Raw genomic sequence first — 57671 nt, forward strand, 5'->3', positions numbered from 1 at the left:
CGCGGCGCCCACACCATCCACTTCGTGATACGCTCGTTGGGCGATGACGTCACCATACGGGAAAAATCCAGCTTCATCGGCGAATGAGGCGGCAGGAACGAACCACATGAACAAGACCGGCCAACTGAGCCAACGCTTCCGCAACGCGATAGAACAGGGCCATCTGCGCGCCGGCGACCGCATGCCGTCGCTGCGCAAGGTGTGCCAGGATCACAAGATCAGCATCACCACCGCGCAGCGCGCCTACGCGGAGCTGGAGAAGCTGGGCCTGATCGAGGCGCTGCCGCGCTCGGGCTTTCGCGTGCTGTCGCGCCACAACCCGTTGCCGGGCAGCCTGCTGCAGGGCGGCGACGGCAGCGGCATCCGCATCGAGCATCTGACCAGCGCGCTGCCTATGCCCTGGGGCTGCCCCTACATGAACCCGGCGCTGATCAACACCACGCCGCTGAACCGCGCGCTGACCCGCGCGCTGCGCGACTATCGCTACGCGCTGTCCGGCAACGCCAACACCGGCTACGAGGGCCTGCGCCGCGAGCTGACGCTGCGCTATCTGGCGCAGGGCGTGGAGCTGGACGGCGACGAGCTATTGGTCACCTGCGGCGGCATGGAGGCGCTGAACCTGGCGATACGGGCGGTCAGCAAGCTGTCCGGCAGCCAGGCGATGCTGGTGCTGACGCCGGCCTTCCCGGCGCTGTTCGACCAGTTGGAACAGCTGGGCATCGCCGCCCACACGCTGGCGACGCCGCCCGGCCAAGCGCTGGACCTGGCTCGGCTGGAACAGCTGGTCATCCAGCACCAGCCGGCCGCCATCCTGGCGATGGCCAACTTCCAGCACCCGACCGGCCTGACGATGAGCGACGCCGACAAGCAGGCGCTGCTGGAGCTGGCCGACCGCCACAGGCTGCCGGTGATCGAGGACGACACCTACCGCGAGCTGTACTTCGGCGAGAGCGCGCCGCTGCCGCTGAAGGCCTTCGACCAGAAAGGCAGCGTGCTGCACTGCTCGTCGTTCAGCAAATCGCTGGCGCCGGGCTACCGCGTCGGCTGGATCGCCGCCGGCCGCTACCGCGACAGCATCGTCGGACTGAAGCTGTGCAGCTCGCTGTCGACGCCGCTGCCCAGCCAGATGGCGCTGTCCCGGCTGTTGGCCGGCGGCCAGCACGAAGACATGCTGAGCCTGCTGCGCAGCCGGCTGCAGGCCAACTGGCTGGCGCTGAGCCAGCAGTTGGAGCAGCATCTGCCCTCCTCCCGCCTGATCACGCCGCAAGGCGGTTATTTCCTGTGGCTGGAACTGCCGGAAGGCAGCGACTGCCGCGGCCGGCTGCCGCAGGCGATACAGCAGGGAATACATTATGCGCCGGCGCCGCTGTTCTTCCGCGACAACCAGCCGCGCCTGAACGCGATGCGGCTCAATTTCAGCTATTTCGACCCGCTGCAACAGCACAACGGCGTCGCTATGCTGGCCCAGACGGACGCTGGCCGGCGACTGAGTCCGGCCTCCTCGATCAGCCAATCGGCCACCGAGGCGACGATGGCGGCGCGCGCTTCGCCGTCCGCCCGCGCCAGCCAATACTGCGCGCCCGGCGCCGACGGATAGCCGGACAGGCGGACCAGCCTTCCGTCGGCCAGGGCCTCGTCGGCCAGCAGGGCCGGCAGACAGGCCACGCCGTGTCCGCGCAGCGCCGCGTCCAGCAACAGCCGGGCATCGTCGTAGATGCCCGTGCGACGGAATCCGGCCAGATGGCCGCGCAACAAGGCGCCGGCCCGCGCGTCGGTGAAGCCGTCCTCCAGGCACAGCAGGCCGGCCCGACCGGCATGCTCGGCCGGCGGCGCCGCCTCCAGCGTCCGCGCCAACTGCGGCGCCGCGGCCACTATCCATTCGTCGGCGAGCCAGCGGCGCTCGGCGACGCCGGGCTGCTGCAGCGGCCGGTCGGCGATCACGATGTCCACGTCGACCTCGTCGACGAAACGCGCGCTCTCGTCGGTGGACAGCAGCAGGCTCAAGGCCGGCAGGCGCCGGCGCAAGGCGTCCAGCCTGGGCTGCAGCCAGCCCTGCGCCACCGCGGCCGGACAGACCAGCACCACCAGGCCCGGATCCATATAGCCGGCGATCCGGCCCAAGCCGCCCTCCAGATTGTCCAGCGCCCGCCTGACGCTTTGCTGCAGCACCTCGCCGGCCACCGTCAGCTCGACGCCGCGGCCCACCCGGCGGAACAGCGGCTGCCCCAGTTGCTGCTCCAATTGCTGCACCTGATGGCTGATGGCCGATTGCGACAGGCAGAGCTCGTCCGCCGCGCGGGAAAAATTGCCGTGCCGGGCGGCGGCCTCGAAACCCAGCAGCAGTTTCAGCGAAGGAATGCGCATAAACGAATCATGAGAAAAGTTGATTAATCAGGGCAATTATCATCAATTTTCAAATCAGCGGCCACCACGGACAATGACGCGGTCTATTTGATAAACAGGCGGCGCCGATCCGCCGCCCCACCGGAGCCGACAATGAACCGACGCCGTTTTCTGCAACAAGCCTCCCTGCTGTCCGGCAGCGCCATGCTGCTGGGCGGCTGCCTGTCCGCCGAAGCGGCCCCCTCCGCCCCGCCGCGCCAAGACCGCCAAGCCGCGACCGGCTGGCGCATGCCGGACGAGGGCGAGCGGCACGCGGCGACCTGGATGGCCTTCGGCGCGCGCGAGGCCATCTGGGGCGGCCGCCTGCTGGGCCCGGTCCGGCAGAACCTGGCCGCCATCGCCGGCGCGATCTCGGCCTTCGAGCCAGTCCGCATGCTGGCGCCGGAGAACGAGATGGAACTGGCGCGCCGGCTGTGCGGCGACGGCGTGCAGCTGATCGCACAGCCGCTGGACGATCTGTGGATGCGCGATACCGGCCCGGTCTTCGTCCGAGACGGCCGGGGACGCGCCGCCGGCGTCGGCTTCAACTTCAACGGTTGGGGCGGCAAGCAGGCCCACGACCGCGACGCCAAGGTCGCGGCGGCGGTCTGCGCGCGGCTGGGCCGGCCGCTCTTGGCGAGCTCGCTGATCCTGGAAGGCGGCGGACTGGAAGTGGACGGCGACGGCACCGCCATCGTCACAGAAAGCTGCGTGCTCAATCGCAACCGCAACCCCGGCGTAGGCAAGGCCGCCTGCGAGGCCGAACTGAAGCGCCTGCTCGGCATAGACAAGGTGATCTGGCTGCCCGGCGTCGCCGGCCGCGACATCACCGACGGCCACACCGACTTCTACGCCCGCTTCGTCCGCCCCGGCGTGGTGATCGCCGGGCTGGACGGCGACCCGTCGTCATACGATTACGCGGTGACGCGGCGCCATCTGGAGCTGCTGCGCGCCGCCCGCGACGCGCGCGGACGGCCGCTGGACGTGGTGGTGCTGGAGGGGCCGTCCAGCGTGCGGCCGCGATTCGAAAACCGCGAGTTCGCCGCCGGCTACGTCAATTTCTACGTCTGCAACGGCGCGGTGATCGCGCCGCAGTTCGGCGACGCGGCGGCCGACGCCAACTGCCGCGCCATCCTGCGCGAGCAGTTCCCGGACCGCGAAATCGTCCAGCTGGACATCGACGCGGTGGCGGCCGGCGGCGGCGGCATACACTGCACGACGCAGCAGCAGCCAGCCTGATAGCCCATCCTTTTCACAGCCTTGCATCCGCTGCGCGGATGATAATTTTCATTGCCGGGGCTGCCCGGCGGCAGGGAGGGGATATTTGCTTGGCCAAATATCCCCTCCACCCCTAAAGGCCACCCTCAAGCCTGGCCTTCGGCTTCCCGTCGGGTCCCGTCAGGCCCGAGGCGCGGCTGAACTCGCCCCGCGCTAACGTCGCGGGGCTCAAACATGCAGCCGCTTAAGACCTCGGGCCTGCCACCCGTCGGCAGGCTAGAAGGGACCCGGGGTACATCGGATACGCGGTTGCGTTCCTCAAAGCGTTCCCCAATGGGTCAAAGGTCAGAAATAAACTCTCCAAACCGCAGGGCGGCGCATCCTCATCGACAACAGGCCGTCACACATGCAGCAGCAGGAAGCGCCGCTCCCACGGGCTGATCACGTCGAAGTACTCGCGGTACTCGGCCTCCTTAATCGCCGCGTAGGTCTCGATGAAATGCTCGCCGAACAGCTCGGCCAGCGGCTTGCAGCGCAGCAGCATCTCGACGGCGTCGTCCAGGTGGCGCGGCAACTGGTGCGGCTGCTCGTAGGCGCTGCCGCTCAGCGGGTCCGACGGCTGGATCTGCTCGCGCATGCCGAGATAGCCACAGGCCAGGCTGGCCGCCATCGCCAGATAGGGATTGACGTCGACGCCGGCCAGCCGGTTCTCGACCCGCCGCGCCTCCGGCCCCGAATGCGGCACCCTGAGGCCGCAGGTGCGGTTGTCGTAACCCCAGCTGAGATTGATCGGCGCCGAGGTGTAGCGGCTGAGGCGGCGGTAGGAGTTGACGTAGGGCGCGAAGAAGGGCATCGCCGCCGGCAGATAGCGCTGCAGGCCGCCGATGAAATGCAGGAAGGCCGGCGACGGCTGGCCGTCGGCCAGGCTGAAGATATTGTTGCCGCCGGCGATGTCGACCACGCTCTGGTGCATGTGCATCGCGCTGCCGGGCTGGCCCTGCATCGGCTTGGCCATGAAGGTGGCGTACATATTGTTGCGTATCGCCACTTCGCGCACGGTGCGCTTGAACAGAAAGACCTGGTCGGCCAGCTGCAAGGGGTCGCCGTGGTCGAGGTTGATCTCCATCTGCGCGGTGCCCATCTCGTGGATCAGCGTGTCCAGCGCCAGGCCCTGCGCCTCGCACCAGTCGTACATCACGTCGAAGATGTCGTCGTATTCATTGACCGCGTCTATCGAAAAACTCTGCATGCCGGCCTCGGTACGGCGGGTGCGGCCCACCGGCGGCCGCAGCGGCAGGTCCTCGTCCGGCTGGATTTCGACCAGGTAGAACTCCATCTCCGGCGCGATCACGGCCTTCCAGCCCCGCTCCTCGTACAGCTTCAGGATGCGCTTCAGCACATTGCGCGGCGCCAGGTCCACCGCCTGGCCGTCGAAGGAATAGCAATCGTGGATGATCTGCGCCGTCGGCTCCTTGTTCCACGGCACCGGGCGCAGCGTGCTGATGTCAGGCAGCAGCTTCATGTCGGGGTCGGCGACCGAAGTGAAATCGCGGTCGGGATAATCGCCGGTGACCGTCATGGACAGCACCGCTTCGGGCAGGCGCAATCCCTCGGCGGGATTGTATTTGTGGCGCGGCACGATCTTGCCGCGGGCGAGGCCGGTCATGTCCGGGATCAGACACTCCACCTCGGTGATATGGTGTTGGTCAAGCCATTGATTGATGGTATCGGCGCTATTCATAAAGCCTCTAGTTCTGTTTTGTTATGTATGGGTGCCCGAGCTGCCCAGCAGCCGGGCCGGATTGACCAGGGTGTTGCGCCGTCCCGCCTGCAGCAGGAACAGGCAGCGGTCCGCCAGCAGCGGGGCCGCTATGGAAATGATTGACCGGCGTCGCCGGTGATGACTTGGCAAGATCATCGTCCTTTCGTGATAAAGATTTGGCAAAATCGCGTTCAAGATATTGAACGCTCATCCATCGTAGCCAGCCGCCGCGCCCGCCGGCAATGGCCGGCCCCGGTCCCATCGTCAATATTCGTCAACAATAGGACAAACAACGCAACAGGACGGGGCTGGCAAAGTGCATTAGAATTAAACGATATGAATACCCATGCTCCGGCCGATCCGGCCTCCGTCTCCCCCGCTCCCCGCAAACCCCGCCGCTGGCTACGCTGGCTGCTCGTCGCCGTCGCGCTGGTCTTGCTGGTCTGGGCCTTTCTCGGCCTGGCGGCGCCGCGGCTGTTGCAACAGGCCGCCGCCGACTGGGCGCGCAAGCACGGCCGCCAGCTGGCCATCGCCGAAGTCCGCATCGTGCCGTGGAGCATGGAGTTGACGCTGAACGGTGTCGCGCTGCGCGAGGGCGACGGCCGCCCGCTGTTCCTGGCCCGCCGCGTCTATCTGAACGCCGACCTGTACGCGCTGCTGCTGGGCCGCTGGCAGGCCAGCGAATTCACGCTGGACAGCCCGCAGCTGTGGCTGGACCGCGACGCCTCCGGCATGTGGAACTGGAGCAAGTTCGCCGCCGACGTGTCCGGTCCGCCCAAGCTGGAAGACGGCACCGCGCCGGAAAAGTTGCCGCGGCTGCGCATCGCGGCGCTGAATCTGCGCAACGGCCAGCTGCGCTTCAGCGATCACGGCGACGGCCAGCATGAACGCTTCCAGTTGATGCCCATCGGCATCAGCCTGAGCAATCTGAGCACGCTGGCCGAAAACGGCAGCTACGCGCTGCACGCCGAGCTGGAAGGCGGCGGCCGCTTCGACTGGAAAGGCAGCATGCGGCTGCAGCCGCTGCAATCGAGCGGCGAGGCCAGCATGCAGGGGCTGCCGCTGGCCTCGGTCTGGGACTACCTCCGTCCCTACTTCGCCACCGCCAAGCCCGACGGCGAACTGTCGGTCCAAGCCCGCTACCAGTTCGACATGAGCGGCAAGACGCCGGACCTGACGGTGTCGGCCCTGCGCGCCGGCCTGTCCGGGCTGAAGCTGGCCGCGCCGGGCGGCGGCGGCGAGCTGTCGCTGCCGGAAGTGAAGCTGGACGGCGGCGCGCTGGACCTGTCGCGCTCGCTGCTGACCGTGGCCAAAGTCGAGCTGAACCGCGGCCGCCTCAGCGCCGGCCGCGACGCCGCCGGCAATCTGGACTGGCTGCGCGCCTTGCCGCCGGCCGCGCCTAAGCCGGACAAACCGGCCAAGCCGTCGCCGTGGCTGGTCAAGGTGGAAAGCATACGTTTCAACGACTGGCAGGCCGACTGGCGCGACCAGAGCTTCGTCCAGACCATGCGGTTGCAAACGGCGCTGCCGCAGTTGCAGGCCAAGCTGACGCTGGACCCCGAGCGCGGCATGCGGCTGGACGACGTCGGCCTCAGCCTGGCCGATCTGAAGCTGGGCGCCGCCGGCGGCATGCCCTGGTTCAGCCTGGACCGCGCCGAGCTGGCGCCGACGCGGATAGACTTCAAGCGGCGCGACGTCCAGCCCGGCGACATCACGCTGTCCGGCGCGCAGCTGGCGCTGCAACGCGACCGCGACGGCAAGCTGCAGTTGCAGAAGCTGCTGGCGCAGCGGCCGCGGCCGGCCGCGCCGAAGGCCAAGTCCGACGCCGCGCCGGGCTGGAAGCTGGCCTATCCGGAACTGAAGCTGGAGAACAGCCGCGTTGCCTGGCGCGATCTGAGCCTGCCCAAGCCGCTGGAATACCGGCTGGACAAGATAGACGCGCGCGCCAAGGCCGGCGACGGCGGCCCGCTGTCGCTCCAACTGTCCGGCCGCGCCGGCAACGGCGGCCTGTCCGCCAAGCTGGACATCGATCCGGCGAAGCCGGCCGCGCGCGGCGGCATCAAGCTTGACGCGCTGCCGATCGCGCCGCTAGCGCCTTACGGGCTGACCGGCACCCCGCTGAAGCTGTCCGGCGGCGCCGTCAGCGCCGATCTGCAACTGAACGCCGCCTCGGCCAGCCAGTGGTCGCTGTCCGGCCAGCTGCGCCTGGCCAGGATGGCGCTGCAGGAACCGGGCGAGGCGCAGCCGCTGCTCGGCTGGAACAGTCTGGCCCTGTCCCGCCTGCAGGCCCAGGGCATGCCGCTGAAGGTCTCGATCAACGACGTGCGGCTGGATCAGCTGCGCGCCCGGCTGATCCTCGACCAGCAGCGCCGGCTGAACTGGCAGAAGATCTTCGCCGGCGCGCCGACGGCCAAGCCGGCGCATCCGGCCGGCAACGGCGCGCCGCTGCCGCAAATCGACGTGCACAGCATCCACGTGCAGAACGGCGCGGTCGAGTTCGCCGACCACGGCATGACGCCGGACTTCGCCACCCGCATGCACCATCTGCGCGGCAGCATACAGAACCTGTCCACCCGCGCCGGCGGCCGCGGCCGCATCACGCTGGACGGCGCGGTGGACCAGTACGGCGAGGTCAAGGTGCGCGGCGCGCTGTCGCCGCTGGCGCCGACCGACAGCACGGACATCCATCTGGATTTCCACAATCTGGCGATGAACAACCTGAATCCGTACTCGATGAACTTCGCCGGCTGGCAGGTCAAGGACGGCCGGCTGTCGCTGGAGCTGCGCTATCTGCTGGAACACCGGCAGCTGAAGGGCGAGAACCGCGTCGTCATCGACTCCATCCAGCTCGGCGACGAATTGAAGGGCGACAAGTCGCCGCATCTGCCGCTGCGACTCGCCGTGGCGCTGCTGGAAGACAGCGACGGCCGCATCGATCTGGACCTGCCGGTGGCCGGCAGCCTCGACGATCCGCAGTTCAGCTACGGCCAAGTGGTATGGAAGGCCTTCGTCAACATCGTCACCAAAGTCGTCACCGCGCCGTTCCGCGCGCTGGGCGCGCTGCTCGGCGGCGAAGGATTCGACGACATCCGCTTCGTCGCCGGCGAGACCCAGCCCGCCCGAGCGCGAGAAGCTGGACAAGGTGGCGGCGATGATGGAAAAGCGGCCCAAGCTGCAACTGGCGATCTCCGGCGGCTACGCGCCGGAGCAGGACAGCCGCCAATTGGCGCGCGCCCGCGTCGACGCGGCGGTGCTCGCCGCCGCCGGCCACCCGCCGATGGACGACGAGCCGCTGGCCACGCTGGACCTGAAGGACGCGCAGACCCAGTCGGCGATCAAGACCGTCTACGGCCAGCGCATCGGCCGGCTGAAGCTGCTAGGCCACACGCTGAAGATAGGCGGTCCGTCCGGCGCCGATCTGGCCAAGCTGCTGCGCGACGAAATGCTGGCGGCGGAAAAGGTCGGCGAGGCCGATCTGCTGAAGCTGGCGAAGCAGCGCGGCGAGAACGCCCGCAAGGTGATGCTGCGCCGCCAGCCGGACCTGGCCGAACGGGTGACGCTGGACGCGCCGCAAAAGACTTCGGCCAACCGCGACGGCGTGGAACTGGCGGTGAAAATCACCGCCAAGTAGCGCGAGGCTGTGGCTGAGGCGGCACAGCCGCGCCGCCGACCCGACACAAGGTCTTGCGTTCACACCCCCGAACGGCGTACAACATATAGTTGCTACGCCGTTTTTTTACGCCCACCCGGCCATGCATTTGTCGTTGAAAACCGTATCGGAAGGATGAAGATTCCATGCAGCAGGAAAACATCGCCGCCATGGCGGAACAGGACATCTCGCGCGAAGTATTGCTGGAAAAATACGCCAAGCACGGCGAACGGAATGTGGACGAGGTCCGCCACCGCGTCGCGCGCGCGCTGGCCGAGCTGGAGCAGGACCCGGCCCGTTTCGAACCGCTGTTCTTCGCCGCGCTGGACCAGGGCTTCATCCCCGGCGGCCGCATCAACTCCGCCGCCGGAACCGATCTGAAAGCCACGCTGATCAACTGCTTCGTGCAGCCGGTCGGCGATTCGGTGTCCGACGCCGAGCAAGGCAAGGTGGGCATTTATCAGGCGCTGCTGCAGGCGGCGGAAACAATGCGCCGCGGCGGCGGCGTCGGCTACAACTTCTCGCGCATCCGCCCGCGCGGCGCGCGGGTCAAGGGCACCGACAGCCGGGCCTCCGGCCCGGTGTCCTACATGCGGGTGTTCGACCGCAGCTGCGAGACGGTGGAATCGGCCGGCGCGCGGCGCGGCGCGCAGATGGGCGTGCTCGACGTCAGCCATCCGGACATCGAGGACTTCATCCACGCCAAGGACCGCGGCGACCTGCGCAACTTCAACATCTCGGTCGGCGTCTCCGACGATTTCATGCGCGCGGTCGAGGCCGACGACGAGTGGCAGCTGATCCACGCCGTCGAACCGGCCTCGCCGGCCTTCGCCGACAGCTTCCGCCGCCAGGACGGCCTGTGGGTCTACCGCAGCGTGCGCGCCCGCGAGCTGTGGCGGCAGATCATGGAATGCACCTACGATCACGCCGAGCCGGGCGTGCTGTTCATGACCCGGATCAACGAAGACAACAATCTGTCCTATTGCGAGGTGATCGAGTCCACCAATCCCTGCGGCGAGCAGCCGCTGCCGGATTACGGCTGCTGCGATCTGGGCTCGATCAACCTGACCCGCCATGTGCGCGCGCCGTTCGGCGCCAAGGCCAGCTTCGACTTCAAGGCCTTCGAGAAAGTGGTGCGGATGTCGGTCCGCATGCTGGACAATGTGCTGGACCTGACGGTGTGGCCGCTGCCGGAACAACAGCGCGAGGCGATGAACAAGCGCCGCATCGGCCTCGGCTTCACCGGCCTCGGCGACGCGCTGATCATGCTGCAGCTGCGTTACGACAGCGAGGAAGGCCGCCGTTTCGCCGCCCGCATCGCCGAAAGCATGCGCGACGCCGCCTACGACGCCTCGGTGGATCTGGCGATGGAGAAAGGCGCCTTCCCGCTGTTCGACGCCGAAAAATACCTGGCCGCGCCGCACTGCGCCAGCCGGCTGCCGGAGAAGATCAAGGCCAGGATACGCCAGCACGGCATACGCAACTCCCATCTGCTGTCCATCGCCCCGACCGGCACCATCTCGCTGGCCTTCGCCGACAACGCCTCCAACGGCATCGAGCCGCCGTTCTCCTGGTTCTACACCCGCAAGAAGCGGATGGCCGACAACACGCAGCAGGAATATCTGGTGGAAGATCACGCCTATCGCGTGTGGCGGCTACAGGGCGGCGACACCGCGCGGCTGCCGGACTACTTCGTCTCGGCGCTGGACATGAGCGCGCTGGACCACATGCGGATGGTGGCCGCCGTCGCGCCCTATGTCGACACCGCGATCTCCAAGACCGTCAACGTGCCGGCCGACTACCCGTTCGCCGATTTCGACAGCCTGTATCTGGAAGCCTGGCGCGCCGGCCTGAAGGGCATCACCACCTACAGGCCGAACAATGTGCTGGGCTCGGTGCTGTCGGTGGAGCCGACGCCGGCCGCCGCCGCCGCGCCGCAGGACCTGTCCGGCGCCGCCAGCGACCCGGACCGCCGCGTCACGCTGAACACCGCCCCCAGCCCGGCGCTGTCCAGCCTGAAATGGCCGAACCGGCCCCGGCTGCAGGAAGGCAACCCGTCGTGGACCTTCATGGTGGAGGGCGACGCCGGCGACTTCGCCGTCGTCGTCGGCCATATGGAGAACGGTCGCGCGACGCCGTTCGAGTGCTGGGTCAACGCGACCGACGAACAAAGAGGCCTGTCGGCGATCGCCAAGACGCTGTCGATGGACATGCGCTGCCGCGACCGCGCCTGGCTGTCCGCCAAGCTGGACGCGCTGTCGCGCACCAATGGCGACAAGCACTATCGCTTCACCCTAGGCGGCAAGGCGATACACGCCAGCTCGGCCGCCGCCGCGCTGGGCCAAGTGGTGCGCCACCGCGTCGAACAGCTGGGCGCGCTGCAACTGGAAGAAGGCGAGGCCACGCCTGTGATGGACGCGCTGTTCGCGCGCAAGGAGCCGAAATCCGGCGGCGACGGCACGATGAGCTGGTCGGTGGACGTGGTCAATCCGCAGACCGGCGACGACTTCGTGCTCTTCGTCAAGGAGCTGCTGCTGCCGAACGGCCAGCGCCGCCCGTACTCGGTGTGGCTGGCCGGCAGCTATCCGCGCGAGCTGGACGGCCTGTGCAAAATGCTATCACTCGATATGCGCGTGATAGATCCGGCCTGGATAGGCCTGAAGCTGCGCAAGCTCTTGAGCTACGCCGAGCCGCAGGGCGACTTCTTCGCCCGCATTCCGGGCCTGGAGAAATCGCAGAGCTGGCCGTCCACCGTCGCCTACCTCGCCCGATTGATCATCCATCGCTATGCGATGCTGGGCGTCTTGACCGAGGACGGCGTGCCCGTCGAGGAAATGGGCGTGCTGGCGCCGGAGCAGAGCGACCTGTTCGCGCCGGACGCCCCGGCCGCGCCGCGGCCGCTGGCCGGCAAGGCCTGCCCGGAGTGCGGCAACCACGCCTTGATCAAGAAGGACGGCTGCGAGTTCTGCACCGCCTGCGGCCACGTCGGCGCCTGCGGCTGACAAGCGCTCAGGCCGCCGCCCGCTCCACCAGACCACGCAGCCAGCGCTGCGCCGGATCGTTGTCGCGCGTCGCGTGCCAGAACAGCGACAGGCTGAACTGGGGCGCGTCCAGCGGCAGCGGGTCGGCGCGCAGCCTCCCGGTCTCGGCCCAGTGCGCGCCCAGCGTCGCCGGCACCGTGGACAATGCCGGCAGGCTGCCCAGCAGCGACGGCAGCGCGCCGAAGGACTGGGTCGAATAGCGCACCCGCCGCTGCCGGCCCTGCTCGGCCAACAGGCTGTCGATGGCGCTGTGAAAGGCGCCGCGATAGCTGACCAGCAGATGCGGGTGGGCCAGGTAATCGTCCAGCCGCAGCGCGCCGTCCAGCCGCAGGCAGTCCGGATGATGGACGCACTGGAAGCCCATTTCGGCCAGCACGCGGCTGCGCAGCCAGCTCGGCGACTCCGGCAAGGAGGCGATGCCCAGATCCATCTGCTGCTGCTCCAGCATGCCGACGGCGGCGAACGGATCGGTGGGTTTGACGACGATGTCCACACCCGGCGCTTCCGCCAGCAGCATCCGGCATAGCCGCGGCATCAACCAGATCTCCACCCAATCCGGCATCGCCAGCGTGAACACCCGCTCGGCCCTGGCCGGATCGAAGGCCTCCGGCTGAAACAACGCCGACTGCATCCGCTCCAGCAGCGGCAGCAGCTCGCCCTCCAGCCTCAGCGCGCGCTCGGTCGGCTCCATGCCGCGCGGCGTGCGCAGCAGCAAGTCGTCGTCGAACAGCAGCCGCAGCCTCGCCAGCGCGCCGCTGACGGCGGGCTGGCCGACAAACAGGCATTCGGCGGCGCGCGAAACATTGCGCTCGCGCATCAGGACCAGGAAAGTCACCAGCAGGTTGAGATCGACGGTTCTGAAATCTCTTTCACTGATACTCACTATCTTTCCAATCGATTTGAATGATACAGACGGTTATTGGAACATGGCTGGGTCACGCAAGCAAACCGCTTGCATACCGCTTTAAAGGAACCGACATGCCCCTGATCCGCCAACTGAAAGCCATTGCCGCCGCCGTCGCCATCGGCACCGCCGCGCTGCTCCCCGTCGCCCCCAGCCTGGCCGCCGCGCCACAAATCCACGCCCAGGCGCCCGGCTATTACCGGATGATGGTCGGCCAGTTCGAAATCACCGCGCTGTCCGACGGCACCGTCAAGGTCCCGCTGGACAAGCTGCTGCACGGCGAGTCGCCGGAGCAGATCCGCCAATTGCTGGAACGAGGCTTCCAGGCGCCGAACAAGGCCGAGACCTCGATCAACGCCTTCCTGATCAATACCGGCTCCAAGCTGCTGTTGGTCGACAGCGGCGCCGGCGATCTGTTCGGCCCCGGCTCCGGCAAGCTGCCGGCCAATATCCGCGCCGCCGGCTACCGGCTGGAAGACATAGACGCGGTGCTGCTGACCCATGTGCACCTGGACCATTCCGGCGGCCTGACCGTGGCCGGCAAGGCGGTCTTCCCGAACGCCGACGTCTATCTGAACCAGAAGGAAGAGGATTTCTGGCTGGATCCGGCCAATAAGGCCAAGGTGGCGCCGGAGCAGCCGTCCGGCTTCGACCAGCGCAAGGGCTTCGACCAGGCCCGGGCCTCGCTGGCGCCGTATCTGGCGGCCGGCCGGGTGAAGACCTTCGCCGCCGGCGCCGAGCTGTTCCCCGGCGTGCGCACCATCGCCGCCCCGGGCCACACGCCGGGCCACACCTTCTACGAGGTGCAAAGCCGCGGCCAGCGCATGCAGTTCTGGGGCGACGCCGTCCATGCCCAGCAAGTGCAGTTCGCCCGGCCCAATGTGGCGATAGACTTCGACGTCGACTCCGCCACCGCCGTCCAGCGCCGCCGCCAGGCCTTCGCCGACGCCGCCCGCAACGGCTACTGGGTCGCCGCCGCCCACATCTCCTTCCCCGGCATCGGCCACGTCGGCCGCGACGCCAAGGCCTTCGCCTGGATTCCGGCCAATTACAGCGAGGATGTCGGCAACTGAGTCCCCGGCGTCAATATCCGGTCAAAACTGTTCATTAGGACAGTTTTGACCGCCCCATCAGCTTCTATAGTCCCCGTATTCCGGCAAAAATATTTCTCATTAGAACCATCTATCCGGTCGCGCGCCCCCGAGCCGCGACCGAGTTGTCGTTTTGTCCGAACGGGCATCTTTCGCCTCCCGCTCCGCCATCGCCTCCCGCTCCGCCATCGCCTGCCGCTTCGCCATTTCGGCACCGCAAGCCGGCTGCGCCGCTCCCCCGACGCCACGCCCCGCCCCGTCACGGCGCATCACGCGCCGCGCCCCGATACCAAGCTGGTTTCCGACAATCGACAAGGAGCAATACCATGAACACTAGCCACCTGGGGCGCCGCCTGATCGCGCTCGCCATCGCCGCCGCCGCCTGCGCGCTGAGCTCTCCGTCGCTGGCCGCCGGCCAGCCGCCATCCCACAGGGCGGCAACGGCCGCCGTCATCCCGGTCACCAAGACCTATAGCGTCATCGTCAATGTCGACGGCACGCTGGCCGTCGGTCCGGCCGGCGCCAGCTCGGACAATTTCGGCGGCAACTACGGCTATTTCGAAGTGATCTTCCCGAGCAATGTGTCGCAATGCGTGTATACCGCCACCATAGGCGACGCGCTGACCGACTCGCCGGCCTTCGGACTGATCAGCGTGACCCAGCGCGCCGGCAACTCCAACGCCGTCTTCGTCCGCACCGCCGATTCCAACGGCACGGTGAACGACCACCCGTTCCACCTGCACGTGCAGTGCTGAGCGTCCACAATGAAAAGGCGGCCTCCCGGCCGCCCTGGCTATGACAGCGCCGGGCCGTGAACGGCCCGGCGTTCTGTCAGCGATTTCCGTCGATGCAATTGATGTAGGAGCCGCCCTGCAGCATATTGATCAGCCCGGCGCTGTACTGCGGCTCCACCGCCAGACTGCCATCGGAAAGGCCGAGGGCGCCGTGCTCGCGGATATGGGCCTGCGTGACGTAGGGCGCGCCGTGCATCACCAGATTGCGCGCGCGCATATTGGAATTGGACGGTTCCAGCCCGTCCAGCCACAGCGACAGGCCCTGATTGCCGAAGAAGGTTTCCGATGCCCGGCACACGCCCAGGCTGGACGCGCCGCAGCCGGGCTCGTTCGAGAAGGAAGCGGCCCGCAGCGGATCGGCGTCCGCCTCTGCGCTTCCGCCGTGCGCGACCAGAAAGCGCTGGACGCTGCCCTCCAGCGTGTCGAACACGAACAACCGGCCCTCGGTCGACGGGCGGCCATAATCGACCACCACCCAATACAGCAGGCTGGCTCGCGGATGCAGCGTTCTTTGCACCGCCACCATGTCCAGCACCGCCGAATCCGGCAACGCTTCCTGCCGGCATAAGCGCAGCAATATCTCTTCCAGCGTGTCCACCGCCGATTCCTTCCGTTTGGCATATGGCCTGCTTGGGGAATCTCGCCATTCCATATAGAAGAAGCGGCAAAAAATCCGTGCAATGGCGAATCACAGCCGCGCGGCCGGACCCACATCCGCCGGCCAGGGCTTGTCGTTCAATGGTCAAAGCGGTGTTTCATTCTATTAATCCGGCAGTCAAATACCGTACAGAAAGCTCATGCCGCGTAGCGGATTTTTTCATGCCGGAAGTACGACCGGATTCTGGCCGGCTGCTTCTGCAATGAGCGTAAATGGGACAGCACTTTCCCTTGAAGTTGACCGTCTGATCGAACCGGCTCACCTGCGCTCATTCTGGCCTTCAGGTCGCCGTTCAAGTATTCATCCGGGTTCAGTTCCGGTGAGTAGCTGGGCAGGAAGAACAACTCAATCGCCTTCTTGTTCTCTTCCTCCTCCAACCATGCTTGCACCAGCTTGCTGTGATGCACGCGCAAGTTGTCGAGGATCAAGAACACCTTCTTGCCGCCAGCATCACGGATCAGCCGCATCAGAAACTTGATCAGCACCCGGGCCGTCAAGGTCTCCCGGTACAGCATGAAGCGCATCTTGCCTTGGTTGGTAATGGCCGAAATCAAGTTGATGCGCGCTCTTTTCGATTGGGATAACACCAGAACTGGGGTTTGGCCTTTTGGGGCGTAGCCACGCGGAAAGTGCTCAACACTCGACACCGCCGATTCGTCGCCCCAGCTGATTTCAGCCATTTCCGCTTTGGCACGCGCGACGATAGCCGGGTATTCCTCCTTGAGCCATTTCTCGACTGCTGCCGGTCGCTGCTCATAAGCGCGTTTGAGCGGGCGCTGCGGCGTAAAGCCCCAGCGGGCCAAGTACAGACGGACAGTACGGATCGGCAGATCGATCAGAAACATCTGCTTGATTACAGCCTTGACCGCCTGAGCACTCCACAGGGCAAACCTCAGCTTCATCTGGTCTGGCGTGCGATCCACGATGTCCTGCTTGATCCGGGCTTCCTGCGCCTCGGTCAGCCGACGGCCGGTGCCTTCGGCGCGACCGCGCTTCTGTTCTTTGAATCCCTGCGCACCTAGTGCTGCCTCACGCACCACCCAGGCGGAAATGGTGGGGCGGCGCAGCCCGAGTTCTTCGGCAATACTGGCTTGAGACCGGCCTCGCTTGTACATCCGGATAGCGGTACGCCTCAGCTGCTCACGGGCGGCCAGTTCAAGCTTGCGCACATCGATTTTTTCCATGCCGGAAGTATACAATCTGTACGGATTATTACTGCCGGATTAATAGGTTTGCCCCCTGGCAAGAGCAAGCGGGCGCCCGCCGACGATCGCCGGCGGAACCTGTCGGAAAAATATCATGGCCGCCGGCCCGGAACGCTCCGGACCCGCTCTTGATTCGCTCGCCGGCGCCTCCACTATCATCACTACATGAGCAAGGCGGCATCATCCGCCATCGACGCGCGGCGGCATCCCGCCAGCCGCGCCCTGAAAGCGAGCACCGCATGAAATCCCTCGGCAAGAAAGCATCCGGCGACAGGCTGGAACGCATGCGGGCGTCCCCGCTGTGGGCCGGCAACGGTTTTCGCAACCTCTACCCGATTCCGCCTGAGCTGCGCGATCCGGCGGCGCGCATGCCTTCGCTCGGCGACTTCCTCTGCGGCGGCGAACGCCGGGTGCCGCAAGGCCCGCTGCCGGCGCTGGACCCGCGCGAGGCCTGGGGGCGGCCGGCCGGCTCCGGCCTGCGCGCCACCTGGCTGGGCCACTCCACCGTGTTGCTGGAGATAGACGGCTTGCGGGTGCTGACCGATCCGGTCTGGGGGCCGCGCGCGTCGCCGACCCGGCTGGCCGGCCCCAAGCGCTTCCAGCCGGCGCCGGTGCGCCTGAAGAACATGCCGCCGCTGGACCTGGTGCTGGTATCTCACGACCACTACGACCACCTGGACTACCCGACGATACGCGAACTGGCCAAGACCGACGTGCCCTTCGTGACGTCGCTCGGCGTCGGCGCCCATCTGGAGGCCTTCGGCGTGGCGCCGCAGCGCATCACCGAGCTGGACTGGTGGGAAAGCTACCATCACCCGAACGCCGACCTGACCGTCACCGCCACGCCGTCGCAGCACTTCTCCGGCCGCGGCCTGAAAGACCGCAACGCCACGCTGTGGTCGTCGCTGGCGATACGCACGCCGCGCCATTCGGTTTTCTTCAGCGGCGATACCGGCCTGAGCGGCCAGTTCGCCGAAATCCGGCAGCGACTGGGCGGTTTCGATCTGGTGATGCTGGAGGTGGGCGCTTTCCACCCGGCCTGGGGCGATATCCACCTAGGCCCGGACAATGCGCTGAAGGCGCTGGAGCTGCTCGGCGGCGGCGCCTTCCTGCCGGTGCACTGGGGCACCTTCAATCTGGCGATGCACGCCTGGGACGAGCCGGCGGAAACGCTGCTGGCGCAAAGCGAGCGGCAGAACGTCCAGTTGATGATGCCGCGGCTGGGGGAGGCAATGGAGCCGGCCCATGCCGAGCGCGCCGCGCCATGGTGGCGCGAGGTGGACAGCGTGCCGGCCCCGCCGGCGCCTGCCGCCGAGGAAGCGGACGCGCCGCTGCCGAAATCCATGCCCTGGCCGCTGGACTGAATATCCGCGACCCGGATCGCCGCGCCAGGCTCCGGGTCCTTTTCCAGCCGCCCGCTGGAGCCTGGCGGCCGGCCTTTCCCCGCCTCGCCCGCCGGACGCCATTGCGGCGATTTGTCTGAAAAACGGCGCCGAGCGCCGCCTCTCCTCCCTCCCCCTGTTCTACTTCGAACACGCGCCAAGCGATCGCTGGGTGACGATGGCGTGTTATCGATGACGCCGCTTGTCAGACCCCGCTTGGCGCCGGTCCGGCGTCTTTTCTGGCCGCGCTGCGACGCTCGCGCAAGACGTTGAACAGACGCTTACCACCAAATCGAAGGAGTTCATGATGAAAACACTCGCCATCGCCTCCACGCTGGCCCTCATCGCCGGCATCAGCAGTCCCCCCATCCAGGCCCGCGCCTTCGCCCCCTACGTCGACATGACGCTGTGGCCGACGCCCAGGATAGACAAGATGGGCGTCAACAGGGGCATACAGCAATTCGCCCTGGCCTTCGTCGTCGCCAAGGACGGTTGCAAACCCAGCTGGGGCGGCGTGCTTCCGATCCCCGGCGACGGCGCCGATCCGCAGTTGAGCGTCGTCCGCAACGGCATCACCCGTTTTCGCGACAAGGGCGGCGAGGTGATGGTGTCCTTCGGCGGCGCCAACGGCACCTCGCTGCAACAGGCCTGCGCCAGCAACGCCAGCCTGCAGGCCGCCTACCAGACCGTGCTCGACGCCTACCATCTGAACCGCATCGACTTCAATATCGAAGGCGCGGCCCAGGCCGACACCGCCGCCAACACGCGCAATTTCTCGACGGTGGCGGCACTGCAGAAGGACTTCAAGGCCAAGGGCAAGATGCTGCATGTGTCGCTGACGCTGCCCGCCATGCCCTCCGGCCTGAACGGCGACGGCAAGGCCGTGCTGAATTCGGCGCTGGACAACGGCGTGGCGCTGGATGCCGTCAATCTGATGACGATGGATTACGGCCAAGCCGTCGCCGACATGGGCGCCGCCGCCAAACAGGCGGCCCAGGCGCTGTACGGCCAGCTGGACGCCGCCTACAAGGCGCACGGCCTGATCTTGCCCGACGCCCTGCTATGGCAGAAGATAGGCGTGACGCCGATGATAGGGATGAACAACAGCCCGTCGGAAACCTTCAGCGTCGCCAATGCCGCCGACTTGTACCGCATGGCCGACAGCGACAATTTCGGCCTGCTGTCGATCTGGTCCATCAACCGCGACAAGCCCTGCCCGGACAACGGCCACTACGTCAACGCGCAGTGCTCGGGCATCGAGCAGACCCCTTACGCCTTCGCCGACGCCTTCCATGGCTTCGGCGAGCATTGGGGCCTGGGCGTCAGCCAGGACCCCAACTACGACGGCGGCAGCCCGGCCACCGTTCAGCGCTGGTCCGCCGACCATGCCTATCAGGCCGGCGATGTCATCTCCTACCCCAGCCCCGACGTGATCTGGGAAACGCCGTCCTATTCGAGCCGGGGCGACGTGCCGGGCCAGTCGCCGTCATGGCGGCAGCTTAGCGGCCCGTTGCAGCCATGGAACGCCCTGGTCCCTTATCAGAGCGGCGCTTGCGCCCTCTATCTGGGTTTCAAGTATTGCTCGGCGCGGGACACCCAAGGCGGAATGCCGACCAGCGGCGCGCCATGGGCGCGCGCCGACTGAGCGCCCATCGCCAACGATCAAGCCGGGCGCCAGCCCGGCTTTTTGCCATCCGCCGCCACCGATGCGGCATAGCTTGATCAACATCAAAAGCGAGCGCGCGTTCTCTATTGAGCTTTTACTCCAAATGCGTATATTGGGTAACTGCTGTCCAACGACGGCATGTTGATGAACCCAAACCACGCATCGGCCCCCACTGGCGGATGCGCATCGCCGGAGAATGCTGATGATAAAACCGATAACCATCGCCGCCGCCGTCGCCGTCGCCGTCGCGGCCGGCCTAGCCAGCCCCGCCGTCCAGGCCCGCGCCTTCGCGCCGTATGTCGACATGACGCTGTGGCCGACGCCGCAGCTGGACAAGATAGGCGTCAACCAGGGCATACAGCAATTCACGCTGGCCTTCGTCGTCGCCAAAGGCGGCTGCGCGCCGTCCTGGGGCGGCGTGCTGGCCATTCCCGGCAATAGCGCCGATCCGCAGCTCGGCGCCATCTCCAGCGGCATCGCCAATTTCCGCAACAAGGGCGGCGAGGTGATGGTGTCCTTCGGCGGCGCCAACGGCACGCCGCTGCAACAGGCTTGCACCAGCAACGCCAGTCTGCAGGCCGCCTACCAGACCGTGCTGGACGCCTATCAGCTGAACCGCGTCGATTTCGACGTCGAGGGCACGGCGCAGGACGATGCCGCCGCCAACAGCCGCAATTTCGAAGTGGTGGCGGCCCTGCAGAAGAGCTTCCAGGCCAAGGGCAAGACCCTGCACGTGTCGCTGACGCTGTCGGTGATGCCTTTCGGCCTGACCCAATCCGGCCTGTCGGTACTCAAGTCCGCGCTGGACAAGGGCGTCGCGCTGGATACCGTCAACATCATGGCGATGGACTACGGCCAGGGCACCGCCGACATGGGCGCGGCCGCCAAACAGGCCGCCCAGGCGCTGTACGGCCAGCTGGACGCCGCCTACAAGGCGCACGGCCAGACGCTGACCGACGCCCAGCTGTGGCAGAAGGTCGGCGTGACGCCGATGATAGGCTTGAACGACACCCAGCCGGAGGCCTTCAGCGTCGCCAACGCCGGCGCGCTGTACGGCATGGCCAACAGCAACAACTTCGGCCTGCTGTCGATGTGGTCCATCAGCCGCGACAAGTCCTGCCCCGGCAACGGCAGCTATGTCGACGCGCAATGCTCGGGCATCGTGCAGACGCCCAACGCCTTCGCCAACGCGTTCAAGGGCTTCAAGGACCATTGGGGCAGCGGCGTCACCCAGGACCCGAACTACGGCGGCGGCGACGGCGGCCCGGTAGGCGGCCAAGCCTGGTCGGCCGGCCAGGTCTACAACGCCGGCGACACCGTCACCTACGCCGGCGCCACCTGGAAGGCGCAATGGTGGACCCAGGGAGACGTGCCGGGCCAGGCGGCGGTATGGCTGCAACAGGGCGGCAGCCTGCAGCAATGGTCGGCCAGCACCGCCTACTCCGCCGGCGCCTGCGTGATGTACCAGAGCAAGAAGTACTGCGCGAAGTGGTGGACCCAGGGCAACACGCCCGGCGCCGGCGATCCGTGGGCGCCGTCCAACTGAGCGGCCCGCCGCCTAAGCAAAGCCGGGCGCACGCCCGGCTTTTTGACGCTTCCGGACCTAGCCCGGAATCTCCGGCTCCACCAGCGCCGCCAGCTGCTGCAGCGACTGCTGCCAGCCCAGATAGCAGTTCTCCGGCGGAATCGCGTCCGGAATCCCTTCCTGCGTGATCGAAAGATCGGTGCCGCAGGACAGCGTCTCCAGCGTGATCGTCGTCGTCATCTCGCCGGGCAGGTCGGCGTCGTCGAAGCGGTCGGTGTAACGGATGCAGCCCGGCCTCAGCTCTAGGTAGCGGCCGCCGAAGGCATGCGACTGGCCGTGCGAGAAATTGGTGAAGACCATACGGTAGCCGCCGCCTACCGTCGCGTCCTGCTCCAGCACTTCGCAGACGAAGCCGGCCGGCGGCAGCCACTTGGCCAGGGCCAGCGGATCGATGAAGGCGCGGTAGACGCGTTCCGGCGGCGCGCTCAGCACGCGGTGCAGGCGTATCGTGTTCGGCATGGCTGGCTCCTTGTCTGCGGGGAAACGATTTCCAAGGCACGATAGCACACCGGCATTGCGCTATCGCAGATCCCGCTCCATCTGCCAGTCGAAAGGCTCGAGCGCCACCTGCGGGCCGTGCAGCCAGCGCGCCGGCACGCAGCCGCAGCGCTCGTAAAACGATACCGTCTCGATGGCCGAATGCGAGGAGACGTACAGCCGGCGCGCGCCGATGGCCCGGCCGCCGGCGATGCACGCCTGCATCAGCTCGCGGCCCAGCCCCCTGCCCCGCCAGCGCTCATCGACCTGCAGCTCCTTCAGCTGCCGATATTCGCCGTCCGGCCCCAAGCTCTGCGGCGAAACGGCGGCGAAACCCGCCAACCGCCCCGCGGCCGTCGCCGCCAGCACCAATCCGTCGCCGGCCATCGCGGCCAGCTCCCGGCACAGCTCGCGCCGCTCGTCCTGCGACCAGTCGTCGATGAACGGCTCGGCGACGATCCGTCTGTCGTCCGGCCTGCCTCGATACACCAGCGTCACCTGTTGCCGGCGCTGGAAATCGGCCAGCCAATCCTGATCGATCTCGGACGCGCCCAGACGGCGGATGGACCAGCGGGCGGTAACAACGGAGGCGGTGACGGAATGGCGTTTCATCGCGGGCGGACGGGATCAGGACATCGCCATTATGCCAGCGAAACAGGCCGCCCTTGCGGACGGCCGCGTTTTTACAAGCTGGGGAAGGCGAACTGCGAGGCCTCGTGGCTGGCGCGCTGCGGCCAGCGCTGGGTCACCGCCTTGCGCCGGGTATAGAAGCGCACGCCGTCCGGGCCGTAGGCGTGCAGGTCGCCGAACAGCGACCGCTTCCAGCCGCCGAAGCTGTGATAGGCCACCGGCACCGGCAGCGGCACATTGATGCCGACCATGCCCACTTCCACCGTGTCAGCGAACAGCCGCGCCGCCTCGCCGTCGCGGGTGAAGATGCAGGTGCCGTTGCCGTATTCGTGGGCGTTGATCAGCGCGATCGCCTCTTCCAGGCTATTCACGCGCACCACGCACAGCACCGGGCCGAAGATCTCCTCCTGGTAGATGCGCATCTGCGGCGTCACCCGGTCGAACAGGCAGCCGCCGAGGAAGAAGCCGCCGTCGTGTCCCGGCACGCGGATGCCGCGGCCGTCGACGACCAGCTCGGCCCCGGCCGCGACGCCGTCGGCGATATAGCCGCCAACCTTGTCCAGATGCGCGCGCGTCACCAGCGGCCCCATGTCCAGACCGGCCGAGGTGCCCGGCCCCACTTTCAAAGCCTGAATCTGCGGCGTCAGCTTGCCGATCAGCACGTCGGCGGCTTGATCGCCGACGCAGACGGCGACGGATATGGCCATGCAACGCTCGCCGCAGGAGCCGTAGGCCGCGCCCATCAAGGCGTTGACGGTGTTGTCCAGATCGGCGTCCGGCAGCACCACCGCGTGGTTCTTGGCGCCGCCCAGCGCCTGCACCCGCTTGCCACGCCGGCTGCCCTCGGCGTAGATGTATTCGGCGATCGGCGTCGAGCCGACGAAGCTGACGGCTTTGACTTCCGGCGCGGCCAGCAGCGCGTCCACCGCCTCCTTGTCGCCGTGCACCACATTGAGCACGCCGCGGGGCAGGCCGGCCTCGTGCAGCAGCCGGGCGATCAGCAGCGTCGAGCTGGGATCGCGCTCCGACGGTTTGAGGATGAAGGTATTGCCGCAGGCGATGGCCAGCGGGTACATCCACAACGGCACCATGGCCGGGAAGTTGAACGGCGTGATGCCGGCCACCACGCCCAGCGGCTGGAAATCGCTCCAGGCGTCGATATTGGGGCCGGCGTTGCGGCTGTATTCGCCCTTCAGCAGCTCCGGCGCGGCGCAGGCGTATTCGACGTTCTCGATGCCGCGCTTCAATTCGCCGGCGGCGTCCTCCAGCGTCTTGCCGTGCTCGCGGCTGATCAGCGGCACGATCTCGGCCTCGCGCTGTTCCAGCAGCTGCTTGAAGCGGAACAAGACCTGGGCCCGCCTGGCCGGCGGCGTGTCGCGCCAGGCGGGAAACGCCGCCTGGGCGGCAGCCACCGCCCGCGCGACGGTGGCGGCGTCGGCCAATTGGACTTCGGCGATCGCCTCGCCGATGGACGGATTGAACACGGCCGCGCGGCGGCCGCCGCCATCGCAAGCCTCGCCGTTGATCAGATGCTGCAAAGTCGTCATTTCAGGTTTCTCGTTTTATTGATCAATCAGGCCAGCTTGGCCAGCGTTTCGCCGACGGCGTCGAACAGACTGTCCAGCTCCTGCGGCGTGGTGGTGAATGGCGGGCCGAACTGCAGCGCGTCGCCGCCGTAGCGGACATAGAAACCGTTGCGCCACAGCGCCATCGCCGCCTCGTACGGCCGCACGATGGCGTCGCCCCCGCGCGGCGCGATCTGCACCGCGCCGGCCAGGCCGCAATTGCGGATGTCCACCACATGCGGCAGGCCCTTCAGGCCGTGGATGCCGCGCTCGAAATGCGGCGCCAGCTCGGCGGCCTTCGCCACCAGGTTTTCGTTTTCCAACACGTTCAGCGCCGCCAAGGCCGCCGCGCAGGCCACCGGATGGGCCGAGTAGGTGTAGCCATGGGCGAACTCCACCGCGTACTCCGGCGTCGCCTGCGCCATGAAGGCCTCGTAGATTTCGCTGGTCGCCACCACCGCGCCCATCGGCAACGCGCCGTTGGTCAGCTGCTTGGCCAGGTTCATGATGTCCGGCGTCACGCCGAAGTGATCGGCGCCGAACATCGCCCCGGTACGGCCGAAACCGGTAATCACCTCGTCGAAGATCAGCAGGATGCCGTGCTGGTCGCAGATCTCGCGCAGGCGCTGCAGATAGCCCCGCGGCGGCACGATGACGCCGGCCGAGCCGGCCATCGGCTCGACGATGACCGCGGCGATATTGGACGCGTCGTGCAGCTCGATCAGCCGCAGCAGATCGTCGGCCAGCTCGGCGCCGCGCTCGGGCAGGCCGCGGCTGAAGGCGTTGGCCGGCAGCAAGGTGTGCGGCAGGTGATCGACGTCCATCAAGGGTCCGAACAGCTTGCGGTTGCCGTTGATGCCACCGAGGCTGGTGCCGGCGATGTTGACGCCGTGGTAGCCGCGCGCGCGGCCTATCAATTTGGTCTTGGACGCCTGGCCCTTCAGCCGCCAGTAGGCGCGCGCCATCTTCACCGCGGTGTCGGCGCACTCGGAGCCGGAATTGGTGAAGAACACGTGGTTCAGCTCGCCCGGCGCCATCGCCGCCAGCCGCTCGGCCAGCCGAAACGACAGCGGGTGGCCGAACTGGAAGCCCGGCGAGTAGTCCAGCGTCGACAACTGGCGGTAGGCCGCCTCGGCGATCTCCTTGCGGCTGTGGCCGGCGCCGCAACACCACAGGCCGGACAGGCTGTCGAACACGCGGCGGCCGTCGGCGTCGGTCAGATAGTTGCCGTCGCCGGCGACGATCAGCCGCGGATCGCGCTGGAAATCGCGGTTGGCGCTGAACGGCATCCAGTGCGCGCGCAGGTCGAGACGGTCGAATTCGGAACGGGTGGTCAGCGGGTTCATCGTGGTCGCCTATCGCAGGAGTATGGCCACAGCATGCGCCGGACATTGCGTGAGTTAAATGCTATCTTTCTTACGTTCAGATTAGATAGCACTCAACTTATGAAGCGCGCTCTGGGTCAGGTCAGCGATTTCGATATCCGGCTGCTGCGGCTGTTTCGCGCGGTGGCCGAGTGCGGCGGCTTCTCCGCCGCCGAGGGCGTGCTGGGCATCAGCCGCTCGGCAATCAGCCTGCAGATGGGAGACCTGGAACAGCGCCTCGGCATCCGGCTGTGCCAGCGCGGCCGCGCCGGCTTCTCGCTGACCGACGAGGGACGCGAGGTGCTGCGCGCCAGCCAGACGCTGCTGGCGGCGCTGGAGGACTTCCGCAGCGAGGTCAACCTGCTGCACCGCCGGCTGCGCGGCGAGTTGAACATCGGCATCGTCAACAATCTGGTGACGCTGCCGAAGATGCGCATCACCCGCGCGCTGCAGGCGCTGGGCGAACAGGGCCCGGACGTGCGCATCAATATCGGCATGATGACGCCCAGCGACATCGAGACCGGCCTGCTGGACGGCCAGCTGCACGCCGGCGTGGTGCCGATGATCCAGCCCTTGTCCGGCCTCGACTACCTGCCTTGTACGACGAACGCTCCCAACTTTACTGCAGCCGCGAGCATCCGCTGTTCGCGCGGCCCGACGACGCCTTGAGCGAGGCGGAGCTCGCCGCCGCCGACGCCGTCGCGCCCGGCTACCGGCTGCCGCCGCAGGCCCAGGCCTTGCAGCAGCGGCTGAAGCCGGCGGCCACCGCCTCGGACCGCGAGGGCATCGCCTTCCTGATCCTCAGCGGCCGCTACATCGGCTATCTGCCCGATCACTTCGCCGCCGGCTGGGTCGCGCAGGGCCAGATGCGGCCGCTGCTGCCGGATGCCTGCCGCTACGACGCGCCGCTGGCGCTGGCCGTCAGAAAGGGGCGGCGCGCCAACCTGGTGCTGGAGCGCTTTTTGCAGGAGCTGGAGCGCAGCGGCTGAATCTCAGAGCCACAGCAGCGCGATGCCCAGCGCCGCCGGCAGCCCCTGCACGAACAGGATTCGGCGATTGACGGTGACGGCGCCGAACACGCCGGCCACCAGCACGCCGAGGAAGAACAACTTGATCTGCAAGCCGGCCGCGCCCAGCCACAAGCCCCAGGCCAGGCCGGCGGCCAAAAAACCGTTGTACAGGCCCTGGTTGGCGGCCAAGACTTTGGTGTCGCGCGCCCGCTCCGGCGTCAGCCGGAAAGTCTTCATGCCCAGCGGCTTGTCCCACAGAAACATTTCCAGCGCCAGGAAATAAACGTGCAGCAGCGCCACCAGCGCGACGACGACATCGGCGATCAGACTCATGATTTCTCCTGAAATCGATGCGCGGCGCCGGCCGCAGTCGGGCCATCATGCCGCGCATCGCGAAATATTCCATCAGGGCAAAATCCTAGCGATCGCCGGCCGCCGCGGCAAGAGCTTGCCGTCTTGCCCCGCCCAGCGAAATCGCCAGCGCCAGCGCGATCAGGCCGGCCGCCGCTGCGAAAACGACGTGCATGCCGCGCGCCACCGCCTCCGGCGCCGCGGTCGCCAGCTGGTCCGTTCCCGTGGCCGCGGCAAAAACCGCCCCCATCGCCGCCGCGCCGGTCACCAGGCCCAGATTGCGCGCCAGATTCAGCAAACCGGCCACCAGGCCGCGCCGGCTCGCGTCGCTGCCGGCCATCACCTGGGTATTGTTGGCCGCCTGAAACTGGGCGTAGCCAACGGTCAGCAGCAGCAGCGGCGCGAGATAGCCCGGCACGCCCCAGGCCGGCGGGCTCAGGCTCAGCGCCGCGGCCCCGGCCAGCATCGCGGCGAGCCCGGCCCGCATCACGCCTTGCGCGCCGAAGCGATCCACCGCCGCGCCGGCCGGCAGGCCCGACAACGCCGACACCAGCGGCCCGGCCGACAGCGCCAATCCGACCGCCGCCATCCCCAAACCCAGCGTGCGCGCCAGATAGAACGGTCCCGCCACCATCGTCACCATCATCACCGCCGCCACCAGGGCGCTCATCGCCATGCCGCCGCTCAACGCCGGATCGCGCATCATCTCCAGTCTCAGCAACGGTTCGGCGGCGGCGCGCCGCTGCCGCCAGACGAACAACGCGCCGCCGCACAGCGCCGCCGCCAGCAAGGCGGCGTTCAAGGCGCCGAAGCGGCCATGTCCCGCCGTCATCGCCAGCGCGTACGCCGACGCGGCCAGCGCCAGCAGCGCGGTGCCGGCCAGGTCGAAACCGCCGAGACGGCCGCGCGCAGGCCGCGCCGCCTCCGGCAGGCAGCGCCGGGCCAGCGCGAAAGCCGCCGCCCCCAGCGCGGCCTGCAACAGAAAGATGCTGCGCCAGCCGCAGGCGGCGATCAGCGCGCCGCCCAGCGACGGCCCCAGCGCGGTGCCGACCGCCGACATCGTGCCCAGCCAGCCCATTGCGCGGCCGATGGCGTCCCTGGGCGCGACATCGACGACGAAGGCCATGCTCAGCGCCATCATCACCGCGGCCCCCGCCCCCTGGACGGCCCGCGCCGCGACCAGGCCGCCGAACCACGGCGACCATGCCGCCAGCAGCGAGGCGGCGGCGAACAGCGCCATGCCCGACAGCAGCAGCCGGCGCCGACCGAGCAGATCGCCCAGCCTGCCGGCGCCGACGATCAGCGCGGTGACGGTCAGCAGATAGGCCAGCACCACCCATTGCACCTGCTGGAACGACGCGCCGAATCGCCGCGACAACTCGGGCAGCGCCACATTGGCGATGCTGGTGCCCAGCGAGGCCAGCAGCATCGCCAGCGACAGGCTGGCCATGCCCCAGCGCGGCGACGCGCCGGCTTTGCCTGATGTTGTTTCCATGACCTTCTCCATCCGTTCATTGACCGTCTGCAGCGTAAGCCCGGATCAATAGCGGCGGAAGACGCACGTCTTGCACTATATAAGTGCATGCAACGCCATCTATGAATGTGATACGGTGCCGCCATGACCACGCCCGATCTGAACCTGCTGATCGTGCTCGACGCGCTGCTGACCGAAGGCAGCGTCGCGCGCGCCGCGCGCCGGCTCCGGCTCAGTCCGTCGGCGATGAGCCGCGCGCTGGCCCGCCTGCGCCTGGCCACCGGCGACCCGCTGCTGGTGCGCGCCGGCCGCGGCCTGGTGCCGACGCCGCGCGCGCTGGCATTGCGCGAGCGGGTCGGCCCGCTGCTGCGCGAAGCGCAGGCGACGCTGGCGCCGCCTCCAACCCTGGACCTGGCCGCGCTGCAACGCACCTTCACGCTGCGCGCCAGCGACGGCTTCGCCGAGAACTTCGGCCCGCCGCTGATCGCCCGGCTGCACGCCGAGGCGCCGGGCGCGCGGCTGCGCTTTCTGCTCAAGCTGGACAAGGACAGCGGACCGCTGCGCAATGGGGACGTCGATCTGGAAATCGGGGTCGTCGGCGACGGCGCCGGTCCGGAGCTGCGCATGCGCGCGCTGTTCCGCGACCGCTTCGTCGGCGTGGTGCGGCAATCGCACCCGCTGGCCGCCGGCGAAGTCACGGCCGAACGCTACGCCGCCGGCCGCCACATCCTGGCGGCGCGGCGCGACCGGGGCGACAGCCGGATAGACCTGGCGTTGCACGGCCTGGGACTGCGGCGCGACATCGCCGTCACCGTCGGCGGCTTCTCCGCCGCGCTGGCGCTGGCCCGCGCCGACGAGCTGATCGCCACCGTGCCTGGGCGGCACACCCGCTATCTGCGGGACGGCCTGATCAGCTTCCCGCTGCCGCTGGCGGTGCCGGACATCACCGTCTCCATGCTCTGGCATCCGCGGATGGACGCCGACCCGGCGCACCAGTGGCTGAGAAACGCCGTCAAGCAGGTCTGCGACGACGCCGCGCCCTGAAGCCGGCGACGGCGTCGAAGCGATGCCGGCCGGCTTACGACGTCACATACTGATTATGCAGCCAGGTGTTCTGCGGCAACGGGTACACCACCTGGTCGGGCCCCACGCTGAAAAGCGTCATATAGGCGTCGCTCCAGTCGCCGTTGCCGCCTCCCGACAGACTGTTCCACAGCTGGAAAAACACGGCGGAATCGAAACGCTTGACGATGGGCACCGTCTGATCGACAAAGGCCTCGATCAGCCATACCGTGTAGCCGTCGACCAAAATATTGAAATTATGATTGAGCGCGGACGGCTCGCCCATCATCGAGATATTGACGAAGCTCTGGTTCGGGAAGGCCTGCGGCAAGGCCGCGCCGGCGACGTACGACTCCGTGTCGAGCGAGTAGGGATCGACGCCGATCTCGGCGCAGACCTTCTCCAGCAGCAGCGGGGCGAAGGTGTTGCAAGACCAGGCCGGATCGGACATCTCGCCGGTGTCCAGGGTGTCGACGGGATCGCCCGGCGGGCTCATCTGCGCCAGCGCGGCATTCAGCGCGTCGACGGTTTGCTGGGGCGTGACGGGATTAGGCATATCGGACTCCAATGGATGAGAAGACAATGTCGATCGAAACGCCGACTAAACCCAGGAACGCCGCGGTCGTCCGCTTGTGAGCGGCGGGCCGTCTTTCGCCAATTCCAGATTCATGAAATCATCGCCGGCATGCCATCATATGTCATTCAATAATGGAGCTTCTTGCAATGAACGCCTTGCGCCACGGCCTGATCGACACCTATTTCGGCCCGGTCGCCGCCTGCCTGGACGCCGACGGCGCGCTGGTGCGGCTGCTGTTCCGCCCCGACCCCGTGCAATTGACCGGCGCGCGCGACGACGCGGCGCTGTCCGAAGTGGCGCGCCAGCTGGCCGAATACCAGGCCGGCGATCGCCGCGAATTCGACTTGGCGCTCGCCCCGCGCGGCACGCCGTTCCAGCAGCAGGTGTGGGCGACCTTGCGCCGCATCCCCTACGGCTCCACCGTCAGCTACGGCGAGTTGGCGCGGGTGCTGGGCACGCCGGACGGCGCGCGCGCCGTCGGCCGCGCCAACGCCACCAACCCGATCGCGCTGATCGTGCCCTGCCACCGCGTGCTCGGCGCCGACGGCAGCCTGACCGGCTACGCCGGCGGCCTGCCGTTGAAAGCGGCGCTGCTGCGCTTCGAGCTGGAACGCAGCGCGCCGCCGGGGCTGTTCGGCGGCTAAGCGCCGCTTCACGATCTTTTTCCGGCGGCGTCCGTTCCCTGCCGGAAACCGGAGACGATGACAATGACAATCAAACACGCGGCGATCGCGCCGCTGCTGCTCGCCCTGGCCCTGCCCGCCTGGGCGCGGGTATACACCTTCAAGGACTGGGCGGTCGCCTGCGACAATATCCGCCGTTGCCAGGCCAGCGGCAGCCAGGCCGAAGACGGCGACAATCCGGTCGCGCTGCTGCTGACGCGCACCGCCGGCCCCGGCTCGGCCATGGCCGGCCGCTTGAGCGTGGCCGATCCGGACGACGGCAAGATAGGCGCGCTGACGCTGCGCGTCGGCAAGCTGAAATGGACCGGCATCACGCCGGACCAGGCCTTTGCTCCGGCGCGCGCCGCGCTGCTGCTGGCCGCGATGCGCGACGCCGACGCGATGACGCTGGACGACGGCCGCCGCCGCTGGACCCTGTCGCTGGCCGGACTGAAGGCCGCGCTGTTGAAAATCGACGAAATCCAGGGCCGGATCGGCACCCGCGGCGCGCTGGCGAGGCCGGGCGACAAGCCCGAGTCCGCCGTGCCGCCGGCGCCGACCGCGCCGCTGGTGGCGCCGGCCGCAACGCCGGCGGCGCGCCCCGGCGACAAGGCGCTGCTGCCGGCGCTGCTGAAACGGCTGAAGGCGGCCGACGCGACATGCTGGAACGAACAGCCGGACGCCGAACAGCCCGACGCCGAACTGTATCGGCTCGGCGCCAGCCAGTTGCTGGTGCTTCGCGAGTGCGGCCGCGCCGCCTACCAGAGCAATTACAAGGCCTGGATCGTCGACGACAAGCCGCCGTTCCGAAGCCGCGCGGCAATGCCGCGCGACGAGGACGGCAAGGACGCGCCGCTGATCGGCGCCGCCTTCGAGCGCGGCGTGCTGTCCAGCTACGCCAAGGGCCGCGGCATAGGCGATTGCGGCGGCGGCGCCAGCTGGGCCTGGACCGGCGGGGACTTCCAGCTGATGTCGGCCGAGGAGGCGCCGCAATGCCGCGGCATTCCCGGCGGCGTGCCGCTGCGCACCTGGGTCAGCCGGCAGCATTGACCAGCTGGCGGCCGGCGCGCCGGCTGCCTTATACTGCGCAATCTTCCACCGTTTTCAGAAAAGAAAGGAGGTAAATATGGTTTTCCCTGCGCGCCCAATCATGCTGGCTCGCTTGTTCAGCGCATTTGAAAGCTCTTGCCTGCCATCCATCGCGCTGCGATAAGCGGGTTCGAGCAAAGCCACACTCCCCATCCAGAGTCCTTTCTCGACTCATCCCCGTTGTCGCCAGCGCGCCTGTTGACAGGGACCGTCGCGTCCCGAGCAAGCGAGAGCACACGCATGACAACCCTGATTTCCGCCCTTTCCGTACGACTGGACGCCGGCCACGGCCCGCTGTTCAACGATCTGTCCTTCACCGTCAAACTCGGCGACCGCATCGGCCTGATCGGCCACAACGGCTGCGGCAAGAGCACGCTGCTGAGACTGCTGTCCGGCCAGCTGGAGCCGAGCGGCGGCGAGGTGCAGTACGCGTCCGCCTGCCGGCTGCAACATGTCGAACAACACCTGCCCGAACAACTGTACGCGCTGAGCGCGCGCCAGGCGCTCAGGCAGGCGGTCGAGGCCGATCAATACTGGCGCGTCGACAGCCTGCTGGCCGAGCTGGAGCTGGACGCCCAGGCCGACACGCAGGTCGCCGACCTCAGCGGCGGCCAGCACACCCGGCTGCTGCTGGGCCGCGCGGTCTTGCGCCAGCCCAATCTGCTGCTGCTGGACGAGCCCAGCAACCACCTGGACCTGCCGTCGCTGCTGTGGCTGGAGGATTTCCTCTGCCGCTGGCCAGGCGGCTTCATCCTGGTGTCGCACGACGCCCGACTGCTGGACCGCGCCACCCGCCACAGCTGGGTGATGCGCGACGGGCGGCTGTACCGTTTCGAGCTGCCCTGCGGCCAGGCGCTGGCCGAACTGGCCGACGCCGACGCGGCCGCCCATGCCCGCCGCGCCGGCGAACAGAAGGAGATAGACCGCCTCGCCGCCAGCAGCAAGCGGCTGGCTATCTGGGGCCGCGAACACGACAACGAGAAACTGGTGCGCAAGGCCAAGTCGATGGAAAAGCGCGTCGACAGGCTGAAGGACGAGCAGACCTTCGTCAGCCGCGGCAGTCCGTGGCGGCTCGCGCTCAAGGGGCAGGCGCTGTCGGCCGACAGCCTGCTGGCCTTCGAATCGCTGCCGGTGTCGGCGGCGTCCGGCCTGCCGCCGCTGTTCAGCGCCGCCGGCCTGTGGCTGCGCCCCGGCGACCGGGTCGCGCTGCTGGGCGCCAACGGCGCCGGCAAATCGTCGCTGCTGCGCCAGTGCTGGCGCGATGTCCAGCACGGCGAACCGCAAGCCGGCTGGCGCTGGCATCCGGCGGCCAGCATCGCCTATTACGACCAGTCGCTGCGGCAGCTGGCCGACGAGGCGACGCTGCTCGACGCCCTCCATCCGCTGGCGCCGCTGCCGGAAACGGCGCGCCGGCACGCGCTGATCGCCGCCGGCTTCGCCTACTCGCGCCACGATCAACGGGTGGACACGCTCAGCGGCGGCGAGCGGGCGCGTCTGCTGTTTCTGGCGCTGTCGCTGGCCAGCCACCACCTGCTGTGGCTGGACGAACCGACCAATCACCTGGACCTGGACGGCAAGCGCGAGCTGGCTGAGGCGCTGGCCGCCTTCCCCGGCGGCGCGCTGCTGGTCTCCCACGACCGGGAGCTGATCGAGGCCGGCTGCAACCGTTTCTGGGTGCTCGGCGACGGCCGGCTGCGGGAATGGCCGGACGCCGACAGCGCCTACGCCGCGCTGTTCACCGCGCCCGCCGAAGCGACGGACCGGCCAGCCCCGGCATCCGGCGCCCCCTTGCCGTCACAGGCAAGCGGCGAGGACGCGCAATGGCTGCGCTTGTGCGAGCTGGAGGCGCTGCTCGACGCCGATCTGGCCCGCAAGCCCAGGCACCAGAAACCGCAACAGCAGCAGGCATGGCGCAGCGAAATGCGGGCGCTTGAACGCGCCTTGGGCCTGTAAACCGCTCCCCCGGAAGCCACGCGGCGTTCCGGGGGGGCTTTTTCCCGACCAACCGGCTGCGTTTCATCGGCCCCAAACGCGTTTCATCCCACGCTTCCGCCAGTCCGTCGCATGTCGATATCGCCCCCGGCGGCGCTCTCCTACAGTCACATCACAAACCAACACAGGAGAAGCATCATGAACCACCTCGACACCATTGCGCTGTTGGACGCTCTGATCCAGCTCTGCCATCATGTGCCGGCATACTGGATGCAACTGACGGGCTGGATAGGCAATCTCGACTGGGGCCATCTTGTCTTGTCCGCGCTGCTGACCATGCTGGCCGTCAATGCCGTGATCGTGCCCGCGGTGCTGGTCTGGCTGTCGCTGGACTTCTCCATGCCCAAGCGGCTGATCCGCCAGGCTGGCTTCAAGCTCCCGTCGCCGCGCAATGAGGTGAAACATGGATAATAAAAACCACTCGGCCGCCAGTCAGGACCACGTCGGCATGATTCTGAAAACCGTGGAAAGAGGCTGGTGGGGCTTCGTCGACATGGTGGCGAGACTGGGCTGGGGCCGGCTGGCGCTGGTCATCCTGCTGGGCCTGATGCTGGGCGGCATCCTCAACCTCCACATGCTGGTGGTGACGCTGGCCCTGGTCGCCATCCTGGTCAAGATCCTGGCCCTGGGCAAGCACCAGGCCGAGCAGGCCGCCGACCAGGCCATCGCCCGCAGCGAGGAGGCCGAGCAACAGGCCGAACTGGAAGCGCTGCGACGCCAGTTGGCCGAAGCCAGGATGGGCGCGCTGCAGGCGCAGATCGAGCCGCACTTCCTGTTCAACACCCTGTCGTCGGTATGCCAGCTGATGGAAGACTCGCCCGCCAGGGCGCTGTCGATGCAGAAAGCGCTGATCCGCTACCTGCGCTCCTCGCTGCCGGAATGGCGCGACTCGCCCGGCGAAACCAGCCTGAGCCTGCAACTGGAGCTGTCGCGCGCCTATCTGGAAATCATGCAGCTGCGGATGGAGGACAGGCTGCAGGTGCGGATCGCCGTGCCGGAATCATTGCTGCCGGCGCGTTTCCCGGTGATGATGCTGCAGACGCTGGTGGAAAACGCCATCAAGCACGGCCTGGAGCCGAAGGCCGAAGGCGGTTCGATCGAGATTCACGCCAAGGTGCTGGACGGCAAGCTCAGGCTGGAAGTGCGCGACGACGGCGCCGGCTTCCCCGAGCTGCCCGGCCAGGGCATGGGCCTGGCCAATATCCGCGAACGGCTGGCCCTGCTGTACGGACAACAGGCCGAGCTGGCGCTGGAAGCGCCCGAGACCGGCGGCACCCGCGCCACCATCGCCCTGCCCTTCGCCCTGAGCTGAAAGAAAACCATGAGCAAGCTGACCGCCCTGATCGCCGACGACGAACGCCTGATGCGCGAGCAGTTGCGCGCGGCGCTGGAACGGGTTTGGCCGGAGCTGGACATCGTCGCCGAAGCGCGCGACGGCGGCCAGGCGGTGGAACTGGCGCGCGAGCACCGACCCGACCTGGCCTTCCTGGACATCACCATGCCGGTGCAAAGCGGCATCGCCGCCGCGATGGAGCTGGACGGACTGTGCCCGGTGGTCTTCGTCACCGCCTACGACCAGTACGCGATCCAGGCCTTCGAGGAAGGCGCCATCGACTATCTGCTGAAGCCGGTCGAAGACGACAGGCTGGCGCGCACGCGCCAGCGCTGGCAGCAACGGGCGCCGGAAGCCGCCCCGCCCGACTGGCAATCCGCGCTGCGCCAGCTGAGCCGGCAGCTGGAAAAGCCAGCCTACCTGCGCTGGATACGCGCGTCGGTGGGCAGCGCGATGCGGATGATCGCCACCGACGAGGTGCTGTTCTTCCAGTCAGACGAGAAATACACCCGGGTGCAGACCACCGGCGGCGAGGCGCTGATCCGGATGCCGATCAAGGAACTGCTGCCGCAGCTGGATCCGGACGAATTCTGGCAGGTGCACCGCTCGACGTTGGTACGGGTGTCCGCCATCGAGCAGGTGCGCCGCGACGAGCGCGGCATGCAACTGAGGCTGCGCGGCTATTCGGAGCCGCTGGAGGTCAGCCGCAGCTACGCCCACCTGTTCCAGCGGATGTAGCCCGCGGCCGCTTGCCGCCGAAAACGCTTACTCCAGCTTGAAGGCCAGCGTGGTCTGCTGCAGCTTCTCGGCCACCATCGCCAGCTCGCGGGTCGCCTGCGAGAACACGTCCACCGCCACGCCGTTCTCCTTGGACATCCCGGCGATGGCCTCGACCCGTCCCGCCAGCTCGGTGCTGGCCTGACGCTGCTCGCCCATCGCCAGCGCGATCTCGCCGATCGCCGACACCACGCCGGCGGCGCGCTCTTCCACCGTGCTGATCGTGGCCGACGCGTTCTCGGCCGCCACCACCACGTCGGCGACGATCTGCCGGCTGCTGCGCATGCCGTCCACCGCCTCGCGCGCGCCGTCCTGGATCTTGCCTATCATGTCGGTGATTTCCTGCGCCGAACTGGTGGTCCGCTCGGCCAGCTTCCTGACTTCGTCGGCCACCACCGCGAAGCCGCGGCCCTGTTCTCCGGCCCGCGCCGCCTCGATGGCCGCGTTCAGCGCCAACAGATTGGTCTGATCCGCCACGTCCTTGATCACGGTGGCGATGCTGCCTATCTGTTGCGCCTGCACCGACAACGACTCCAGACTGTCGGCGGAACTGCTGACGCTCTCGTTGACGCGCTTGACCCGGGTGGTGGAATCCTGCACATCGCGGTTGCCGGCCTTGGCCTGCTGACCGGCCTCCGCCGCCTGCTCGTTGGCCCGGCCGGCGTTGCTGGCGCACAGGTCTATGCTGACCGTCAGCTCCTCTATCGACGCCGCCGCGCTGGACGTGGCGTTGGCCTGCTGGCCTATGCTGGCGCTGACTTGTTCGGTCGACGCCGCCAACTCCTCCGAAGTGGCGGCGACGCTGGCGGCCGAGCGTATGATCTCGCCGACCGCGCCGCGCAGATGCTGCTGGGTAGCGGCCAGCGAACGCATCATGTCGGCCACCTCGTCCCTGCCCTGCGGCCGGATGTCCCCGGTCAGATCGCCGTTGCCTATCTTATCCATCGCGACGCCGGCGGCGCGCAGGCTGCCGACGATGCCGGCCTGGATCGACAGGCCCAGCCCCAGCAGCAGCAACAGACCGAGCACCAGCACCGAAATCGCCATCATCCGCACTTGCTGGTATTTCGCTTCGGCCTCCTGCTGCGCCTGGTCGGCCAGCTTGGTGTTGATATTGGCCAGCTCGGTCAGTACATCGTCGGCGGCCTGGAACAACGGCCGGCACTGCTTGGCCATCAGCGCCAGCGCCTTCTTGTTGTTCTCGCCGTTGCCGGTGTCGGTATAACTGAGCTCGCGCACCTGCTTGCACGGCACCTCCATCGCCGCCCAGGCGGCATCGAAGCGCTTCAGCCCGTCCACTTCGGGAGGCGTCAACTCGGTCTTGCGATACATATCCAGGTATCGCCTCACCTCGGCCTCTTGCGTCTCACGCTTCACCGAAATCTGGTCCATCACCGCTTTTTCGCTTTCCGCGATGTAACGGTAATCGGAACGACTGACATAGGCCGCCTGTTTGGCAGCCTGACCCAGCCAGCGCACCGGCTGCAGCATATTGTTATGCATGTCGGTAGTCAGCTCGAACATGCTGGAGGCGCCGAAGATGCCGTTGAGGCCGATGATCAGCGCGGCGGCGATGCCAACGATGATCAGGCTGAAGATTTTCAGCCTGATGCTGAACTGAGAGAGAAATTGCGTCACACCGCACTCCAAAATTTGTAAGCAATTGATACATTTAGATTTCTAGCTGTAATACAAACCAATAACAAATCATCATTCTCACAGACTCGGACGATGCCGCGTCCGCCTCCCGCCTCCTCCGCAAAACATGGACACCAATTGCAAAGAACGGACCCCGATGAATCCGGGCTCCATCCCCGTCGCCAATCGCGCTACTCCAGCTTGAAAGCCAGCGTGGTCTGCTGCAGCTGCTCGGCCACCATCGCCAACTCGCGCGTGGCCTGCGAGAACACGTCGACCGCGATGCCGTTCTCCTTGGACATCTGGGCGATGGCCTCGACCCTGCCGGCCAGCTCGGTGCTGGCCTGGCGCTGTTCGCCGACCGCCATTGCGATTTCGTTGATCGCCGATACCACGCCGGCGGCGCGCTCTTCCACCGTGCTGATGGTGGCCGACGCGTTCTCGGCCGCCACCACCACGTCGGCGACGATCTCGCGGCTGCTGCGCATGCCGTCCACCGCCTCTCGCGCGCCTTCCTGGATCTTGCCTATCATATTGGTGATTTCCTGCGCCGAGCTGGTGGTGCGCTCGGCCAGCTTCCTGACCTCGTCGGCGACGACGGCGAAGCCGCGGCCCTGTTCGCCGGCCCCGCGCCGCCTCGATGGCCGCGTTCAAGGCCAGCAGGTTAGTCTGGTCCGCCACGTCCTTGATCACGGTGGCGATGCTGCCTATCTGCTGCGCCTGATCGGACAGCGACTCCAGACTGTCGGCCGAGCTGGCGACGCTCTCGTTGACCCGTTTGACCCGGACGGTCGAGTCCTGCACATCCTTGTTGCCGGCCTTGGCCTGCTGGCCGGCCTCCGCCGCCTGCTCGTTTGCCTGAGTGGCGTTGCTGGCGCACAAGTCTATGCTGACCGTCAGCTCCTCGATCGACGCCGCCGCGCTGGAGGTGGCATTGACCTGCTGGCCTATGCTGGCGCTGACCTCTTCGGTCGACGCCGCCAGCTCCTCCGAAGTGGCGGCGACGCTGGCCGCCGAGCGCACGATCTCGCCGACCGTGCCGCGCAGCCGCTGCTGGGTATCGGCCAGCGAGCGCATCATGTCGGCCACCTCGTCCCTGCCTTGCGGCCGGATCTCGCCGGTCAGATCGCCTCCGCCTATCTTCTCCATCGCCGCGCCGGCGATGCGCAAGCTGCCGACGATGCCGCCCTGAATCGCTAGGCCCAGGCCCAGCAACAGCACCAGACCGATCGCCAGCACCACGATGGCGATGTTCCTCACGTGCTGGTACTGCCCCTGCGCGTCGACCAGTGCCTTGTCGGCCAGCTTGGTGTTGATGTCGGACAGCTCGGTCAGGATGTCGTCGACGGCGGTGAACAGCGGCCGGCACTGCTTGGCCATGATGACCAGCGCCTTCTTGTTGTTCTCGCCGTTGCCGGTGTCGGTATAGCTGAGGTCGCGCACCTGCTTGCACGGCGCCTCCATCGCTTCCCAGGCGGCGTCGAAGCGCTTGAGCGCCTCGACCTCAGGCGGCGTCAGCTCGGTCTTGCGGTACTGGTCGAGAAAACCCTTCATCTTCGCCTCGAACTTGTCGCGATTGGCCTGAACCTGATCCATCTGCGACTTCTCGGACTCCGCGATGAAGCGATAGTCGGAACGACTGACGTAGGCCGCCTGCTTGGCGGCCTGGCCCAGCCAGTGCACCGGCTGCAACATGTTGTCGTGCATGTCGGTAGTCAGCTGGAACATGCTGGAGGCGCCGAAAATGCCGTTGAGGCCGATGATCAGCGCGGCGGCGATGCCGAGAAAGATCAGGCCGAATATTTTCAGCCGGATGCTGAATTGGGAAAGGAATTGAGTCACGCTATGCTCCTGTCTACTTGACTAAGTAGATACACATAGCGTTTTAGTTGAGACTAGGATCAATCACCAAGCATGATTTTCCGCCGCCTCCCGGCGGCGGAACGACCTACGGCTTCAAATCTTTACGGAAAAAGACGCGGCTGTGGCCCGGCGGGTAGTCTTCAAGCTCGCCGAAGCGCCTGTAACCCAGCCCCTCGTAGAAGCCCGGCGCCTGAAAACTGTGGGTGTCCACCCAGGCGCCGACGCAGCCGCGGGCCCGCGCCTCGGCCTCCGCCTCTTCCATCAGCCGGCGTCCCAGCCCCTGGCCGCGCGCGTCGGCTGGCGCCGCCAGCAGCTCGGTGTACTGCCAGCCATAGCGGGTATAGCCCCACAGGCCGCCGACGATTCGCCCCTCGCCGTCCTCCACCTGGATCACCAGCGGCTGGTGATCGCCGGGACCGACTCGCGCATCGTTATAGGCGACCAGCGGGGCGGCGATCGCCGCTCTGGTCCGCGGGTCCGCCACGTCGTTCAACACGGTTCCGTACTGCATAAGTCTTGCTCTTTTTCTCGCTGTCAAAAACTCGTTCAGTCGACGACGATGCCGACGCCGCGACCGCGCGGGTCCGACGCGGTCTCGGTCTTGTCGCCGTCCACCCTCACCGCCTGGATGTCGCCCATGCGCCAGCCCTGGTCCTTCAGCGTGTAGCCCATCGATTTCAGCTCCTCGGCGGCCAGGCCGCCCAGCGGCGCGTATTCGTCGTAGAAGATGGTGTCCTTCGGCAGCAGCTGGTGATGCACCCGCTGCGCGGCCACCGCCTGCTGCAGCGGCAGCTTGAAGTCGTACAGATTGCTCAGCACCTGGAAGATCGAGGTGAAGATGCGCGAGCCGCCGGGCGTGCCTATCACCAGCGTCACCTTGCCGTCGCGGGTGACGATGGTGGGCGCCATCGACGACAGCATGCGCTTGCCCGGCGCGATGGCGTTGGCGTCCTTGCCGACCACGCCGAAGGCGTTGGCGACGCCGGGTTTGGCGCTGAAATCGTCCATCTCGTCGTTCAGCAGAAAGCCCGCGCCCTTGACCACCACGCCGCTGCCGAAGTCGAAATTCAGCGTGTAGGTGTTGGACACCGCGTTGCCCCAGCGGTCGACGATGGAGAAATGCGTGGTCTGGCGGGTCTCCAGCCCCGGCTTGACGTCCGGCGTCGGCGAGATCGAGTCCGGCCGGATCTCGGCGGCGCGGCGCTTCAGATAGGCCGGATCGGTCAGCTCGGCGGTCGGCACCTTGGCGAAATCCGGGTCGCCGAGGTAGTCGGCGCGGTCGGCGAACACCCGCTTCTCGATCTCGGCCAGCAGGTGGATGTAGCGCGCCGAATTCAGCGCCACGCCGGTGAAGTCAGACGCCCGCTGCTGCTTGATCTCCAACAGCTGGGCCAGGGCGATGCCGCCGGAGCTGGGCGGCGGCGCGGTATAGACGGCGTTGCCGCGCCAGTCTATCCGGATCGGCTCGCGCCAGCGCGCGCGGTAGGACCGCAGATCGTCGGCGGTGATCAGGCCCTTGTCGCGCTTCATTTGCGCGATCAACAGCTTGGCGGTGTCGCCGTGGTAGAAATCGAAGGCGCCGTAGCTGGCGATACGCTTCAGCGTCGCCGCCAGCTCGGGCTGGCGGAAAGTCTCGCCGCCCTTCATCTTGCCGAAGTAGTCGGCGAAATTGGTCTTGCCGGCGAACAGCTGCACCGCCTCGCCGCGGTACTGGAACTGCTTGTCGGCCACGGTGAAGCCGTTCTCGGCATAGCCTATCGCCGGCTGCAGCAGCTGCTTCCATTGCAGGCGGCCGAAGCGCTGGTGCGCCTGCCACAGGCCCATCACCGTGCCGGGCACGCCGGCCGCGCGGGCGCCGACCAGGCTCATGCCCGGCACCACCTTGCCGTCCTTGTCCAGATACATGTCGCGGCCGGCGGCCTTAGGCGCCGTTTCGCGGTAGTCGAGGAAATACGGCTTGCCGCCCTGATACAGCGTCATGAAGCCGCCGCCGCCGATATTGCCGGCCTCCGGATAGGTGACGGCCAGCGCGAAGGCAGTGGCCACCGCGGCGTCCACCGCGTTGCCGCCCTCTTTCAGGATGCGCGCCGCCACTTCGGCGCCGTAACGGTCGGGCGACGCCACCGCGCCCTGGCCGGCCCATGCCGGCAGACTCAGCAACAACAAGCCACTCGCCAACGCCTTGCGGAACGGAAAGCCCATCGCACAGCTCCTCAACAAGAAGGACATAGCGTTCTTATGCCATTTGTTGGGCAAATGCGCCAGACATGGCAAGCAAAATCCGCCAATGATCCGGTATCGCGTTGCTTTGCCGTACGAATAGTCCGGCGTTGGCGCCCGGTCCCGCCGGCGCGTCGCGCTTCGCGGCGCCGAAAACCGCTCAGAGCCGCTCCAGCGCCGCGCGCAATTGCCGCACCAGATCGACCGAGGTCTCCCGGCGCGCGTATTCGTCGGCGCCCGGCGGACCCAGGCTGACGCCGGCGCGGCGAAACCGCATGCCGCTCGCCATCTCGGTCCGCGCCGAGGCATGGAACTCGCGACAGCCGGTCGCCCGCGCCAGCCCGGCGATATTGTCGGCGGCGATGCCGGCGCCGGGCATCACCGTCAGCCGCGCGCCGGCCTGCTGCCGGAGGCCGGCCAGCAACGCCGCGCCCTCAGCCGCCGTCGCCGCCTGCCCGGAGCTAAGCAAGCGGTGGCAGCCGGCGGCGATCACATCCTCCAGCGCCCGGCTCGGGTCGCACACCAGGTCGAAAGCCCGATGGAAAGTCACCGCCATCGGCGCGGCCAATTCGACCAGCTGTCGGGTTCTGGCGACGTCGATATCGCCATCAGCGGTCAACAGTCCGATCACCACGCCGTCGACGCCGAGCCGGCGGCAGACGTCGATGTCCCGCGCCATCACCTCGAACTCGGCCGCCGAATACAGAAAATCGCCGCCGCGCGGCCTGACGATGGCGTGCAGCCCAATCTCCAGACGCTCCCGCGCCACCGCCAACATGCCCCAGGACGGCGTGGTGCCGCCCGCCTCCAGGTTGTCGCACAGCTCGACGCGTTGCGCGCCGCCGTCTTGCGCCGCCAGGCACGATGTCAGCGAGCCGGCGCAGATTTCCAGCAGCTTGCCCATTTCAATCTCCTTACTGGACAGACCGCGCGCCGACGCCATGGTGCCCGCGCCGGCAAAAAAAAGACCGCCGGCGGCGGTCTGGGAGAACAACTTGACGGCGTCAGGTGACTTTCAGCCCGCGGCCGGCAAACAGCGCGCGCGCCTGCGCCACCTGCTCCGGGGTGGGGATAGGCGTGTCGTCCAGCTGGTACGCCATGCCCAGCTGCGCCCATTTGTCCTTGCCCAGCTGATGGAAGGGCAGCACTTCCACCCGTTCCACCACATCGCCCAGCCCGGCGACGAAGTCGGCCAGCCGCTCGATGTCGGCGTCGCCGTCGGTCAGGCCGGGCACCAGCACATAGCGTATCCACATCTTCTTGCCCAGCCGCTGCAGGCGCCGGGCGAAGTCCAGCGTCGGCTGCAGCGGCTGGCCGGTCAGGGCCAGGTACTGGTCGGGATCGGAATGCTTGATGTCCAGCATCACCAGATCCACGTCGTCGAACCACTCGTCCGACACGCGCTCGTGCAGGAAACCCTGGGTATCCAGCGCGGTATGCAGGCCGAAGCGTTGCTTGATCGCATGGAACAGCTCGCCGACGAACTCGTGCTGCATCAGCGGCTCGCCGCCGGAAATGGTGACGCCGCCGGCGAACTTGAGGAAGCGGGCGTAGGAAGCGACTTCGGACAGCGCCTGCTCCACCGTGACCTGGCGGCCGTTGTGCAGCTTCCAGGTATCCGGGTTGTGGCAGTACAGGCAGCGGAACTGACAGCCCGAGGTGAAAAACACGAAGCGCATGCCGGGGCCGTCGACGCCGGCGCCGCTCTCGGTGGAATGCAGATAGCCTATGGTGTCGGTACCGACAGCCTGGGCGGTGTGATCGGCGGCGATGGGTGGGGTCATTGCCGTATCTCCGGTGAGTCTTGTGACAAGGCGGGGCGTCCCGTTGAGGAAGCCCCGCCCATTGCTGCTTGAGGCCAGTATCAGCTTACATCTTGCCGTGGAAGGTGCGGTTGATCACGTCCATCTGCTGTTCGCGGGTCAGCTTGATGAAGTTCACGGCGTAGCCCGACACGCGGATGGTCAGCTGCGGGTACAGTTCCGGATGCTCCATCGCGTCCAGCAGGGTCTCGCGCTTGAACACATTGACGTTGACGTGGAAGCCGCCGCCGGCGATATGGCGCTCGCCGCCTTCGCAGTCGAACGGCGTGCAGTTGGCGCTGCTGAACTCGGTCGGGTGGGCGGAGCAGAAGCCGTCCAGGCAGTTGGCCAAGTTCAGGATGCGCTCTTCGGCGGTGTGGCCCAGCGCGTCCGGCGTGGTCGAAGCGGTCCAGCTGATACCGTCCAGCGCGGAGTCGTACGGCAGCTTGGCCACCGAGGCGCCGGCGGCGACAAAGCCCTTCACGTCGCGGCCGTTCATCGGGTTGGCGCCCGGCGAGAACGGTTCGCCGGCGCGACGGCCGTCCGGCGTGTTGCCGGTCTTCTTGCCGTACACCACGTTGGAGGTGATGGTCAGCACCGACTGGGTCGGCTTGGAGTCGCGGTAGAAGTACGGCTGGGCCTTGATCCTGTCCATGAAGGACTGGGTCAGCCACACGGCGATGTCGTCGACGCGGTCGTCGTTGTTGCCGTAGGCCGGGTAGTCGCCGTCTATCTTGTAGTCGACGGCCAGGCCTTCCTCATTGCGGATGATGTGGACCTTGGCGAACTTGACGGCGGACAGCGAGTCGGCGGCCACCGACAGGCCGGCGATGCCGCAAGCCATGGTGCGGATGATGTCGCGGTCGTGCAGCGCCATTTCGATGCGCTCGTAGGCGTACTTGTCGTGCATGTAGTGGATGCAGTTCAGCGCCTTGACGTAGGTGGCGGCCAGCCAGTCCATCATCTTCTCGAACTTCGGCATCAGCTCTTCGTAGGTCAGCACATCGCTGGTGATCGGTTCGAAACCGTGGGCCACCAGCGCGCCGCTCTTCTCGTCGCGGCCGCCGTTGATCGCGTACAGCATGGCCTTGGCCAGGTTGGCGCGGGCGCCGAAGAACTGCATCTGCTTGCCGATCTTCATCGCCGACACGCAGCAGGCGATGCCGTAGTCGTCGCCCCAGTAGGGCAGCATCAGATCGTCGTTTTCGTACTGGATGGCGCTGGTGTCGATGGACACCTTGGCGCAGAAGTTCTTGAAGCCCTGCGGGAAGCGGGTGGACCACAGCACGGTCAGATTCGGCTCCGGCGCCGGACCCAGGTTGTACAGGGTATTCAGGAAGCGGAAACTGTTCTTGCTCACCAGGGTGCGGCCGTCTTCGCCCATGCCGCCGATCGATTCGGTCACCCAGGTCGGATCGCCGGAGAACAGCTGATCGTATTCCGGGGTGCGCAGGAAGCGGACGATGCGCAGCTTGATCACCAGGTCGTCAATCATTTCCTGGGCTTGCGACTCGGTCAGCACGCCGGCGGCGATGTCGCGCTCGATGTAGACGTCCAGGAAGGTGGACACGCGGCCGAAGGACATCGCGGCGCCGTTCTGTTCCTTCACCGCGGCCAGGTAGGCGAAATACACCCACTGCACCGCTTCGCGGGCGTTGGCGGCCGGACGGCCGATGTCGTAGCCGTACTTGGCGGCCATCTGCTTCAACTCGTCCAGCGCGCGGAATTGTTCGGACAGCTCTTCGCGCTGACGCATCACCTCGTCGGTGAAGGCGACGTTGTCCAGCTCATGGAACACTTGCTGGCGCTCGGCGCGCAGGAAGTCGGTGCCGTACAGCGCCACGCGGCGGTAGTCGCCGATGATGCGGCCGCGGCCGTAGGCGTCGGGCAGGCCGGTGATCACGCCGGACTTGCGGCAAGCCATGATTTCCGGGGTGTAGACGTCGAACACGCCCTGGTTGTGGCTCTTGCGATACTTTTCCCAAACTTCCTTGATCACCGGATCCAGCTTGAAGCCGAAGGCCTCCAGGCCGTTCTCGACCATGCGCAGGCCGCCGTTGGGCATGATGGCGCGCTTCAGCGGCGCGTCGGTCTGCAGGCCGACGATCACTTCGTTCGCCTGATCGATGTAGCCGGCGTCGTGCGCGGTGATCGAGGAGCCGCGGTCGGCGGAAACGTCCAGCACGCCCTTGGCGCGTTCCTGCTTCAGCAGCTCGCCCAAGGTATCCCACAGCTTTTTGGTGCGATCGGTCGCGCCGGCCAGGAAGCTGTCGTCGCCTTCGTACGGCTGATAATTCAGCTGGATGAAGTTGCGGACATCGACCTTGCTCTGCCAGTCGCCTGCGACAAAGTCGCGCCACGGGTTGGCTTGGGTAGCATTTTGAGTGATGGCGTCCATCTGGTGCCTCCTTCTTGGCTGAATCCAGCAAGTGTTAGATATTGAACATATCGTACATTCGAATTCGAAAATTTCGCTTGATCTTGGTCAAGTAGCCCATCGCTGCCGGCACGCTTTCCATCGTGCGGCGCAACATGCCCAATGTGTTCAATACCCTTATTTTATTAATGGTTTATAGCAAAATCGGCGCGCTACGCCATGTCCCGCGCCGATGACATTCGAAATCGAACATCCACATGCCGCTCTCCGGCCGGAATGTCTCCCCGGCGCATCAGACCCCCTGCAGCGTGTGGCGTTCCAGCCGGAACACCACCAGGCCGACGCCGATGGCGCCGCCGACGATATTGCCCAGCGTCGCCGGCGCCAGATTGTGCAGGATGTCGCCCCAGCCCAGTCCGGCCATGCCCTGCATCCTGGCCAGCGCGAAGAAGGCCATATTGGCGATGCTGTGCTCGAAGCCGGAGAAGAAGAACACGAACACCAGCAGCATGATGACGATCAGCCGCGCCGCCTCGCTGGACAAGCGCATCGGCACCCACACCGCCAGGCAGATCACCCAGTTGCACAGCACACCCTTCCAGAAGATCTCCAGCGCGGGAGCATGCACCTTGTGCGCCACCACATTGAACAACAGATGCTGGGGCGGCAGCTCGCCCATGCCGCCGGCGCCGGACAGCACCGCGACGAACAGCAGCACGCCGAGCAGATTGCCCAGATAGACCAGCGCCCAGCTGCGCAGCAGATTGCAGCTGCGGCAGCGTCCGCCCAGGCGGCCGACGGTGAAGTACATCACATTGCTGGTGAACAGCTCCACCTTGCAGACGATGATGCTGACCAGGGCCACGCCGAAGAAACCGGCGGTGGCGATGTAGTAGCCGGGCGCGCCGGCGGCGAAGAACACCTGGCCCAGCTTCAGGCTGACGACCAGCACCGCGGCGATCAGCGCGCCGGCCATGCCGGCGCTGAGCAGATAGCGGCCCGGCTCGGACAGCAGCATCCGCTGTTTGCCGGCGGCTTCGTCCAATACATAGGCGAGTGGGGAGGGATGGCTCATATCGTTGTCTTTCCTGGCGGGTGGGCGGACGGCGTGTCGTCGTTCGCATGGCTTGCATATTGTCGAAAATTTTATGTTCGTTTTCGTACAAATGTGTTTGACAACCATCAAGCGACGCCAGGCTTCCCAATCGGGATAAAGCACCGATCGCGATTCGCATGCCCATTCGACTCCGCCAGCGCGACGATCTCCCCGCCCGCCCCTCCCCAGGCAGGCCTGGCGCCCACGGCCGGTTTCGCCGCGCCGCGAGCAAAGGCCTGTCAACCGGGCAAACCCGCGCACGGCAAGCATCCGCGCCGGCGCGCCATCGGTAGACAGCGGGCCCGCAGCGTTGGCGGCACCGCTCCGGCACCCGCCGGCGCCGGCCGATTCCACCGCTCACGCCAAAACGTCAAAATCGAAACAATAAATGTTCATTTTAAGTTTTTTATTTTCTAAACTGAACATTAACACCCTCAAAAACCATCAACCATCACAGCATTCGAACAAGAAAAATCACAAACGAAAATGCCAGATCAGCCGCAGCCTGCCATGAATGGCCTCCGCATCCTGACAGGGGCCACCCCGGCGACGCCTGTCAATTTTTAATTCATTTTCAAATGGTTGCAAACCACTCGAAATCGACGCGTCCCGCCCAGACTGCCATGGCCGCATCGTCGCCGCCGATGCGACAGCCTTGCAGCAAAGCATCAAAATGCCGCCAGAGAGCGCAACTTTCATTCAGAGCAATCGCTCAAAACCAACATTCATGCCGGCAAGCCATCCCATCCGACGCCAAGCAAACGCCAAAACCATTTTCACAACAAATAATCGAAATTTATGGAATTAAATTTCAATAAATTTAACTGTAAAGAACATAAATCCAAATGAATGCCTTTGGATTATTAGCATCGCATAATAAAAAAGGTCAACAGATGTTCGTTTGTTCATTTGGTGACAAATTTATCTTGATTAGAATCAACTGATGTTCTTAAATGTGTTCCTTGTTAAAAACAAAAGCGCTTACGATGGGAAGCAACAAAGCCGAAAACCATCGTCTGTCAACAGGCATAAAGGTCGGCTAGCCGCTTATCTCGCCAGCCCCCGCCGCACGCCGAACAGGCCGGCAAGGGATGACGAACCCGGTAATTGCGAACATTCGTTTTGAAAAGGCACTTCACCATGTCTCAAGCTATCGCCTCCACCGCCCCCCGGTCCGGTTCGTCCGGCTGGTCCAAGCACGACACCGTCTGGATGCTGGGCCTGTACGGCACCGCCATCGGCGCCGGCGTCCTGTTCCTGCCCATCAACGCCGGCATCGGCGGCCTGTGGCCGTTGATGCTGATGGCCGTCCTGGCCCTGCCGCTGACCTTCTTCGCCCACCGCGGCCTGACCCGCTTCGTGCTGTCCGGCAGCAAGGAAGGCGCCGACATCACCGAGGTGGTGGAAGAACACTTCGGCCCGGCCGCCGGCAAGCTGATCACGCTGCTGTACTTCTTCGCCATCTACCCCATCCTGTTGATGTACAGCGTGGCCATCACCAACACCGTGCTGTCCTTCCTGACCCACCAGCTGCACATCGACGTCGGCTCCAGCCTGGCCGTTCGCGCGGTGTTCGCGCTGGCTCTGATCCTGGGCCTGATGTCCATCGTCCGCCTGGGCGGCCAGGTCATCGTCAAGGCGATGAGCATCCTGGTATACCCGTTCGTCGTCGTGCTGATGCTGCTGGCGCTGTACCTGATCCCGCAATGGAGCACCGCGGCCATCGACCAGGCCGGCAGCCTCGGCGACGCGCTGTCCAGCGGCGCCTTCTACAAGACGCTGTGGCTGGCCATCCCGGTGATGGTGTTCTCGTTCAACCACTCGCCCATCATCTCCTCCTTCTCCGTCGACCAGCGCAAGCTGCACGGCGACGACGCCGAGCCGGCCTCCAGCCGCGTGCTGATCCGCGCCCACATGATGATGGTGCTGACCGTGATGTTCTTCGTGTTCAGCTGCGTGTTCAGCCTGAGCCCGGCCGACCTGGCCGCCGCCAAGGCCCAGAACATCTCCATCCTGTCCTACCTGGCCAATCACTTCCAAAACCCGGTGATCGAATGGGTCGCGCCCATCATCGCCATGGTCGCCATCAGCAAGTCCTTCCTGGGCCACTACCTGGGCGCCAAGGAAGGCTTCAACGGCCTGGTGATCAAACAGCTGCGCCAGAGCGGCAAGAGCATAGAATCCGCCAAGCTTGACCGCTGCACCGCCGTGTTCATGATCGTGACCTGCTGGGCCGTGGCCACCTTCAACCCGTCCATCCTCGGCATGATCGAAACGCTGGGCGGCCCGGTGATCGCGATGCTGCTGTTCCTGATGCCGATGTACGCCATCAAGAAGATCCCGGCGATGAAGAAATACGCCGGCCAACCCAGCAATATCTTCGTGACGCTGATCGGCCTGATCGCCATCTCCGCCATCTTCTACGATCTGATCGTCTGATCGTGACCGGACAGGCCGCCCAACGCGGCCTGTCCTCTTTCGGCACCAGCATCAAAGAGGCAGCATCATGTTCAGCATGTCCGATATCTACAAAATCGGCGTGGGTCCGTCCAGCTCCCACACCGTCGGCCCGATGAAGGCCGGCCACCAATTCCTCGGCTCCCTGAAGGAAACCGGCAAATTCAACCAGATCGACCGCGTCCACGTGGACTGCTACGGCTCGCTGGCGCTGACCGGCAAGGGCCACTGCACCGACCAGGCCATCATCCTCGGCCTGGCGGGCAACCTGCCGGACACCGTCGACCCCGACAACAGCGCCGGCCTGATCGCCGACGTCGAGCAAAGCGGCCAGCTGACGCTGGGCCGCACCCACCAGCGCGTGGCCTTCGGCATGGACTTCCATACCGCCAATCTGCCGTTGCACGAAAACGGCATGCAGATCCACGCCTTCGCCGGCGACGAGAAAGTGCTGACCAAGACCTATTACTCGATAGGCGGCGGCTTCATCGTCGACGAAGAACACTTCAATCAATCGAATTGCAGCGACACCCCGGTGCCCTACCACTTCGTCACCGCGCAGCAGCTGATGGACATGTGCGAGGAGACCGGCCTGTCCATCGCCGCGCTGGTGCTGGAAAACGAGAAGGCCTTCCACGACTCCCAGGACATCCAGGCCCATTTCCGCCGCGTGTGGGAAGTGATGCGGGGCAGCATAGAACGCGGCATGCGCACCGAGGGCAATCTGCCCGGCCCGATGCGCATCCCGCGCCGCGCGCCGGCGCTGCACCGGATGCTGACCAGCTCGCTGACGGTGGCCAAAGACCCGATGAGCGTGATGGACTGGGTCAATATGTACGCGATGGCGATGTCCGAGGAAAACGCCGCCGGCGGCCGCGTCGTGACCGCGCCGACCAACGGCGCCTGCGGCATCGTGCCGGCGGTGCTGGCCTACTACGACCACTTCATCCAGCCGCTGGACGACGACAGCTGTCTGCGCTTCTTCCTGTCCTCCGGCGCCATCGGCTGCCTGTTCAAGCTGAACGCGTCGATCTCCGGCGCCGAGGTCGGCTGTCAGGGCGAGGTCGGCGTCGCCTGCTCGATGGCCGCCGCCGGCCTGACCGAGCTGATGGGCGGCAGCCCGTCCCAGGTGTGCATGGCCGCCGAGATCGCGATGGAACACAATCTGGGCCTGACCTGCGACCCGGTCGGCGGCCAGGTGCAAATTCCGTGCATCGAGCGCAACGCGCTGGCGGCGGTCAAGGCGATCAACGCCGCGCGGATGGCGCTGCACCGCGCCAGCAGCCCCAAGGTGTCGCTGGACAAGGTCATCGCCGCGATGTACGAAACCGGCAAGGACATGGACGCCAAATACCGCGAAACCTCCTGCGGCGGCCTGGCCTTGCAGATCAGGGTGGAAGGCAAGCCTATGCAGGATCAGGCGATACGCTGGATCCACGACGCGGCCTGAGCCCGCTCCCCGCGCACGACGCCACCCTCGCGGTGGCGTTTTTTCTCCCGGCTTGCCGCCCGCCCGCGCGCGGCCTAACATGGCGGGCTTCCGCCAAGACACGCCCAGGACCCGCCATCATGAAGCCCGCAGAATTCGCCTTGCTGTTCGATCTGGACGGCACGCTGGCCAATAGCGACCCGCTGCACTACCAGGCCTTTTCCACGCTGCTGGCGGAAAACGGCAAGACGCTGACGCCTGAGCAGTACCACCGCGACATCGTCGGCGGCTCCAACGCCGGCATCATGCGCGCGCTGTTTCCGGAACGGGACCAGGCGACGCACCGCGCGATGGCCGAGCGCAAGGAAGCCCTGTTCCGCGCCTCCGTCACCACGCTGGAACCGACGCCGGGCACGCGCGAACTGTTCGCCTGGGCCGAGCGGCGCGGCTTCCCTATCGCCGTCGTCACCAACGCGCCGCGCGCCAACGCCGAACTGATGCTGGAACGGCTGGACCTGACGTCCCAGGTGGCCGCGCTGGTCATAGGCGAGGAACTGGCGGCGGCCAAGCCCGACCCGCTGCCCTATCTGACCGGCCTCGCCCGCATCGGCGCCCGCGCCGACCGCGCCTGCGCCTTCGAGGACTCGCCATCCGGCATCCGCGCCGCCCGAGCGGCCGGACTGCCCACCTTCGCGCTGCGCTCGGCGCTGCCGGCCGAATCCCTGCTGGCCGCCGGCGCCGACGCCGTGATAGACGACTTCGCCGCGCCCGAGCTGTGGCGCTGGCTGGAGGCCGCGCGCGCCGGCATGCCGGCCTGAGCCAGATCGGGCGGGACTTGGGTGGTAGTACGCTTGCAGTCCCAATGCTTCGACCCCATGCATGTGGGGAGCACCGGAAGCACGTCCATCGGACTGCACGTCAGGTCGACTCATCCCCACGCATGTGGGGAACAGCGGAGAGGCTTGGGCGGGACGCCTTTCCAATCCGGCTCATCCCCACGCACGTGGGGAACACGACGGCGTCATCCACAAGTTCCTCATCGGCGACGGTTCATCCCCACGCACGTGGGGAACACGTTACGGTAACGCCTAATCTCTTTGCCGTTGCCGGTTCATCCCCACGCACGTGGGGAACACGTCACAGCAGCGGCCTCCCGTTGTCGTTGGCAGCGGTTCATCCCCACGTCCGTGGGGAACACCCAGCATGGGTAATGTCTCCAGTGCAGGGGGACGGTTCATCCCCACGTCCGTGGGGAACACACCAATTTCAAATTGCTGATTTTTAAAGAAAAAAAACAACCCTTAAAAACTACCGAATTTTCCGATCAAAAAATAAGCACCTGAATAGCCACATAATACCGTCCGCTGACCGTGAAAAACCATCACCTCACGGCCAACGAAACGACATCGGCATTATCGCTGCGACTCACTTGCCGGCGCAATCTGCCACCCGCAGCAGCCTGGGCGGCTGGCCGGCCAGCTCGGCCAGCAGGCTTTGCGGCGGCAGCGTCCGCTCGCCGTAGACGGCGGCTTCCGTGCCGAAGTTGGCGGTGAGGCGGCTGCCGTCGGCGAAGCGGGTCTGCTGCAGCGTATGCCCGGGATTGAGCCAGACGAAACCGGTGAGCGCCTGGGTGGCCAGTCGCTCGTGCAGCGGACGGAAAGCCCGGTCGGCGCATTGCAGCTGCGGCAGACGGGCCTTGAGGCTGGCGGCGGACAGGTGGAACAGCGGCGGCACGTTGTACAGCCATTGCGCCAGCAGGTTGTCGGCGTAGGCATTGCTGAGTTTCAGGTTGTCGTACAGCCAGTGATTGGTGGTGATCACCGAGCCGTGGAATACCGCCTGGTACAGCGGCAAGCGGTAGCGGGCGCCGAAGTAGAGATCGCGGTACGGCCGCTTCAGCGGCACTTTCTTGAAGAAGGTTTCCGGCTGTTCCGACGGATACCAGCGGCCCAGGAAGTACGGCGACTGCTGGTTCTTCTGCAGATCGGCGTCGCCCCACCCCATCACAGGAACCTGCATGCCGTGGGCGAAGGCGATGCCGCGGCTGGTGGTGGCGTTGCCCATTTCCGACCCCACCGGCAACTGATAGGCATCCGCCACCCATTGCATCGATTTTTCATAGCCGGCGGCCATCTCGGCCTTGCCGGTGCGACGGCCCGGCTCATAATCGTCGAACACCATGCCGGTGGCGTAGGCGTCCAGAAACCAGCTATTGAAACCGGCGGCGGCATGCAGCGCGCGGGTGCGTTGTTTCAAGGTATCGCGCACGCAGTCCGGGTTGGTGTAATAGCCGGACTGCTGAAATCCGGCCTTCTTCTTGCCGCTGGCCAGCGTGACGCCGCACTGCCGGTAGACGGCCTCGCCCTGCTGAGCGGTGAGCCAGTCCTCGCGATAAGCCGGCTTCAACGCGGTTTCGTAGGAGTCGTAGGCGGTCACCAGATAACCGGCGTCGACGCCCGCCTTCACCGCCCGCGGCTGCCACAGGCCGCCCTCCCAGTTGTCCGCGCCCAGCCACAGCCGTTTGAGGCCGGCCGCCTGCAAGGCATCGATGGTCTTGCGCGACAGGCCGCCGCCCCAGCGCGACGCGTCCGGCCTTAGCGCCGGGCCGAACAGCGCCTCCACCAGCGCGCGCAGCCGCAGATAGGGCGCGGCCATTCTGTTCCAGTCCGGCTTCTTGCCCAGCCAGCCGGCGCGGGCCTCGGCGGTCAAGGCCTGGTTGACGGCTTCCATCACTACCCGCTGCTGGTAATGGTCCGGCTTGGCTCCCGCCTGGCGCAGCGCGGCGCCCGCCTCTGAGTCGAAACGGCCCCGCAGCTTGACGGCCAGCGGATCGGTCCCACGCAACAGCGTCAGGAAGGCCGGCCAGTCGCGCACGTCGGACGCATCCAGCAGATTATTGCCCCACAGATAGACATGGCTGGCGCCGATCAGCTTGGCGGTGTCCGGCTGCGCCTTGATCTTGTCGGCCAGCGTTTGATAATGCCCCTCGTCGATCAGCCATTGCCGATAACGCTGCGCGCCGGCCAGCGGATTGTTGTCGGCCAGCCGCAGCAGCAGCGTCATCGGCCGCTTCTGGTTCAGCGGATTGAATTCGTGGCTCAGCTTCAAGGCCAGGCCCTGGCCTTCGGCGCGAACGGCCAGCCGGTTGTTGAACGGCTCCAGCAGCAGCCAGTGCAGGCTGCGCCGGCCGTAGTCCATGCCCCACAGCGGCAGGCTGAGACTTTCCGAGGTGTCCAGGCCGTCGCCGGCGAAACCGGGCAGGAAATCGCGCCACAGCTTGCTGCCGGCCGGGATGTAGCTGCCCTCGGCCAAGGGCAGCAGAAGACCCTTGCCCATCGCCGACGCCGGCTGGTTCAGCAGATCCACCGTGCCCGGCACGTCCGCATTCAGCGTCAGCGTCAAATCCCTGCCGTTCAGCCTGGCCTGCCAACGGTAGCGGCCATCGTCCCACCGCCAATCGGCCGACTGTCCATCCTGCCTCAGCGCGGATACCTTGCGGCCGGGCACGCCTGTCGACAACTGCCGCGCCGGCTCGCCCGCCGCCGTCACGGTCAGCGCCAGCGTGGCCGGCTCCAGTTCCACCGTCCAGTCCGGGTTCTGCAACACCAGCCCGGCCCAGGCCGGCAGCGGCAGGCCCAGCGCCGCGACCAGCGGCAATACGCACGCAAAATGCTTCATTCCTTTTCCCGCAATCGCTTCATCTAAAGTGGGGCCATTGCAACGCAAACGGGAAAGGCGATTGTCAGGATAATGTCAGAACTGGCTCAGCGGCGCGGCGACGCGGTGGATCTGGCGGACCGCGATGGGGCCGCGGAACTCGGCGCGCAGCAGCGACACGCTGGCCCACAATTTGCGCCCATCCTGCCCCGCCGGCCAGCGCAGCGCCTGGCCCAGCTCGCGCCGCCGCCACCAACGCAATGCGAAATCCGGCTGCGACAGCAGCGCCTGCTCCAGCCAGGGCCGCGGACAGGCGGGCGGCTGGGCAGGCGGATGCGGCTCCAGCTTGCGGCCATCGCGCCGCAGCCAGTCCCGCGCGGCCATGCCGGACAGCGACAAGTCCTGCCGCCAGATCTGGCCGCCGCTTTGCACGGTCAGCCGGTAGACGCCGGGCGGCAGGACAGCGGCCTGGTCCTCGCTTTCCAGCTCGAACTGCCGGCCGTCGTAACGCGTCTTGGCACCGGCCAACAGTTCGCGGCCATCGGGCAGCCTCAGCGACCAGCGCAGGTCGCGCCGCGGGCTGACGCCGTTCAGCCTGACGTTGTAGACGCGGCTGAGCGGGATGTCGCGCTGGATCAGATCCAGCTCCAGGTCTCCCAGCCACGCGGGCGGCGCAGCCGGCGCGTCGCGGCCACATTGGCCGGACGCCAGCTCGCGCTGCAATGCCAGCCAGGCCTGATGCTGGGCGGCGCCGGACATCGAGCCGCCCAGCGCGTCCAGCTGGCGCCAGGCGCCGGCGCGATCGCCGGAGAACAGCGCATGGTAGGCTGGTTCCAGCGGCGTGGCCGGCAGCAGCGGCGCGGCGGCCGCCTGCGCCGCCCAAGCCAGGGTGAGCCAAAACGCCGGCCTCACGCCCCACCCTCGCACAGCCGGTAGCCGACGCCGCGCACCGTTTCTATCCGGATGTCGGGCAGCTTCTGCCGCAGTTGCAGCACATGGGTATCCACGGTGCGGGTGGACGGGAAATGCTGGTAACCCCATACCTGGTTCAACAGCTCGTCGCGGGTGAACACCCGGCCCGGCATCCGCGCCAGCATCGCCAGCAAATCGAACTCGGTGCGGGTCAGCGCCACCTCGCCACCGCGCCAGGCCGCCGCCTGTCTGGCTGGAAACAGGCTGAGATCGCCGCAGGCCAGCTGCCCCTCGCCCAGCGGCCGCAACTGGGCGCGCACCCGGGCCAGCAGCTCGACGTGGGCGAAGGGCTTACTCAGATAGTCGCGCGCGCCGGCCTCCAGGCCAGCCACCCGGTCGTCCAGCTCCACCCGGGCGGTCAGCACGATCACCGGCAGCGCCTTCAACGCCAGCCATTGCGGCAGCAGGCGCAACGAGTCGCCATCCGGCAACTGGCGGTCCAGAATCGCCAGTTCGGCCTGCCGCCAGTGGGCGGCCACCTCGCCGCCATCGCGCAGCCACAGACAATCGTAGCCCTGCTGTTGCAGGAACTGGCGCAGGCCCGCGCCCAGCTCGGCGTCGTCTTCAATCAGCAATATCGTCACACGGCAACTCCAGCGCGAATGTGGTCGGCGGCCCTTCCAGCGCCAGCCGCCCGCCCAGCCTTTTGATCACCCGCCGCACGATGGCCAGGCCCAGCCCCATGCCGGCATTAGCGCCAAGCTCGCGCCGCAGCAGCGACAGCCGGTAGCGCGGCAACGCGCCGCCGTCGCTCACCGCCAGCCGCAGCCAACCCTTTTCCCAGCAGGCCAGGATGCGGACCGGCGGGCGGCCGTGCTGGCGCGCGTTGCGCAACAGATTGTCCAGGCACAGGCCCAGCCAGTAGACGGGCAGATTCAGCTTTCTATCCTGATCCAGACAGTAGGTCGCCCCGTGGCGTTCCGCGACGCTGTCCAGCCACTCAGATAACGACAGCGGCTGCGGCGCCTCCAGCCGGCCGTCCGCCGCCAGGTAGTGGCGGCTGGCGTCGGCCAGCTGGCGCAACCTGAGCACGCCGTCGGCCAGCCGGCCGAAACCCTGCTGCGCGTCCGGCGGCAAGTGGTCGAAACCGGAGCGGAAGTCCTCCACCACATTTCCGAGGCCTGCGATGGGCGTGCGCAATTCGTGGGTGAGCATTTGCAGCACGAAGCGCCGCTCCCGCTCCAGCCTGCGGCGCTGCAGCCAGCCGTAAGCCAGCACGCCGGCCGCCGCCAGCAGCGAGAAGCCGGCCAGCGCGCGCCACCAGCGCGGAGATGGCGGCAGGGGCCGCGCGCAGATCCGGCCCAGCGGCTGCGGACAGGCGTCGCCATCGGCCAGTGGACTCAGCGCCAAACCGGCCTCGTCCGCCAGCGGCCGCCATTGCTCGGCGCCATAGCGGCGCCACGACGCGCCGTCGCGCCACCACAGCGCGCCGTCGTCCAGCAGCCAGCGCTCGCCGGACAGCAGCGCGGCCAGGTTGTCGTCCCCCAGCTTGCCGATGCCGGCAAAGGCCGCCGGCCGTTCGCGCAAGTGCAGATAGGGTTGCAAGACGGACGCGGCATCCGGATGGCGCTGCAGATAGTGCCAGGCATAGCTGCCGCCCAGCGGGTGGATGGTGTGCGCGGCGAACCAGCCCGGCGGCAACGTCTCGCCGTCGCACAGCGCGCGCTCGAAACGCAGCAGGTCCGCCGGCAGCGCCGGCCACGGCGCGCCGCATTGGCCGCGGTGGCGGTACAGCGCCTGCAAGGCGGCGAGCGGGAACGAGTCCAGCGTCGGATATAAAGAGCCCGGCCGCAGCAAGGCGGCGTCCAGCTGCTGCAAGGCGGCCACCGGGGCCTCAGCCTGCGGACGCGCGGCGCGCAGCGATGCCTGCAGCGCGGCGACGTCGGCGCGGGCGGGCAGGCAGAAAGCGATCAGGAACAGGGCGAAAAGGCGCGGCATGGCTGGATTATAAGGCCGTCCCGCCCGCCCCGCGCCAGGCAGGAAGCAAGGGCCGGGGCTTCCGTGCTAAGCTGCCGGCGTTTGCTCATCCATCGTTTCGCCTCATGCCACCACGCAGCTGGGATATCTTCTGTACCGTCATCGACAACTACGGCGACATCGGCGTCGCCTGGCGTCTGGCGCGCCGGCTGGCGCACGACTGCGGCCACGCGGTGCGGCTATGGGTCGACGACCTGGCCAGCTTCGCCCGCATCGCGCCGGGACTGGACCCGGCGCTGCCGCGACAGACGCTGGCCGGCATCGACATCCGCCACTGGCCGCAGACGGATTTTCCGGCCGACATCGTCCCTGCCGACACGGTGATCGAGGCCTTCGGTTGCCGGCTGCCGGACGGCTTCGAGGTCGCGATGGCGGCGCGGGCGGTCAAGCCGGCGTGGATCAATCTGGAATACCTGTCGGCCGAGGACTGGACCCGCGACTGCCACAAACTGCCGTCGCCCCACCCCAGGCTGCCGCTGACCA

Annotated in this window: 46 protein-coding genes and 3 pseudogenes (2 of these 49 cut by a window edge); 22 read left to right on the forward strand and 27 right to left on the reverse strand. The window is 66.9% G+C overall.

Features of this window, described 5'->3' with window-relative positions:
- Positions 1-87, forward strand: partial view of a cytochrome c oxidase accessory protein CcoG gene (gene ccoG, locus CXB49_RS15185; RefSeq protein ID WP_101709188.1) — the 3' portion only. The gene continues 1254 nt to the left of window position 1, outside the view; the window shows 87 of its 1341 coding nt (coding positions 1255-1341); its start codon lies beyond the left edge, outside the window; the stop codon is at positions 85-87.
- A gap of 19 nt (positions 88-106) precedes the next feature.
- Positions 107-1288, forward strand: a pseudogene (locus CXB49_RS24145) (PLP-dependent aminotransferase family protein); the annotation flags it as partial.
- A 131-nt stretch (positions 1289-1419) separates the two neighbouring features.
- Here the strand turns inward: CXB49_RS24145 and CXB49_RS15195 are convergent.
- Positions 1420-2364, reverse strand: a complete 945-nt coding sequence (locus CXB49_RS15195) for a LysR family transcriptional regulator (RefSeq protein ID WP_101709190.1) — start codon at positions 2362-2364, stop codon at positions 1420-1422.
- Between the two features lie 132 nt (positions 2365-2496).
- On the opposite strand from CXB49_RS15195, the gene CXB49_RS15200 reads away from it, so the two are divergent.
- Positions 2497-3621, forward strand: coding sequence for an agmatine/peptidylarginine deiminase (locus CXB49_RS15200; RefSeq protein ID WP_101709191.1), 1125 nt, complete (start codon positions 2497-2499; stop codon positions 3619-3621).
- A 379-nt stretch (positions 3622-4000) separates the two neighbouring features.
- Here the strand turns inward: CXB49_RS15200 and CXB49_RS15205 are convergent, their stop codons facing one another.
- Both CXB49_RS15205 and CXB49_RS23620 read right to left on the reverse strand, forming a co-directional pair.
- On the reverse strand, positions 4001-5341 hold the full coding sequence (locus CXB49_RS15205; RefSeq protein WP_101709192.1) for a glutamine synthetase family protein: 1341 nt from the start codon (positions 5339-5341) through the stop codon (positions 4001-4003).
- A 21-nt stretch (positions 5342-5362) separates the two neighbouring features.
- A complete protein-coding gene (locus CXB49_RS23620; RefSeq protein ID WP_158300887.1) occupies positions 5363-5557 on the reverse strand; it encodes a hypothetical protein in 195 nt (64 codons plus the stop codon).
- Between the two features lie 141 nt (positions 5558-5698).
- Here CXB49_RS23620 and CXB49_RS15210 point away from each other — a divergent pair, with 141 nt between their 5' ends.
- Together CXB49_RS15210 and CXB49_RS15215 are read left to right on the forward strand one after the other, a co-directional pair.
- Positions 5699-9010 (forward strand): DUF748 domain-containing protein, encoded by a 3312-nt coding sequence (locus tag CXB49_RS15210; RefSeq protein WP_158300888.1) that lies wholly within the window; start codon positions 5699-5701, stop codon positions 9008-9010.
- 147 nt (positions 9011-9157) lie between these two features.
- Positions 9158-12013 carry an adenosylcobalamin-dependent ribonucleoside-diphosphate reductase gene (locus CXB49_RS15215; protein ID WP_101709194.1) on the forward strand — a complete coding sequence of 952 codons (2856 nt, stop codon included), beginning with the start codon at positions 9158-9160 and terminating at the stop codon, positions 12011-12013.
- A gap of 7 nt (positions 12014-12020) precedes the next feature.
- Here the strand turns inward: CXB49_RS15215 and CXB49_RS15220 are convergent, their stop codons facing one another.
- Positions 12021-12935, reverse strand: a complete 915-nt coding sequence (locus CXB49_RS15220; RefSeq protein WP_101709195.1) for a LysR family transcriptional regulator — start codon at positions 12933-12935, stop codon at positions 12021-12023.
- Between the two features lie 95 nt (positions 12936-13030).
- Here CXB49_RS15220 and CXB49_RS15225 point away from each other — a divergent pair, with 95 nt between their 5' ends.
- Both CXB49_RS15225 and CXB49_RS15235 read left to right on the forward strand, forming a co-directional pair.
- Positions 13031-14029: an MBL fold metallo-hydrolase gene (locus tag CXB49_RS15225; protein ID WP_101709196.1), complete on the forward strand. Its 999-nt coding sequence runs from the start codon at positions 13031-13033 to the stop codon at positions 14027-14029.
- Between the two features lie 344 nt (positions 14030-14373).
- The gene (locus tag CXB49_RS15235) at positions 14374-14802 is read left to right on the forward strand and encodes a hypothetical protein (protein WP_101709198.1); all 429 of its coding nucleotides are present in this window, start codon (positions 14374-14376) and stop codon (positions 14800-14802) included.
- Between the two features lie 76 nt (positions 14803-14878).
- On the opposite strand, the gene CXB49_RS15240 is transcribed toward CXB49_RS15235, so the two are convergent.
- Together CXB49_RS15240 and CXB49_RS15245 are read right to left on the reverse strand one after the other, a co-directional pair.
- Entirely contained in the window at positions 14879-15439 is a 561-nt protein-coding gene (locus tag CXB49_RS15240; protein ID WP_158300889.1) for a murein L,D-transpeptidase catalytic domain-containing protein, read from the reverse strand.
- 197 nt (positions 15440-15636) lie between these two features.
- Positions 15637-16683 carry an IS630 family transposase gene (locus CXB49_RS15245; protein WP_101706528.1) on the reverse strand — a complete coding sequence of 349 codons (1047 nt, stop codon included), beginning with the start codon at positions 16681-16683 and terminating at the stop codon, positions 15637-15639.
- 260 nt (positions 16684-16943) lie between these two features.
- Here CXB49_RS15245 and CXB49_RS15250 point away from each other — a divergent pair, with 260 nt between their 5' ends.
- The 3 genes from CXB49_RS15250 (at position 16944) to CXB49_RS15260 (ending at position 21298) form a co-directional block, all read left to right on the forward strand.
- The gene (locus CXB49_RS15250; protein ID WP_101709200.1) at positions 16944-18068 is read left to right on the forward strand and encodes an MBL fold metallo-hydrolase; all 1125 of its coding nucleotides are present in this window, start codon (positions 16944-16946) and stop codon (positions 18066-18068) included.
- 325 nt (positions 18069-18393) lie between these two features.
- Positions 18394-19731, forward strand: a complete 1338-nt coding sequence (locus CXB49_RS15255; protein ID WP_233492821.1) for a chitinase — start codon at positions 18394-18396, stop codon at positions 19729-19731.
- Positions 19732-19954: 223 nt separating this feature from the next.
- Positions 19955-21298 carry a chitinase gene (locus CXB49_RS15260; protein WP_101710729.1) on the forward strand — a complete coding sequence of 448 codons (1344 nt, stop codon included), beginning with the start codon at positions 19955-19957 and terminating at the stop codon, positions 21296-21298.
- 57 nt (positions 21299-21355) lie between these two features.
- Here CXB49_RS15260 and CXB49_RS15265 read toward each other — a convergent pair whose 3' ends face one another.
- From CXB49_RS15265 to CXB49_RS15280, 4 genes are all read right to left on the reverse strand, one after another.
- On the reverse strand, positions 21356-21796 hold the full coding sequence (locus CXB49_RS15265; RefSeq protein WP_101709202.1) for an SRPBCC family protein: 441 nt from the start codon (positions 21794-21796) through the stop codon (positions 21356-21358).
- A gap of 60 nt (positions 21797-21856) precedes the next feature.
- The gene (locus tag CXB49_RS15270; protein ID WP_101709203.1) at positions 21857-22426 is read right to left on the reverse strand and encodes a GNAT family N-acetyltransferase; all 570 of its coding nucleotides are present in this window, start codon (positions 22424-22426) and stop codon (positions 21857-21859) included.
- A 71-nt stretch (positions 22427-22497) separates the two neighbouring features.
- Positions 22498-23991: a CoA-acylating methylmalonate-semialdehyde dehydrogenase gene (locus tag CXB49_RS15275; protein ID WP_101709204.1), complete on the reverse strand. Its 1494-nt coding sequence runs from the start codon at positions 23989-23991 to the stop codon at positions 22498-22500.
- A 26-nt stretch (positions 23992-24017) separates the two neighbouring features.
- Entirely contained in the window at positions 24018-25355 is a 1338-nt protein-coding gene (locus CXB49_RS15280) for an aspartate aminotransferase family protein (protein ID WP_101709205.1), read from the reverse strand.
- Positions 25356-25454: 99 nt separating this feature from the next.
- Here CXB49_RS15280 and CXB49_RS24475 point away from each other — a divergent pair.
- Positions 25455-26362: pseudogene (locus CXB49_RS24475) on the forward strand (LysR family transcriptional regulator).
- A gap of 3 nt (positions 26363-26365) precedes the next feature.
- On the opposite strand, the gene CXB49_RS15290 reads toward CXB49_RS24475, so the two are convergent.
- Together CXB49_RS15290 and CXB49_RS15295 are read right to left on the reverse strand one after the other, a co-directional pair.
- Positions 26366-26716: a DUF1304 domain-containing protein gene (locus CXB49_RS15290; RefSeq protein ID WP_101709206.1), complete on the reverse strand. Its 351-nt coding sequence runs from the start codon at positions 26714-26716 to the stop codon at positions 26366-26368.
- Positions 26717-26801: 85 nt separating this feature from the next.
- Positions 26802-28229: an MFS transporter gene (locus CXB49_RS15295; RefSeq protein WP_233492822.1), complete on the reverse strand. Its 1428-nt coding sequence runs from the start codon at positions 28227-28229 to the stop codon at positions 26802-26804.
- A gap of 123 nt (positions 28230-28352) precedes the next feature.
- Between CXB49_RS15295 and CXB49_RS15300 the strand changes: the two genes are divergently transcribed.
- Positions 28353-29252, forward strand: coding sequence for a LysR family transcriptional regulator (locus CXB49_RS15300; protein WP_101709208.1), 900 nt, complete (start codon positions 28353-28355; stop codon positions 29250-29252).
- Positions 29253-29286: 34 nt separating this feature from the next.
- Here CXB49_RS15300 and CXB49_RS15305 read toward each other — a convergent pair whose 3' ends face one another.
- On the reverse strand, positions 29287-29826 hold the full coding sequence (locus tag CXB49_RS15305; protein ID WP_101709209.1) for a hypothetical protein: 540 nt from the start codon (positions 29824-29826) through the stop codon (positions 29287-29289).
- A 167-nt stretch (positions 29827-29993) separates the two neighbouring features.
- Between CXB49_RS15305 and CXB49_RS15310 the strand changes: the two genes are divergently transcribed.
- The 6 genes from CXB49_RS15310 to CXB49_RS15335 all read left to right on the forward strand — a co-directional run bounded on the left by CXB49_RS15310 (position 29994) and on the right by CXB49_RS15335 (position 35661).
- The gene (locus tag CXB49_RS15310; RefSeq protein ID WP_101709210.1) at positions 29994-30491 is read left to right on the forward strand and encodes a methylated-DNA--[protein]-cysteine S-methyltransferase; all 498 of its coding nucleotides are present in this window, start codon (positions 29994-29996) and stop codon (positions 30489-30491) included.
- A 63-nt stretch (positions 30492-30554) separates the two neighbouring features.
- Complete coding sequence (locus tag CXB49_RS15315; protein WP_158300890.1) at positions 30555-31559, forward strand: DUF1176 domain-containing protein; 1005 nt, start codon at positions 30555-30557, stop codon at positions 31557-31559.
- A gap of 279 nt (positions 31560-31838) precedes the next feature.
- Entirely contained in the window at positions 31839-33551 is a 1713-nt protein-coding gene (locus tag CXB49_RS15320; protein ID WP_101709212.1) for an ABC-F family ATP-binding cassette domain-containing protein, read from the forward strand.
- 177 nt (positions 33552-33728) lie between these two features.
- Positions 33729-34001 carry a hypothetical protein gene (locus CXB49_RS15325; RefSeq protein ID WP_101709213.1) on the forward strand — a complete coding sequence of 91 codons (273 nt, stop codon included), beginning with the start codon at positions 33729-33731 and terminating at the stop codon, positions 33999-34001.
- On the forward strand, positions 33994-34902 hold the full coding sequence (locus CXB49_RS15330; RefSeq protein WP_101709214.1) for a sensor histidine kinase: 909 nt from the start codon (positions 33994-33996) through the stop codon (positions 34900-34902). The genes CXB49_RS15325 and CXB49_RS15330 overlap by 8 nt, the downstream gene beginning before the upstream one ends.
- A gap of 9 nt (positions 34903-34911) precedes the next feature.
- Positions 34912-35661, forward strand: a complete 750-nt coding sequence (locus CXB49_RS15335) for a LytTR family DNA-binding domain-containing protein (RefSeq protein WP_101709215.1) — start codon at positions 34912-34914, stop codon at positions 35659-35661.
- Positions 35662-35688: 27 nt separating this feature from the next.
- Here CXB49_RS15335 and CXB49_RS15340 read toward each other — a convergent pair whose 3' ends face one another.
- The 10 genes and pseudogenes from CXB49_RS15340 to CXB49_RS23630 all read right to left on the reverse strand — a co-directional run bounded on the left by CXB49_RS15340 (position 35689) and on the right by CXB49_RS23630 (position 47395).
- On the reverse strand, positions 35689-37338 hold the full coding sequence (locus tag CXB49_RS15340) for a methyl-accepting chemotaxis protein (protein ID WP_158300891.1): 1650 nt from the start codon (positions 37336-37338) through the stop codon (positions 35689-35691).
- Between the two features lie 191 nt (positions 37339-37529).
- Entirely contained in the window at positions 37530-37913 is a 384-nt protein-coding gene (locus tag CXB49_RS24480; RefSeq protein WP_369826583.1) for a hypothetical protein, read from the reverse strand.
- 61 nt (positions 37914-37974) lie between these two features.
- A pseudogene (locus CXB49_RS23625) lies at positions 37975-39180 on the reverse strand (methyl-accepting chemotaxis protein); the annotation flags it as partial.
- A gap of 106 nt (positions 39181-39286) precedes the next feature.
- On the reverse strand, positions 39287-39712 hold the full coding sequence (locus CXB49_RS15360) for an N-acetyltransferase (protein WP_101709218.1): 426 nt from the start codon (positions 39710-39712) through the stop codon (positions 39287-39289).
- A 35-nt stretch (positions 39713-39747) separates the two neighbouring features.
- The gene (gene ggt / locus CXB49_RS15365) at positions 39748-41403 is read right to left on the reverse strand and encodes a gamma-glutamyltransferase (protein ID WP_101709219.1); all 1656 of its coding nucleotides are present in this window, start codon (positions 41401-41403) and stop codon (positions 39748-39750) included.
- A gap of 178 nt (positions 41404-41581) precedes the next feature.
- Positions 41582-42325, reverse strand: coding sequence for a copper homeostasis protein CutC (locus CXB49_RS15370; RefSeq protein WP_101710730.1), 744 nt, complete (start codon positions 42323-42325; stop codon positions 41582-41584).
- Between the two features lie 100 nt (positions 42326-42425).
- Positions 42426-43205, reverse strand: coding sequence for a pyruvate formate-lyase-activating protein (gene pflA / locus CXB49_RS15375; RefSeq protein ID WP_101709220.1), 780 nt, complete (start codon positions 43203-43205; stop codon positions 42426-42428).
- 85 nt (positions 43206-43290) lie between these two features.
- Positions 43291-45621: a formate C-acetyltransferase gene (pflB, locus tag CXB49_RS15380; protein WP_101709221.1), complete on the reverse strand. Its 2331-nt coding sequence runs from the start codon at positions 45619-45621 to the stop codon at positions 43291-43293.
- A gap of 271 nt (positions 45622-45892) precedes the next feature.
- Positions 45893-46675 (reverse strand): formate transporter FocA, encoded by a 783-nt coding sequence (locus tag CXB49_RS15385; RefSeq protein WP_158300893.1) that lies wholly within the window; start codon positions 46673-46675, stop codon positions 45893-45895.
- A gap of 495 nt (positions 46676-47170) precedes the next feature.
- A complete protein-coding gene (locus CXB49_RS23630; RefSeq protein ID WP_158300894.1) occupies positions 47171-47395 on the reverse strand; it encodes a hypothetical protein in 225 nt (74 codons plus the stop codon).
- Between the two features lie 441 nt (positions 47396-47836).
- Between CXB49_RS23630 and CXB49_RS15390 the strand changes: the two genes are divergently transcribed.
- The 3 genes from CXB49_RS15390 (at position 47837) to CXB49_RS15400 (ending at position 51400) form a co-directional block, all read left to right on the forward strand.
- Positions 47837-49135, forward strand: a complete 1299-nt coding sequence (locus CXB49_RS15390) for an HAAAP family serine/threonine permease (protein ID WP_101709223.1) — start codon at positions 47837-47839, stop codon at positions 49133-49135.
- 64 nt (positions 49136-49199) lie between these two features.
- Positions 49200-50603: an L-serine ammonia-lyase gene (locus tag CXB49_RS15395; protein ID WP_369826584.1), complete on the forward strand. Its 1404-nt coding sequence runs from the start codon at positions 49200-49202 to the stop codon at positions 50601-50603.
- A 119-nt stretch (positions 50604-50722) separates the two neighbouring features.
- Positions 50723-51400 (forward strand): HAD family phosphatase, encoded by a 678-nt coding sequence (locus tag CXB49_RS15400; protein ID WP_101709225.1) that lies wholly within the window; start codon positions 50723-50725, stop codon positions 51398-51400.
- Positions 51401-52007: 607 nt separating this feature from the next.
- On the opposite strand, the gene CXB49_RS15405 is transcribed toward CXB49_RS15400, so the two are convergent.
- The 4 genes from CXB49_RS15405 to CXB49_RS15420 all read right to left on the reverse strand — a co-directional run bounded on the left by CXB49_RS15405 (position 52008) and on the right by CXB49_RS15420 (position 57149).
- A complete protein-coding gene (locus tag CXB49_RS15405) occupies positions 52008-54260 on the reverse strand; it encodes a glycoside hydrolase (RefSeq protein WP_101709226.1) in 2253 nt (750 codons plus the stop codon).
- A 75-nt stretch (positions 54261-54335) separates the two neighbouring features.
- Positions 54336-55151: a DUF2861 family protein gene (locus tag CXB49_RS15410; protein ID WP_158300895.1), complete on the reverse strand. Its 816-nt coding sequence runs from the start codon at positions 55149-55151 to the stop codon at positions 54336-54338.
- Positions 55148-55795: a response regulator transcription factor gene (locus tag CXB49_RS15415; RefSeq protein WP_233492823.1), complete on the reverse strand. Its 648-nt coding sequence runs from the start codon at positions 55793-55795 to the stop codon at positions 55148-55150. Before CXB49_RS15415 ends, CXB49_RS15410 begins: the two co-directional genes overlap by 4 nt.
- The gene (locus CXB49_RS15420) at positions 55776-57149 is read right to left on the reverse strand and encodes a DUF3404 domain-containing protein (protein ID WP_101709229.1); all 1374 of its coding nucleotides are present in this window, start codon (positions 57147-57149) and stop codon (positions 55776-55778) included. Before CXB49_RS15420 ends, CXB49_RS15415 begins: the two co-directional genes overlap by 20 nt.
- A 104-nt stretch (positions 57150-57253) precedes the next feature.
- On the opposite strand from CXB49_RS15420, the gene earP reads away from it, so the two are divergent.
- Positions 57254-57671 carry the 5' portion of an elongation factor P maturation arginine rhamnosyltransferase EarP gene (earP, locus tag CXB49_RS15425; RefSeq protein WP_101709230.1) on the forward strand. 728 nt of this gene lie beyond the right edge of the window, so only the first 418 of its 1146 coding nucleotides appear in the window; the start codon lies at positions 57254-57256; its stop codon lies beyond the right edge, outside the window.

This window comes from Chromobacterium sp. ATCC 53434 (assembly GCF_002848345.1).
In the GTDB taxonomy this organism is placed as follows: Bacteria; Pseudomonadota; Gammaproteobacteria; order Burkholderiales; family Chromobacteriaceae; genus Chromobacterium.

Coding starts and splice junctions, on each gene's coding strand:
- CXB49_RS15195 (WP_101709190.1), bottom strand. CDS start 2,364: ATGCGCATTCCTTCGCTGAAACTGCTGCTGGGTTTCGAGGCCGCCGCC.
- CXB49_RS15200 (WP_101709191.1), top strand. CDS start 2,497: ATGAACCGACGCCGTTTTCTGCAACAAGCCTCCCTGCTGTCCGGCAGC.
- CXB49_RS15205 (WP_101709192.1), bottom strand. CDS start 5,341: ATGAATAGCGCCGATACCATCAATCAATGGCTTGACCAACACCATATC.
- CXB49_RS15210 (WP_158300888.1), top strand. CDS start 5,699: ATGAATACCCATGCTCCGGCCGATCCGGCCTCCGTCTCCCCCGCTCCC.
- CXB49_RS15215 (WP_101709194.1), top strand. CDS start 9,158: ATGCAGCAGGAAAACATCGCCGCCATGGCGGAACAGGACATCTCGCGC.
- CXB49_RS15225 (WP_101709196.1), top strand. CDS start 13,031: ATGCCCCTGATCCGCCAACTGAAAGCCATTGCCGCCGCCGTCGCCATC.
- CXB49_RS15235 (WP_101709198.1), top strand. CDS start 14,374: ATGAACACTAGCCACCTGGGGCGCCGCCTGATCGCGCTCGCCATCGCC.
- CXB49_RS15245 (WP_101706528.1), bottom strand. CDS start 16,683: ATGGAAAAAATCGATGTGCGCAAGCTTGAACTGGCCGCCCGTGAGCAG.
- CXB49_RS15250 (WP_101709200.1), top strand. CDS start 16,944: ATGAAATCCCTCGGCAAGAAAGCATCCGGCGACAGGCTGGAACGCATG.
- CXB49_RS15255 (WP_233492821.1), top strand. CDS start 18,394: ATGAAAACACTCGCCATCGCCTCCACGCTGGCCCTCATCGCCGGCATC.
- CXB49_RS15260 (WP_101710729.1), top strand. CDS start 19,955: ATGATAAAACCGATAACCATCGCCGCCGCCGTCGCCGTCGCCGTCGCG.
- CXB49_RS15265 (WP_101709202.1), bottom strand. CDS start 21,796: ATGCCGAACACGATACGCCTGCACCGCGTGCTGAGCGCGCCGCCGGAA.
- CXB49_RS15270 (WP_101709203.1), bottom strand. CDS start 22,426: ATGAAACGCCATTCCGTCACCGCCTCCGTTGTTACCGCCCGCTGGTCC.
- CXB49_RS15275 (WP_101709204.1), bottom strand. CDS start 23,991: ATGACGACTTTGCAGCATCTGATCAACGGCGAGGCTTGCGATGGCGGC.
- CXB49_RS15280 (WP_101709205.1), bottom strand. CDS start 25,355: ATGAACCCGCTGACCACCCGTTCCGAATTCGACCGTCTCGACCTGCGC.
- CXB49_RS15290 (WP_101709206.1), bottom strand. CDS start 26,716: ATGAGTCTGATCGCCGATGTCGTCGTCGCGCTGGTGGCGCTGCTGCAC.
- CXB49_RS15295 (WP_233492822.1), bottom strand. CDS start 28,229: ATGGAAACAACATCAGGCAAAGCCGGCGCGTCGCCGCGCTGGGGCATG.
- CXB49_RS15300 (WP_101709208.1), top strand. CDS start 28,353: ATGACCACGCCCGATCTGAACCTGCTGATCGTGCTCGACGCGCTGCTG.
- CXB49_RS15305 (WP_101709209.1), bottom strand. CDS start 29,826: ATGCCTAATCCCGTCACGCCCCAGCAAACCGTCGACGCGCTGAATGCC.
- CXB49_RS15310 (WP_101709210.1), top strand. CDS start 29,994: ATGAACGCCTTGCGCCACGGCCTGATCGACACCTATTTCGGCCCGGTC.
- CXB49_RS15315 (WP_158300890.1), top strand. CDS start 30,555: ATGACAATCAAACACGCGGCGATCGCGCCGCTGCTGCTCGCCCTGGCC.
- CXB49_RS15320 (WP_101709212.1), top strand. CDS start 31,839: ATGACAACCCTGATTTCCGCCCTTTCCGTACGACTGGACGCCGGCCAC.
- CXB49_RS15325 (WP_101709213.1), top strand. CDS start 33,729: ATGAACCACCTCGACACCATTGCGCTGTTGGACGCTCTGATCCAGCTC.
- CXB49_RS15330 (WP_101709214.1), top strand. CDS start 33,994: ATGGATAATAAAAACCACTCGGCCGCCAGTCAGGACCACGTCGGCATG.
- CXB49_RS15335 (WP_101709215.1), top strand. CDS start 34,912: ATGAGCAAGCTGACCGCCCTGATCGCCGACGACGAACGCCTGATGCGC.
- CXB49_RS15360 (WP_101709218.1), bottom strand. CDS start 39,712: ATGCAGTACGGAACCGTGTTGAACGACGTGGCGGACCCGCGGACCAGA.
- ggt (WP_101709219.1), bottom strand. CDS start 41,403: ATGGGCTTTCCGTTCCGCAAGGCGTTGGCGAGTGGCTTGTTGTTGCTG.
- CXB49_RS15370 (WP_101710730.1), bottom strand. CDS start 42,325: ATGGGCAAGCTGCTGGAAATCTGCGCCGGCTCGCTGACATCGTGCCTG.
- pflA (WP_101709220.1), bottom strand. CDS start 43,205: ATGACCCCACCCATCGCCGCCGATCACACCGCCCAGGCTGTCGGTACC.
- pflB (WP_101709221.1), bottom strand. CDS start 45,621: ATGGACGCCATCACTCAAAATGCTACCCAAGCCAACCCGTGGCGCGAC.
- CXB49_RS15385 (WP_158300893.1), bottom strand. CDS start 46,675: ATGAGCCATCCCTCCCCACTCGCCTATGTATTGGACGAAGCCGCCGGC.
- CXB49_RS23630 (WP_158300894.1), bottom strand. CDS start 47,395: ATGAAAGTTGCGCTCTCTGGCGGCATTTTGATGCTTTGCTGCAAGGCT.
- CXB49_RS15390 (WP_101709223.1), top strand. CDS start 47,837: ATGTCTCAAGCTATCGCCTCCACCGCCCCCCGGTCCGGTTCGTCCGGC.
- CXB49_RS15400 (WP_101709225.1), top strand. CDS start 50,723: ATGAAGCCCGCAGAATTCGCCTTGCTGTTCGATCTGGACGGCACGCTG.
- CXB49_RS15405 (WP_101709226.1), bottom strand. CDS start 54,260: ATGAAGCATTTTGCGTGCGTATTGCCGCTGGTCGCGGCGCTGGGCCTG.
- CXB49_RS15420 (WP_101709229.1), bottom strand. CDS start 57,149: ATGCCGCGCCTTTTCGCCCTGTTCCTGATCGCTTTCTGCCTGCCCGCC.